We start from the raw sequence: 55,996 nt of genomic DNA, 5'->3' as shown, positions 1-55,996 counted from the left end.
CCCCGGACCTCAGCCTGGCCAGACCAGCAAGATCTTCAGGACACTCCCAGTACTGGGCTGAAGACCCTGGAGGGTTGGCAACACGGGGCCGGACAGCCCGATGCGACGGCTGGCGGTGTTTCACCAGGTGTACGTACATCTCGCACCACGAACGCGACGCGGCCCCCCGGCGAGAGTCGAGCGCCGGGTCGGCCGCGTCGGAGAACGCCGGATATGTGACCGGTCAGGTCTTCTTGGGCTTCGGCTTGTCGGCCGGCGCCTGCTGCACCTGGTCGGCGGGCGGGGCCTCGACCGTCACGGTCGCGCCGAAGTCGATGATGTCCATGATGAGGCTCCTGCCGTCACCGAAGGTGACCTCCAGGCGCCGGACCCGGCCCTGCTCGTCCACGTCGACGTTGCCGGTGACCGCCTCCAGCGTGAACGCGAACCGCCGGCCGGTCCAGTCCGGCCCCGTGGCGGAGCCGCTCTCCCTGACGTCAGTGGCCGAGCGAAGCCGTTCCAGGGCCGCCTGTGGGTCCAGCGGGGCGAGCTTGACCAGGGCGACGGCCGGCGGCGCGGCCGCCATCTCCGCATCGTTGCGCGGAGACACCGTCCACATCGCCTCCCCTGGATCCTTGCCGTACATCAGGTCGCCGATGAAGCGGGTCTCGGCCCCGTCCCCGGTCCTGGTGATGACGCCCATCCGCCGGACCGGGTCGAAGGCGCCCTCGAAGGTCTTCGGGCCGGACACGGAGTGGATGCGGTAACTCTCCTGGCCGGTGTTCTCCACTGCGGCGACCACCTGGGCCTGGGCCGAGGACTGGGCGCTGGGCAGCAGCACCACTGCCACGGCCACGGCGACGGCCACCACGACCGCGGCGGCGGCGCCCAGAGACGCCATCGGGCGGGGAATCCTGAGGCGCCCCTGCGACGTGATCGGCAGCGGGAGCCTGCGGCGTCGCGGCGGCGCCGGCAGGAGGTCGATCCCCTCCGGCTGGTCCTCGGTCGCCTTGACGAGCAGTGTGCGGAGTTCGTGTTCGGTCATGGACGGCGCCTCGTCCCGGTGTTCTACCGGACCCAGCTTGGTCATGTTCGGCTCCTCGTCTCGGTGTCTCACCGGATCCCACTCCCTTCCTCCTCGATTCGGTTGACCTGCGCGGCCGGCGGGATCAGCCGCCGCATCGCCCGCAGGCCGCGGTGCGTGTGGGTCTTGACCGAGCCCACCGAGCAACCCATCAGGCCGGCCACCTCCGACTCCGGCAAGTCCGCGAAGAACCGCAGCACCAGGGCCGTACGCTGCCTGACCGGCAGTTTCGCCAGCGCCTTGCGTACGTCTTCTGCCACGGCCCCCGCCTCGCCCACGTCACCCGGAGCGAGCAGATCGGGTAGTTCGGCGCGCGGGATCTCACGCCGCCACCGCGCCCGCCACCATGATCGATAGGTGTTCACCAGGATGCGCCGCAGGTAGGCGTCCGGCTCGCTGCTGGTGTCCAGGCGTGGCCACGCGCGATATAACCGGGCCAGGCAGGACTGCACCAGGTCCTCCGCGGTGTGCCAGTTCCCGGTGAGCAGGACCGCCGTTCTCAGGTGATGGTCACCCCGCCGGCGTACGAAATCCACGAACTCCGCGTCCACCCGGGCTCCTCTCGTCGGTGACAGCCACCCCTGTCACTCCCCGAGACCGACCGCCGGTTGACCGGGACACGCGATCGCACCAGAACGGCAGGGAGTCCCAGTCGCCGAGGAGGTCAGAAAGGGTTCGGGCTGGTCTGGGAAAGTAGGGCGGGGAGGCAATGGGAGCATACGAACGAAGGCCGCGTCAGCTGCCGGTGAAGGCGATTCGGCGTGATCTTCCGTTCGCGTTCGCCTTGAGAGAGCGCGGCCGGCGCATTGCCGGTGACGGCGATGGCGGGGTAAGTACGATCAGGCGCATGACATGTGTGCTGGTCGTCGAGGATGACCTGGTCATCAGGTGCGAGCTGGTCGAGGCGCTGGCGGCGCAGGGCTACCAGGCGGAGGCGGCCGCGTCGGGGGGTGAGGCGCTGGAGATGGCGGACCGGCATCAGCCGGATCTCATCCTGCTGGATCTCGGGCTGCCGGACGTGGACGGGGTGGCGGTGTGCCGTCGGTTGCGGTCGGAGGTGCCGGAGACGGTGATCGTCGTGCTGACGGCTCGTACGCAGGAGTTCGAGGTCGTGGTGGCTCTGGACGCGGGTGCCGACGACTATCTGACCAAGCCGTTCCGGTTGACGGAGCTGATGGCCAGGATCCGCGCGCACCTGCGGCGGCGCGGTCCCGCGCAGGGCGAGCGCATGTTGACCGCCGGCCGGCTGCGGCTCGATCTGCCCGCGCGGCGGGCGTATGTCGGGGAGGCCGAGGTGGCGTTGCGGCCCAAGGAGTTCGACCTGCTGGCGGCGCTGGCGAGCCGGGCGGGCGAGGTGGTGACGCGTGAGCAGTTGATGGACGAGGTGTGGGACGAGAACTGGTTCGGCTCGACCAAGACGCTGGACGTGCACGTGTTCGCGCTGCGCCGCAAGCTGGCCGAGCACGGCGAGAGCATGGAGCGGATCGTCACGGTGCGGGGGCGCGGCTACCGCTACGAGTCATGACGGCCTGGCAGCAGGAGGCTGAACAGCGGCGGCCCGGCCCGGCTGAGCACCAGCCTGCCGCCCTCGGCCTCGGCCAGTGAGCGGGCCAGGGCGAGGCCGATGCCGTGGCTGTCACCGCTGGAGCGGACGAACGGATCCGTGCCCTCCGCGATGCCCGGCCCATGGTCGCCCACCTCGATGGCCAGCCCCGGGCCCACGTCGGACACGGTGACCGCGACCTCTCCGCGGCCGTGGCGCAGCGCGTTGTCGAGCAACACCCGCAGGACCTGCCGCACGGCCGCGGGCTGGGCGCTCGTCGAGGGCAGGTCCGGCTGCACGGCGATGGTCAAGCGGCGGCCCTGCTCGGCCAGCGGGCCGTGCCACTCCCGCCGGAGCTCCTCCATCAGATCGTCGATGTCGAGGGGCTCGGCCGGAGCGTGGCTGTCGCGGCTGAGGCGTACGAGATCGTCGATCACCTCCTGGAGCCGCTCGCCCCTGGTCAGCGCGGCGCGTACCGCCGGAGCCAGATCCGCGCCGGGGCGGGACAGCGCGGATTCCAGGCCGAGCAGCAGGCCGGTCAGTCCGGTGCGCAGCTGGTGGGAGACGTCGGCGCTGAAGGCCCGCTCCCTGGAGAGCACGGCGCCGAGGCGGCGCGCGGTCGACTCCAAGGCCTGGCCCGCCTGGTCGGCCTCGAGCAGCCCGGAAGGGGCGGCACGAATGCTGAAGTCGCCGCCACCGAGAGCCTGCGCGGCGGCGGTCAGCCGCTCCAGGGGCGCGGCGAGCCTGGCCGACTGGTGCACGGCCACACCGGCGGCCAGCGCGATCACGAAGGTCGCGAGCCCCGCCATCAGCAGCCACGCCTGATGGACGCGCTCTTCGACCTCGGTGTTCGGAGTCGCGACCCGGATGACCATGCCGGTGCCCTCGTCGGAGGGCACCGGCGCGGACACGGCCAGGAGATCGCCCTCCACCGCGTCATGGACTCGCCCATCCCGGCCGGCGCGGGCCAGGCCGGAGAAGGCGGGGCCGTCGCCGAACATCTTGAAGCCGGACACGTCGTAGCCGCCCACGGCCAGATCACCCGGCAGGCCGGTCGGCAGTTTCAACGCCGCCGGCGCCTCGTCGGGCACGGCCGCCGCCACCCAGGCGGCGTCGCGTTGCAGCGCGGCCACGGTCTGGTCGTGGAAGAGCAGGCTCACCGCGACCGCCAGCGGCACCAGGAAGAGCACGACGGCCAGGGCGATCACACTCACGATCACCACCAGCACCCGCCGCCGCAGCGGAACCCCCTGCCCTGTCACCCCTCCAGGGTGGCAGGCGAAAGGTAAACCCCCCGCTAACCTGCTGCTCAGCGGGCGCTTTCCGGCCTCCTCCTAGCGTGGGAGACATGAAGGTACGGCAGAGCGTCATGGCCCTCGTCATCGCCGGGATGGCGGCGGGCTGCGGAGCGGCGGCACCCGCCCCCACGCAGACTCACCCGCAGGCACAGGCACCCGTGGCGGCTCCACAACCCACGGAGTCGAATCCGCCGGGCGACATTCCCGACGACACGGCCTTCGTCGCCTACCGGCACCCAGGGCAGCCGTATGAGGTGAAGGTGCCCGAGGGGTGGGCGCGCACGGACCTGCCCACCGGGGCCGGCTTCACCGACAAGCTGAACAGCATCCGCATCGAGACCGCGCCCGCCGCCTCCCCGCCGACCGAGTCGTCGGTCAGGAACCAGGTGCACAGCAGCGACATCCGCACGGTGGACACGGTGAGCAGGAAAGGCGGCAAAGCAGTGCGGATCGTCTACCGCGCCGACAGCAGCCCCGACCCGGTCACCGGCAAGGTCGTCAAGGACGAGATCGAGCGGTATGTCCTCTACACGCAGGGGCGCGAGGCGATCCTGACCCTGTCCGGACCGGTCGGAGCCGACAACGTGGACCCGTGGCGCACAGTCTCCGAATCCTTCCGCTGGACGTCGTCATGATCGTGCAGGCCGAGGAGCTCTACCGGTTCTACCGGTCGGGCGAGGAGGAGACGCGGGCACTGCGCGGGGTCTCCCTGCAGGCCGCCGCGGGCGAAATGGTGGCGCTCACCGGGCCGTCGGGCTCGGGCAAGTCCACGCTGCTGGCCTGCCTGGGCGGGCTGGACGACCCGGACGGCGGCACCGTCAGGGTGGACGGCCACCGCATCAGCCACCGGCCGGAGGCCGAGCGGGCCGCGTTGCGTGCCCGGCTGGTGGGCGTGTTGTTCCAGAGCGGCAACCTGATCGAGCACCTGACAGTCGCGGCCAACGTCGATCTGGCCCAGCGGCTGGCTGGGCGGCGCGATCGGCGCCTGCGCGATGAGCTGCTGGCCGGTCTGGGGCTCTCGGCCAGGGCGGGGGCATGGCCAAGCCTGCTGTCCGGCGGAGAGTCGGCCCGCGCGGGGCTGGCCGTGGCCCTGGCGAACCGGCCCAGGCTGCTGCTGGCCGACGAGCCCACCGGCGAGCTCGACCAGCACACGGAGGCGCCGGTGCTGCGGCTGATCCGCGAGCAGGCCGGCGAGAGCATGGCCGTGGTGATCGCCTCGCACAGCCCGGCCGTACGGCGGCTGGCCGACCGCGTGGTGGAGCTGAAGGACGGGCGAGCGACATGACCGTGGAGGTGAAGGATCGGACGGCCGGCATGACCGCGCTGGTCACCTGCCGGAGTCTGGCCCGAGCCTACGGCAAGGGGGCGAACGCCCTGGTCGCCGTGCACAGCGTCACCTGCGAGCTGCGGCAGGGGCAGCAGGTCGCGGTCACCGGCCCGTCGGGGTCGGGCAAGACGACGCTGCTGCACCTGCTGGCCGGGCTCGACCGGCCCACGGCGGGGCAGATCGCCTGGCCCGCACTCGACGACCATCCGCGCGGCCGTGTCGGCGTGGTCTTCCAGGGGCCGAGCCTGCTGCCTCCGCTCGACGTCGCGGAGAACGTCGCGCTGCCGCTGATCATCGCGGGTGTCCAAGACGCCGAGGCCCGGGAACGGGCGCTGATCGCGCTGGCCACGATCGGCCTGGCCGACCTGGCCGGGTCACTGCCCGAGGAGTTGTCGGGCGGGCAGGCGCAGCGCGTCGCGGTCGCCCGCGTGCTGGCCGCCGAGCCTCCCCTGATCATCGCGGACGAGCCCACGGCGCAGCTGGACTCGAATCTGGCCCGCCGGGTGGTGGACCTGCTGACCGGGGTGGCCTCCCGGCTGGAGGCGGCCCTTGTGGTCGCCACCCACGACCCGCAGGTCGCGGCGCGGCTGCCCGCCACCTGGACCATGAGCGACGGAGCTCTCACATGCTGATCCTCATCTGGCTGCGCGGCCTGCTGACCCGCCGGGCGGGCCGGTTGGCCGCGGCCGCGGTCGGCATCGCGCTCGCCGTGGCCCTTCCGGCCGCGCTGGGCGCGTTTCTGGCCACCGCCAAGGCCACCATGACGGCCCGCTCGGTCCAGCGGGTGGCGGTCGACTGGCAGGTGGAGCAGCAGCCCGGCCAGACCGTGTCCGTCCCGATGCCCGGCACGTCCAGGCAGATGAGCTTCGCCAGGATTGACGGCTTCGAGTCCCGCCAGGCCGGGCAGACGCTGACGACGGGCGCGGGCCAGGTCCTCGGCCTGCCCGCCGGCTACGCCGCCGTCTTCCCCGGCGAACTGCGCCTGCTCGCCGGCGACGCGAACGGGCCGCTCCTGGCTCAGCAGACCGCCGCCAACCTGCATGCCCAGCCCGGCGCCAATGTCACCGTGCGCCGCCCGGGGCTACCGGACGCGGCGGTGGCGGTCACGGGGGTGGTGGAACTGCCCGCCGCCGACTCGTTGTTCCAGCGCGTCGGCGCCCCTGCGGGCGCGCAGCCGCAGGCGCCCCCGGACAACGTGCTGCTGCTGCCGGAGGCCGACTGGCACCGGTTGTTCGACGGCATCCCGCGCGACCGGGTGCGCACCCAGTTCCACGTCCGCGTCGACCACCGGCTGCCGCCCGACCCGGCCGCGGCCTACACCGCGGTCACCGGGCAGGCGCGCAACCTGGAAGAGCGGATGGCCGGCAGCGGGCTGGTCGGCGACAACCTCGGCGCGGCCTTGGACGCCGCCCGCGAGGACGCCCTGTACTCACAGGTCCTGTTCCTGTTCCTGGGCGCGCCGGCGGTCGTGCTTGCGGCCCTGCTCGTCGGCCTCGTGACGCGGGCCGGCGCGCCGCGGCGGGTAGCCGAGCAGGCGCTGCTGCGCACCAGGGGCGCGTCCAGGGGCACGCTGGTGCGGCTCGCGCTGGCCGAGACCGCGCTGGTGGGCGTGGCCGGAGTGCTGGCCGGCCTGGGGCTGGCCGCGCTGGCCGGGCGGGCCCTGTTCGGGTCGGCGAACGTGTCGTGGTGGGCGGCCGTCCTGGGACTGCTGGTCGCGGTCGTCACTATGCTGCTGCCCGCGCTGCGCGCCACCACCGTGGCGGCCGCCCGCCGTCCGGTCGGCGGACCGCGCCGCTCGCCTGCCTGGCTGCGGTACGGGCTGGACCTGTGGCTGCTCGCCGGATCCGCGGTGATCTTCTGGATCACCGGCAAGAGCGGTTACCAGCTCGTCCTCGTCCCCGAGGGCCTGCCCCAGCTCTCGGTGGACTACTGGGCCTTCGCCGGGCCGGCGCTGCTGTGGACGGGCGCGGGCCTGCTCATCTGGCGCCTGACCCGGACCTTGCCGGTCACCTGGGCGGTGCGGCCGCTGGCAGGGGGACTGGCGGGCACCGTGTCGGCGATGTTGACGCGGCAGCGCGCGCCGCTGGCCCGCGCGGCCACTTTGGCGGCGCTGGCTGTCGCCTTCGCCGTCTCGACCTCCGTTTTCGACGCCACCTACCTCCAGCAGGCCCAGGTGGATGCCGAGCTGACCAACGGCGCCGACGTCACGGTCTCCCAGACCGCCGCGACGCAGGGGCGGCTCGCGGCCGTGCCCGGCGTGTCGCGGGTGGAGCCGTTGCAGCACCGCTTCGCCTACGTCGGCTCCGACCTGCAGGACCTGTACGGCATCCGCCCCGCCACCACCCGCCTGCGCGACGCCTACGTCTCCGGCGGCACCGCCCGCGAGATCCTCGACCGGCTCACCCGCCGGCCGGACGCGTTGCTGGTCAGCCAGGAGACCGTCAACGACTTCCAGCTTCATCTCGGTGATCAGGTGCGGCTGCGCACCGAGGACGGCAGGACCGTCCCCTTCCACTACGCCGGCGTCATCACCGAGTTCCCGACCGCGCCCCGCGACAGCTTCCTCGTGGCCAACGCCTCCTACCTGGCGCGCACCATGCCCGCCGGCACCACGTACCTGATCACCACCGACGGGACCCGGCCGAGCCAGGTCGCCGCCGAGCTGCGCGGCAGGCTCGGGCCGACGGCGAGGGTCACCGACGTGGAGACGACCCGCCAGGTCGTCGGCAGCAGTCTCACCGCCGTGGACCTGTCCGGCCTGACCGTCATCGAACTCGGCTACGCGCTGGTGCTGGCGGCCGTGGCCACCGGTCTGCTGCTGGCGCTCGGCTTCGCGGAGCGGCGCCGCACGTACGCGCTGGCCAGGGTGCTGGGGGCCACTCCGCGGCAGCTGGGCTCGTTCGTGTGGGCCGAGGTGGCGCTGGTCGGTGTGGCCGCGGCTGTGCTGGGGGCGCTGTGCGGGTGGGCGTTGTCGCGGATGCTGGTCGCCGTGCTCAGCGGGGTGTTCGATCCGCCTCCCGATGCGCTGGCCGTGCCGTGGGCGTACCTGGCGGTGCTGGCGGTCCTCGGTGTGGCGGCGCTGCTGGTGGCCGGGGCGGCGACGGTACGGGCCGCCCGCCGCCCGCCGCTGACGGTGCTGCGCGACCTGTGACCGGTCAGCGGCCCGCCTCCAGCTCGGCCAGCAGCTCAGCCCAGCGCCGGCCGACGACCTCCAGGGCGTATCGCCGGGAGGTGGTCAGCGCGGCCGTCCCCATCATGCGGCGCCCGGTCTCGTCGTCGATGAGGAGACCGATCGCAGCGGCCAGGCCGGCGACGTCCCGCCGGGGGACCAGGAGCCCGTCGTGGCCGTGAGTGATGATCTCGCCGGGCCCGTGCGGGCAGTCGAAGGCGACCACGGGCACACCCTTGCTCAGCGCCTCCAGGACCGTCATCGGGAAGCCTTCGCGGCGGGAGCTGAGCACGAAGATCGAGGCGTCGTCGAGTTCGGCGCCGACGTCGCGGGAGGGGCCGGGAAGGTCGACCGAGCAGGCCAGGCCGAGCTCCCCGGACAGCTTGAGAAGGCGGGCGCGCTCGGGTCCTGAGCCGACGATGCGCAGTGTCCAGCCGGGATGTGTGGCGCTGACCCGCTCCCAGGCGCGCAGCAGCAGGTCGAAGCCCTTGACCTTGGCCAGGCGGCCGATCGCGATGACGGTCTTGGCGTTCAGGGGAGAGGGCTCGCCGGTGAGGGGCGGCGTGGCGTTGGGGATGCGCAGCAGGTGTCGCGGCGCGCGCGTACCCAGGGCCGCGTGGTAGGCGCTCAGGTCGGCCTCGGTCAGGGTGACGAGCGCGTCGAGCCTGCCGTACCTGCGGGGGATCATCTCCCGGACGGAGGGCTTGTGCGTGCCGAAGCCGACGTGCTCCTGGCCGATCGTGATCACGCCGGGCGGGGCCAGCAGGGCGGCGGCCAGGTTGAGGCCCGGCCGGGTGCTGATCAGGACGCCGGTACGCAGCCCGCGCAGGAAACGCAGCAGGGCCAGGTCGGTACGCAGGTCGAACCGGTCGTAGGCGGCCTCCTCCCGCGGGATGAGCCTGCTGCGGAGCAGGCGCGAGAGCGGGGCGCCACGGGGCCGGCGGCCTGTGCGGTCGTCCAGAAAGGTGACGCGAACGCCGGGCGGCACCTCGAAGAAGGGCTTGTCCTTGGTCCTGGTGACGCTGACGATCTCGACGTCGTGACGGGCCGCCAGCGTTCCTGCGAGGTTGAAGGCGGTCCTGATGGTGCCTCCCATGCCGTACGCGTGCAGCAGGAGGATCTTCACCTGCCGGGTACTGGGCGGCCCTGCCCCGCGCGCCCTGCGACGGTTGTCCGCACGCAGCAGGAGCACCCCGAGCCGTCGCACGTTGACGGCCAGGTGGATGGCCGCCGGGGTGAGGATGATCGAGCCCAGGGTGTCAGTGGGATAGTGCGCCCCGAGATAGACCCTCGCGAACATCTGACCGGCCACCAGCACGCAGCCCGCCCCCACGACGGGCCGGAAGAAGCGAGTCCTCCTGGCCAGCAGCGCCACCGCGACCGCGATCGACAGGGTCAGGCACACGTGGCCGCTCGGGAAGCTGTCCGGGCCGAGCTCCCGCACCAAGGCGTGGGCGGCCGGGGGCCGGGGGCGGGCGACGAGGGCCTTGACCAGAAGGCTGACTCCCCATCCTGCGGCGATCACGAGCAGCGTGCGTCCGGCGGTGCTTCGCCGTCCCGAGAGCGCGACGACTGTGACGAGGACGGCGGCGAGGACCGTTCCCATAACGGTGCCGAAGCCCACATTCAGGACCTGCGCCGGCGCGGTCAGCCACGGGCCGCGTAGCGACTGCACCGCCCGGCTCACGCTCGTGTCCGCCGCCGTCCACGCCGGCGTGCGCGCGGCGAAGCCGACGACCACCCCCAGGCCCAGGAACGCGGCGGAGACCGGCACCGGGACGGTCGTTCTGCTGCCTGATCTCATGAACGCACGCTATGGAGGGACGTGACAGCGCCCGCTCAGCACTCGGTTAGCGCGGCGCTTACCTTCGCGCCCGCGTGGGCAAGCGTGCATCCGGAATTCGGGCCAGGATTAACCTCACGTTATGGCTGGCCGAACCTGCCGCTATCCGGCGTTTCCGCAGACTGAGGGCGTCAGTACGACGTCAATGCATCGGAGATATTTTCAATGCGTAAGTCTGTGATCATCCCCGGGCTCGCCACCGCGGCCGTCCTCGTAGCGGGCGGCGGAGCTGCCGCGTACGCCTCCTCTCTCGACCAGAGCCCCGCCCCCACCCCCTCCCAGTCCTCCGCCGCCCCCACCGAGCAGGCCCCCGAGAACGGGGCCGCCACGCCTCAGGAGAGCGCGGAGCCGAACGAGGGCACCAAGGAGGATGAGCAGGGCGAGAAGGCCGAGGCCGAGGACGGCCAGGACGACAAGGGTCAGGAGGCCGGCTCCGAGGCCCAGGAAGGCAAGCAGGGCCAGGCGGGTGACCAGAACGAGCAGGAGGGCAAGAGCGACGCCTCCGAGCCCGAGGACGGCTGAGCCAAGCGCCGGGCACCCCGAGACTCACCGCGCCGGGGTGCCCGGCTCAGTCCTGAGCGTGCGGCGCTGCCCCGCACCGCGTTAGAGCAACCACAGGAAGATCTTCACGCGTTTCACGCGTTCACCGTGTGCCCGCCGTAGTGCCCGCTGTGGTGCCCGCGACATCATGCCGCACGATCGGCAGGGCTCGAGCCGGCGCTGGGTATCGTCAAGCGATCCAATGCGGTCGCCGGGTGGCGGAGGACAAGGGGATACCGTCCGCCAAGGCGGTGAGCATGCGCTGCACAGCCTCGCGCAACGTGTCCGCGGACGTGGAGTAGGGGATGCGGAGGCGCTGCTCAAAGACGCCCGGGTCGGCGGCGAAGTGGCCACCCCCCTCGATCCGCACGCCGTAGTCGAGGACGCGCTCGGCGAAGGCCGAGGCGATGGGCTCGCCCAGGTCCACCCACAGTGACAGGCCGCCGGGCGGTGGCCGCCAAGTCCACTGCGGGATGTGCTCAGCCAGCGCCGCGGACAAGGCCGCGCGCTGCTCGCGCAGGCGTTCCAGGCGGAGTGGCAACAGCTCCGCGCTCCTGGCCAGCAGGGCCAGGGCCAGCAGTTGGTCCAGCACCGAGCCGCCGAGATCAGTGGCGATCCGCTGCCCGGCGAGTTCCGTCACGAGACGCGCGGGGGCGCGCAGCCAGCCGACGCGCAGACCTCCCCAGTAGATCTTGCTCATCGAACCGATGGTGATGACCTGACCGACCCCGCTGGGAGTGGCATGGGAGGCGAACGGCCTCAGGGCCGGGACGTCGAGGGCGAGGTCGGCCAGGGTCTCGTCGATGACCAGCCAGGTGCCGGCGCGCTGGGCGGCGCGCAGGACGCGGACGCGCTCCTGGACGGGCATGACATGCCCGGCCGGATTGTGGAAGTCGGGGATCAGGAAAGCCAGTTTCGGTACGGCCTGCCGCAGGGTGGACTCGATGATCTCGATGTCCCAGCCGATGTCGGTCACCGGGACTGACACCAGGCGGAGCCGGGCGCGGCGCATGGCGTCCAGCGCGTTCGGGTAGGACGGGCTCTCCACCATGACCCGGTCGCCGGGCCCGCACAGGAGTCCCAGGACCAGCGTGAGCGCGTGCTGGGCACCGGAGGTGACCAGGACCTGCTCGGGCACGGTGGCCAGACCCCGCCGGGTGAATCGCTCGGCGACGGCGGCACGCAGCTCCGGCAGGCCGTAGGGGTGGTAGCCGGGAGTGTGCGCGTGCTCGACCAGCTGCGATTCCACACGATGGAGAGCGTCGGAGAGCACGTGCTCCGACAGCCCGGGGGCTGCCCTGGCCAGGTCGATCGCGGCATCCGGTGGTGCCAGGGCCCGTGTGACGCCGCGGGGGCGAGCGCCCTCCGGCAGGGCCGTCCAGGTTCCGGAGCCCCGGCGGCTGTGGGCGTAACCGGCCTCGCGCAGCAGATCATAGGTAGCCGTGACGGTCGGCCTGCTGATCTTCAGCGCGACGGCGAGATCCCTCTCGGCGGGGAGTCTCACGTGCAAGGCGATCCGCCCGTCCAGGATCAGCGCGCTGATCGCATGGGCCAGGTGCCGGTAGGCCGGTCTGGTCGGCACCGGGTCGGGCAGCATGGCGGCGAGTTGCCGGCCCCCCAGCGTCCGCTCGGCGTGGCCCACCCTGTCCGAAGGCCGGAACGAGCCTGAGCCTGCCATACCACTCCTCCGAAATTGGTCATGCTCTTGCCGCCAATCACTGTACAAACTTTCGCCAGTGACATTGATGACGAGCACACCGGAGGGCACTGGCATGGTGCGGGAGATCACAGACAGCGGCGAGCGTGAACGTCGGCACGGTCATGCGGGGAAGGCCGCAGTCGTCGATGCCGGTGATGCCGCCGTGTGGCGGCCCGATCTGCCCCTGCTCGTGCCGCACGGCTGGTTGCTGCTGACCGTCGCCGCGGAGCCGGGGGGCCGTCCGTGAGCGACGATGCCGCGAGCCGTCATACGCTGAGGCATCGCGCCGTGACCGTGCTGGCACGCGGTACCCGCCGCCCCGTGCCCCGCCTCGACTACGTATCCCTGCGCGAGCACCCGCTGAGACGCCTTCCCCAGTTGTTCGCCGGCCTCGCCCTCTACGGGCTCAGCCTCTCGGCGATGGTGCGGGCCGCGCTGGGCGTCAACCCCTGGAGCGTCCTGTACGAAGGACTGGAGCACCACACGTCCCTGAGCTTCGGCTCGATCAGCGCCGTCCTCGGGGTTCTGGTACTCCTGCTGTGGATTCCCCTCAAACAGAGACCGACGTTCGGCACCGTCGCCAACATCATCGTCTTGGCATGCTCGTCCGATCTCGGCCTGCTGCTCATCCCCGAGCACCTCGGCCTCCCGGCCCGGGTCGGCCTGCTGGCCGGGGGCGTTCTCCTCAATGGGCTCTCCGTCGCCGTCTACGTCGGCGCCCGCTTCGGCCCCGGCCCCCGGGACGGGCTGATGACCGGCGCGTCCGCCGTGACCGGGCGCTCCATTCGGTTCATCCGCACTCTGATCGAGATCACCGTGCTCGCCGCGGGCTGGCTGCTCGGCGGGAGCGTCGGGGCCGGCACCGTGCTGTACGCCGTCGCGGTCGGCCCGATCACGCAGTTCTTCCTGCCCTGGTTCACCTACCGCGGTCGCGCTGAACCCCCGCCACCCACCCCACCCGCCGCGCCGCCGGTCGGCAGGCCCGCGCAGCGGACGCCCTGAACGCTGAGGATGCCTCCCCGGCGCACGAGCACTGCCAGGCCAGCAGGCCCAACAAGCCCCTCACCAAAACCGGTAGGCAAACGGACGCCCTCCCGGACCCGTCCGTCAGGGCGAATGTTCTACGGCTTCCCGAGGTCGCGGTTGGTGAAGATGCCGATCAGCAGGCTGACGGGCAGGTCGCCTTCGGTCGGGTAGCGGAAGTGCTGGTCGAGGTTGAGGCTGTAGCGGTTGCGCCGGCCGATGCGTTCCCGGGTCAGGTAGCCGGCCCGGAAGAGGTCGGCCACGATGTTTTGCACCGTTCGTTCGGTGATGCCGATGCTGACGGCGACTTCACGCAGTCGCACCTCGGGATCGCGGGCTAGCTCCACCAGGACGCGAGCGTGATGGGTGAGGAAGGTCCAGGTGGGTGGGTGGTCCGATGCGCTCATGGCTGTCTGTGCTTTGCGTGGGGGATGGGGTCTGTGCGGAGCGTAAGAACGCCACTACCGAAGATCCTATGACGAAATGGCTTTCCTGCAATAGGTTTCAGGAATATCCTCTACAGTGACGGCGTCGACGGGCGTCGACGGCGTCACTTGATCGGGCCTACTTCGGGGACCTCATGTCGCCACCATCACGCAGCCACCGGCCGGTTGAGCTACCAGCCGAGGCCACCATGTCGCCCATCAGCCTGGACTGCCGGCCGCTACGCGGCGGCGTGCTGATCACCGTGGCCGGCGACATCGACGCCACCAACGCCGGCCATGTCGAGACCTGCATCGACCGGATGCGCCGCCCGGGCCAGGCGGTGCTGCTCGACCTGAGCGGGCTGCGTTTCATGGACAGCCGCGGCCTGCACGTGCTGTTACGCGCGCATGGCGACATACGCAAGCAGGGCGGCACCATGCACCTGGCAGCGGTTGCCGACACTCCCGCCCACGTCTTGCGGATCACCGGAGTGTGGGACGCCCTGACCATCCATCCCAGCGTGGAAGAGGCCATCACCGCGATCCACTCTCGCCTGGACAACCTGGGGGATCTGGCATGAACCTGGCCTGCCGGTCCGTACCCGGGGCGATACTGATCACGGCGGCCGGGCAGGTGGACCCAACCGCCGCTTTCGGTGAGCGGGAGACCTCCATCGACCGCCGGCGTCCGGATGAGCATCTGATCACCGCTGTCAGCGGGCTGTCGTTCCTGGACAGCTCCGGCTCGGTCGTCATGCTCGCCGCCGCCGGCCTGGCCCGGGCACCCGGCGCCGGCGGCGCCTGGCCGTACTCCAGCCACGGCCCGCCCGGCTGCTGGAGATCACCGGCGCGCAGCGGCCGGACGGGCCACCGTCCATGACCGCATGGAGCAGGCGATCGTCGCGATGCGGGCCTTTGATGACGCCCCTGCGCTGAGCTCCGATCATGACGATCAGGCCGTGACCGGCAGTTGGCAATGAGGCCATTTGCTGGACGGCTCTACCCGAGCGTCACATAACCGATCAAAGGGATTCGATGTCCGCACTACATATGCGCCACCAGCACCTCACCGGCGTGACCGTGATCACGCTGTCCGGAGAGATCGACCTGGCCAGTACCCCGAAACTCCACGCTTTCATCGGCCAGGCCCGCCAGACACCCGCCGACCACCTGGTGTTCGACATGGCGGAGGTGACCTTCATGGACAGCAGCGGCCTGCGCGTGCTGCTGGACGCCTTCACCCTCGCCCAGCGACACGGCGGCGCCGTACACCTGACCGCCCTGCAGGGCCCACCGGCCCGCCTCATCGAAATCACCAAAGTAGGGGAACACCTTCGCGTGCACACCAGCACCGACATCGCGCTGGCCACCATACTGGCCGCCCCGGACCTTCCGGCGGCGACAGGCAACGGCACCGTGGCTCCCCCCTCTGGCTAGCCCGACCGCGGCCACGAGGGCCTGGTGGTAGCGCTCATCGCCTCCGCCGGAGGACTCAATGCCTGTTCCTAGTATTGGCGCCGTTGCCCGCCAACCTGCCCTCAGCTGGCCCGGTCGGGTGGCCTGCGGCTGTTCCCCTCCAACGCCTGCCTGCCCGGGCCCGGGCAGGTCAGCCATGACATCGAAACATTGAGGCCGGTACGGGGCCGCGTCTTCGGCAGCACCGGAATGAGCGGCGCGCACGATCGTGGCGATGGCCGTCGTCAATCGCGCGGCAGGCGCGGATGACCGAATCCCACGGCGGCCCCGCGTGCCGCGGCTAACTGAGGGCCTTCTCCAACTCGGCCTTGGTCATCTGCGAGCGGCCCTTGACGTTGCGACGCTTGGCCTCGGCGTACAACTGATCTCGCGTACGGCCGCCGCTGCCGGAGTGCGAACGCAGCCCCCCGCGCCGCCCCGAGGACATGTCCCGCGTCGACGTACGGCTCGCGGTTTTCGACTCCCCGGCCCTGGCGCGCTCCTTGTTGACCGTGCGGGCCGCGATCTCGGTCGCGCGCTTCTTGCTCGTCCCCCGCTTCTGGGCGCTGTCCTTGATGTGTTCGTATTGACGTTCCCTCTTCGGACTCGATCCGCGAGGCATCCTCTTCTCCTCTCGCGAGTACCTGAGATAGCTGACTCGTTGTCCCATACCCCGGTGAGAGGTACAAAACGGTCGTCTTCGGACAGCAGGGCAGGTGCTTCCTGCCGGAGGGCGCGGTGCGGGCGGTGACGTCAGGATCCGGATGCGGCGACCTTGATACCGAGCACGAACAGCTGTGAATGTTACCTGGGGGTTCTGTGTTGCGCGGCGATAGATCATGTGAGTCACGCCGATCCCCTCGATGACCTCTGCCTGGTCGAAGCCGATCGGCGCCGTGCCGCCGAGCCCGGCCAGCATGGGTGTACCGGCGCCGAGAAGCACCGGCACGACGTCCATCCGCAGTTCGTCGAGCAGGCCGGCCCCGAGCGCGTCGGCCACTGTGCTGCCGGGGCCGACACCGACGTCGCGCTGCCCTGCCGCCTCGCGGGCCCGCGCGATCGCGTGGTCCACGCCGTCACTGACGAACGTGAACGGCGTCGTGGTGACATCCCAGCCGGCCGGCGGCGGACGGTGGGTGACGACGAACACCGGTACGCCGCTCGGGTGCCGTCCATTCCAGCCCGCGGTGAGGTCGAACAGGTTCCGGCCGATGACACAGGCTCCGGTCCGCTCCTGGAGGTCACGCGTCCTTGACAAAGCCGGACGCTAGCACATACAAAACCATAAGGTTATGGAACCGAAGGGTTATACATGGCTACAAGCGACACGCTGGACGCGACATTCGCGGCACTCGCCGACCCCACCCGGCGGGCCATCCTGGCCCGGCTCGCGGCCGGCGACGCCACGGTCACCGAGCTGGCCGCCCCGTTCGCGATGAGCCAGCCGGCCGTCTCCAAACACCTGCGAGTGCTCGAACGAGCCGGCCTGGTCAGTCGTAGCCGCGACGCGCAGCGCCGACCCTGCCGGCTGGTGGCCGAGCCGCTCAGGACGGCCACAGACTGGCTGGCCGACTACCGCGACTACTGGGAAACGAGCTACCAGCGACTGGACGCGCTGCTGGACGACCTGCAGGACGGAGGAGCGTGACATCCCCCCACACCGGCCTCGGGCTGCGGGTCGTCGCGTCTGGGACCACCGACCTCGTGCTCACCCGCACATTCGCAGCTCCCGCGCCGCTCGTCTTCGCCGCGCTCACCCAACCGGAGCTGCTCCGCCGCTGGCACGGCGCCCGCGGCTGGCGACTCACCGTCTGCGAGGTCGACCTGCGCTCCGGCGGTGCCTGGCGGTTCGTCTCCACCGGCCCGGCCGGCGCCGAGATGGAACTCCACGGGCTGTTCCGCGAGGTCGTGCCGCCCGTGCGCCTCATGCAGACCGAGATCCACCGTGACTGGGCCGACGGTGAGGCCCTGGTCACCACCGTTCTGGACGAGACGGACGGACAGACCACCATGACCGTCACCGCGCAATATTCCTCCTCCGAAATCCGCGACGCGGTCGTGCGCAGCCCCATGGAACGCGGCGCCGGCGAAGGATACGACCGCCTCGCCGCCCTCCTCCTCGAAAGGCACCAACGATGACCGACTCACCCACCCCCGCCGGCGAGATCCCCGCGGATTCCGGCAACCCACCCGTGCCGCCCGGCACACTGCTGCTGGAGCTCGTGCCGGTGCCGGTCACCGATATCGAACGAGCCAAAGCCTTCTACCTGAACCAGCTCGGGTTCCGCCTCGACGTCGACGTCAACCCGAAAGCCGGTATCCGCATCGTCCAACTCACCCCGCCCGGTTCGGCATGCTCGATCACCCTCGCCGAAGGTCTCCCCACACTCGACATGCCTGCGGGAACGCTGCGAGGTCTGCACCTGGTGGTGGCTGACATCGAAGCGTCCCGCGCCGAACTCGTCGAACGCGGCGTCGAGATCAGCGAGGTCGAGGACGTCGGCGGCGTGTTCTACGCCTACTTCGCTGACCCCGATGGCAACACCTGGTGCCTGCAGCACATGCCCTGGCGCGGGTAAGACCAACGATCGGAGGCGGATCTGTCATCTCCCCCTCAGCCTGTCCTGGACGTGGACGGGAATCGGATGGCCTGGAAAGCTACGCGCCCGCCTTGGCGGGCACGCATGCCGAGTCCAGGGTGTCCAATCGACTGGATTGTTTGGTGGATTGACGCGCTGACGGGGTGGCGGTGGGCGTGCCGGTGGGTGATGGGGTGGCGGTCTCTGCGCGGACCGGTTTGCCGGTGCCGCGGGAGCGGGTGATGGCGGCTTTCACCGCCTTGCGGATGCGCGGATAATCGGGATAAGCCGGATTGTACGCGGGCGGAACGAGGTTCAGCTTGGACACGCGAGCCCCCTTGACCTGCTGAGCGAGCGGGACCAGATCCTGCAGGAGATCACGCGGGATGTCGGTGAGAAAGGTCTGCTTGGCCGCCTTGGCCAGAGCGTTGAACTTCAGCAGCACGTTGCTCGGGTTGAGCTGGGTGAGCATGGCGCTCATCACGCACTGCTGGCGGCGCATCCGGGTGCTGTTGTCGGCGCCGGCACAGGTGCTGCCCGGATGGTCGCGGGCCCTGCCGTACCAGAGAGCCTCGTTGCCGTCGAGGGTGCGGTTACCGGCCTTGACCACGCCGCCGTCGGAGCGGCCCACGCCGTAGCAGACGTCCTGCTCGACGTTGATGGTGACGCCGCCGAGGGCGTCGATCAGGCGTGCCACGCCCCACATGTTGACGAGCATGTAGTAGTCGATCTTGAGGCCCAGGATCTGGCCGAGCGTGCTCTTGAGGGCCTCCGGGGCGCGGTTGGCGGAGTGGCCGGCGACCTCGGGGTGCTGGTCGGCGTACTCCCAGACCCCGTTGAGCAGGTCGGCCGAGCCGCGGCCCTGACCCGGCGGCAGCCAGAAGTTCTTCGGCGGCGGGAACCGCCTGGCCAGCGCGGAGCCGGGTGCGAACGGCACGTTCTCCATCTCGCGCGGAAGGGCCAAGACGACCGACCGGCCCGTGTGAACGTCGATGCTGACCACGTTGATGCTGTCGGTACGGATGCCCACGCCCTTGCGCGAGTTCGCGCCGTCCCCGCCCAGGAGCGCGATGTTGAGGTGATCGCGTCCTCGCCACGGATCCTTGTGATCGATCGACTGAGACGGCGAGGATTTGAAGACGCTGCCGAGCGCGTCGTCAGAGGTGCGGGCGGTCGTGGCGATCAATCCGAAGGGCAGCACCACGCTCACCGCAAGTACGCCCGCGACCGAGGCCGTACCGATCTGCCCCCACTTGTCGAGCTTCGCCGGGCGTAGCACGATGTAGGAGCTGATCACGTTCGCGGCCCAGGCGAGACCGCCCACCACGCACAGGCCGGTGATCACGCTCAGCCAGATGGGATCGAGGAGCAGGCCGGCCAGCGCATTGGCGTTGATCAGCGCGATGACGGCGCTGATCAGCAGTACGCCGAAGATTCCCATCATGATCAGCCCGATGCGCTTGCGCCCGGCACGCAGATGCGCAACGCCCGGCACGACGACCGACGCGAGCGTCCAGCCGATCACGGATGGAGCAGTCCACCTGCGCATCCAACCTCCCCGTAGGCAACACCTGCTCCATAGGCGCAAGCGATTCAGCAGAATACCTCGCCTATCGCGCAATTCCCGACGTTTGGGACCAGAGGCGCTCCTCCTCGGCAACCTCCCGCTCCAGAGCGGTGGGCCGGCCGCGGCTCTCGAGCCGCTGAGATGCGCACGACACATGTCTCGCGAGCTACCTCGAAGGGCACGTACTCATCGGACAGGACGAAACGAACCAGGCGGGCAAGGTGCTTCAGTACGCGCACAGTGAGTCCGACGCGGCTACTGGCGGGAGTAAGGGGCTGCACCCCTGGGCCGCCGTCCGGTTCCCGAAGTAGCGCTCATGGATTGTGTTCTCCGCGGACACGTGTCGGACCTGGAGCGCTGCCGCGGGGGTCCGGTAATTTCGGGAGCTGCCGCCGCCGGACCCACCTCGGCACCCGACCGCGCCCCGACCGCGTCCCGCCTTGGCCCCCGACTTCGCCCCGGCGAAGACCAGGTCCGTCTTCGCCGACACCGACGCGGTCACCTTCGCGCCCAACGCCTCCAGGTCGCGCTTGGCCTCATCCTTCGACATCCGGCTGAACCGCCCGGCCGGCACAATCCAGCAACCCTCGATGATCATGCGGGGCGACCGTAGCGGAGATGGCCGACGGGCAGCTTGTCATCAGATTCTCACGTGCGGCGTGTTCAGTTGGCATGCGGCTGCACCTTGGAGGTGGTGAAGGCCGCGCTGAGCCGGTGGCAGGTTTGCTCGTGCCACTTGGCCAAAGCTGCCAGCGCGCGGGTTCAGCCGAAACCCGTCGAAAAAGCCGTCTCTGGCCACCTAAGATGCAGATCATGACAGAAAGTCCCGTCGGCGATCACTGCGACTGCGGCGCAGTTGCCGGCCCGCTGGGCGTATGCGTGGACTATTACCACGCCATCCTGTCTGAAGAGCAGGCCGATCCTCACATGTACAGGTGGCATGCGCCTGTGGTCTGCGCGTATCTTCTGCAGCACCCTTCCAGAGCTGACGAGAAGTACCTTGATGGCCAGTTCCGTCAGATGCAGCTCTACGTGGACAAGGGTCTTGACGCGCTGCTTCGTGTAGCGGCTCATCAGGTGGCGCGGAACAAGCACGGGGCACGGTTGAACTACGACATGGCGCCATTGGCGGCATACGAGCCGCTCCCTCCGGGCGGACCTCCCAGGCACTTCCGCGCTACGTTCTCCGGGTTGCCGCTCAGGGACGGCAGCTTCGTGGCTGATGGGTATCTGGCATACGGACACCACATCGAGACCATCGCCGAAGCGACTGTGGACGCCTGGAGATCTATCCAGGCCCCCGGTTTCGTCGGGTAGCGAGAGTCCCCTGAAAACGTGGAGACCGTTCTATGCCGCAGCGGTCCCCAGCAGGGCCGATGGGGCTTGTCTCTTCTTCTCGATCATGTGACGGCCGGCAGATCTTCGTTGGCGCTGTGCCGCCCGGGGGGTGTTGTAGAAATCGGCGATCCAGGTGGCGATCTTCAGGCGGCCTCGGCCTGGGCGCGATGGACGAGAGCCAGCGTGTCGACCGCTTTGCGCACGATCCGGAACCGCGCTGGCCATGTCGACGGCGCGTAGATCCTTCAGCAAGCCGTGCCCCACGATGAGCCGCCCTTGAAGATGATGCAGAAAGCGGCTGACCGGATGCGGGGCCGTCGATCAGTGCGTCGCCGGTGACGTCCAGGCAGCGGCCGTCCCAGGTGGCGTAGACCAGGCCCGCGCGCCCGATCACCCAGCCCTCAGGAGGGGCAGGCGCCAGGCCGAGGCCGAACGGGCGGCGGCAGCCCGGGACTGACGAAAATCCGTGCTCCTCGTCGAGCGGCGTTCGACTTCAGCCACTGCAGAGGCAGTGACAGCATCCTGTCCATTGAGCAACAAGCAATGTCACTTAAGGTAATCGATCGACCGCAAAGGGTAGCCATGGAGTAAAGCCTCAACGAAAGGACACACTCCATGGCATCCCCCCAAAACCCCACCCCCGGCGGCTGCGGGCAACGCGTCGTGCTGGAGAACGGTAGCTTCGAACAACCCCGCATCTCTGACCGGGCCCATGTCGCGTTCTTCGACGACGCCTCGGTCTCCGGCGGCGTACCCGGCTGGCGCACCACCGCCTCCGACCACAAGATCGAGCTGTGGCCCCAAGAGAGCACCAACTTCACGGCCGCGGACGGTGATCAGCTCGCCGAGCTCAACGCCAACGAGACCTCCACGCTCTATCAGGATCTGCCCACCACCCCGGGCATGAAGCTGTACTGGAAGCTGTCGCACCGCGGCCGCAAAGGCAGCGACACCATGAAGGTGCAGATCGGCCCCGCCCCCCAAGGCGACGCCACCTTCACCCCGAACTACGAAAGCGACGACCTCACCGACGGCAACACCGCCTGGGGCGAGCACTCCGGCACCTACACCGTCCCGCCCGGCCAGAGCACCACCCGCTTCGCCTTCGTCTCGGTCTCCGCGGCCGGTGGCGACACCAGCGTCGGCAACCTGCTCGACAACATCACCTTCGGCACCGCCCCGTGCGTGGTGCTGACCAAGAAGGCCAGCCCCGGCGGCGAGCTGAAGATCGGCGACACGATCACCTACGAGGTCACCGCCACCAACGAGGGCGGCTCACCCGCCGACAACCTCGTCCTGACCGACGCCGTCCCCGCCGGCACCAGCTTCGTGCCCGGCTCGCTGCGCATCACCGACGGGCTCGGCGCCGGCGACCACAGCGACCAGTCCGGCGACGACCGCGCCTCCTACGACGCCGCCTCCCGCACCGTCACCTTCCACCTCGGCGACGGCGCCACCAGCGGCAAGGGCGGCTCCCTTGACCCCACCACCAGCGACAAGCCCGTCTCCACCACCATCCAGTTCAGCGTCAAGGTAGAGCGGGCCGGCGGCGGCAACCAGCTCGAGAACCAGGCCACCGCCACCTACGACAACAGCCTGGACACCCCCACCGAGCACAAGACGTCCACCTCCAATGCCGTCACCACCCCCGTCCAGCGCGCCGTCGAACTCGCCCTGATCAAGGCCGCCGACCGCACCCAGGTCGCCGTGGGCGAACTCGTCACCTTCCATCTCATCGTCACCAACAACGGTCCCAGCGACGCCACCGGCGTCACCGTCACCGACAAACTCCCCAAGAACCTGAAGTACGTCTCCGCTTCGGCCATCGGGGACAGCAGCAACGGCTACGACCCGGGCACCGGCAAGTGGAAGGTCGGCGCCCTGGCTCCGCACGCCAGCGCCCACCTCCAACTCCAAGCCGTCGTCACCACCCCAGGCCCGATCCGCAACACCGCCATCGCGACCGCCAACGAAACCAGCACCGACACCAGCGGCACCGGCACCGGTACCAGCACCGTGATCATGTGCGCTCACCCGCAGCCGCCGTGTCCGCCTCCCTACGGCGGCGGTTGGGGAGGTGGCGGGTGGGGCGGTAACCCCTACGGCGGCTGGAACCCCGGCGGCTGGAACCCCGGTGGATGGAATCAGGGCGGATGGAATCAGGGCGGCTGCAGCCCAGCCCCATGCCCCGACACCTGCGGCCACACCGCCTCCGGCCGCACCGAGCCCGGTAAGGGCTGGAAGGTCTACACCAGCAAGACCATCTTCATCGACGTGGACACCAGCGAAGCCGGTTTCACCGCCACCCCCGTCTACACCACCTCCATCGGCGGCACGGGCGGCAGCCAGTACATCCTCGGCGGCGTCACCGGCATCTACTCCGCCACCCCCACCGGCTTCCGCATCCACGTCTACCGCACCGACGACAGGCCGCTGACCCCCGCCGACGCCGAAAGCTACGGCTGGTACGTCAACTGGATCGGCCACCAGCAAGCCTCCTGACCGCAACAACCGTGCCTCACGGGGTGAGCGGCTGAGGGAAGGCGGGTGCCGGTCACCGCGCCGCGGCGGGAGCGGCGCGGTGATCCGGGGTGCAGGGTCTTGTGGTCCAGTCGATTAGCGGTCCTGCCAGTACTAGCCCCGATCTAAGGTTCGTCAGACCACTGCGAGCCCAGGCTGGTGGACTCGGCCTCGCTGAGCTCGATCCGCGCGGCGGCGAGGTTCTCCTCCAGGTGTGCGACCTTTGAGGTGCCGGGGATCGGAAGGGTCATGGGCGATTGGTGCAGCAGCCACGCCAGCGCGATCTGCGACGGTGTCACGCCCTGGGCTGCGGCGCTCTGCTGCAGCACCCCGTCCGTCCTCGCAAGCGCTCCGGCCTGTAACGGAAAGAACGGGATGAACGCGATGCCCTCCCGCGTGCAGTACCTCAGGACATCGCGGTGGCGCTGCCTGGCGAGGTTGTAGATGTTCTGGACGCTGACCACCTCGACCAGCTCTCGTGCCTGCTCGATCTGGCCGACCTCGACCGCGCACAGGCCGATGTGGCGGATCTTGCCCTCCGCACGCATGGTGGCCAGTTCGCCGAGCTGGTCGGCCAGGGGGACCTGCGGGTCGATCCGGTGCAACTGGTAGAGGTCGATGCGCTCCAGCTTCAGTCTGCGCAGGCTCATCTCGACGCACTGACGCAGGTATTCGGGTCTGCCGAGCGGCTGCCAGGCGTCCGGTCCCTGCCGGGTGAAACCGCCCTTGGTCGCGATGACCAGCCCGTCGGGGTAGGGGTGCAGCGCCTGCGCGATGAGGTCCTCGCTGACATACGGACCGTAGGAATCGGCCGTGTCCAGCATGTTCACGCCCAGTTCCACGGCGCGGCGCAGCACTCGCAGGGCGGTGGAACTGTCTCGGGGCTCTCCCCAGATGCCGGGGCCGGTCAGTCGCATCGTGCCGAAGCCCAGTCGCCTGACCGGCAGATCGCCGCCCAGCAGTAAGTCAGCCAATTGGTTGTCTCCTTGATCGAGTCCCGCAGAGTCTCACTGGTCGCCGATTCCCTGTCACCTCGTTTTCGCCGCGGACGTGATGATCTGGCTGCGCGGCAAACCATGGGCGCGAGGCCGGCCACACCGACATCGCCGCCGGCGCCGGGATCACCAACGATCACGGGCTGCGGCAGACCGTCCGTGTGCGCTTCTCCGCGCACCGTTGCCTCGCCGGCCCGAAGGCTGAGCCGCACCAACTCCTCATGCACCCGTCGATGTCCCCATCCCGGGTTCTCCCGCGCCAGGAGAATGGTCAGCCCCCGAAGCTCCGGAGGCGGTTTGACGCGGTACAGAGCGTCCACGAGATCCTCATCGATCTCCAACCGCTCGCCCGCTAGATCCCAGGACCGCAATGCTACGAGTTGTCCCTGCTCAGGAGTTCTCTCTGCTCAGAGCAGATCTGCCCCAGGCAGATCGTGTCGACGCCGATCCGGATCGCCTCACATGATGGACGCATGAGCGAAGAATCGAAACTTCCACTGTTCAACGCGCGGGTAAGACGCGAGCTCTACGAGCAGCGTGTTCTGGTTCTCGACGGCCCTCTCGATGACGACAATGGGACGCTGCTGGCCACCCAAATGATGGCACTCGCCACGCAGGACACGGCGTCCGATATCGCATTGTGGATTCACTCCCCGGGCGGCTCGGTGCCCTCGATGCTTGCGATCCGCGACATCATTCGACTCGTTCCCTGTGACGTGTCGACCCTCGTGCTGGGCATCGCTTACAGCGCCGGGCAATTCTTGTTGTCATCGGGGGCCCGAGGGAAGCGCCGCGCCCTGCCGCACGCACGTGTCCTGATGCACCAAGGCTCGGCGGGCATCGGTGGCACCGCAGTCGACATCGAACTGCAGGCCGGCGACCTTCGGCATACTCGCGACACGGTGCTCGGTCTTATCGCCGAGGACACGGGTCAGCCCGTCGAGCGCATATTCGAGGATTCTCTGCACGATCGTTGGTACACCGCGCAAGAGGCACTGGACTACGGCTTCATAGATGCGATCGTCGAGAACTTCAACGAAATCGCGCCACAAAATCGCCCACGGCCCGGATTCGGCGTCACCGAAGGAGTCGGCCAGTGACCACATATACGATTCCGAACGTCATCGCTCAGAATCCTCGTGGCGAGCGGATCATGGATGTCTACTCGCACCTGCTCACCGAGCGAATCGTCTATCTGGGCACCGCAATTGACGCGGGCGTCGCGAACGCACTCATCGCGCAGCTGATTTTTCTGGAGTCAGACAACCCCGACGCCGAAATACAGTTCTATATCAACTGCGAGGGCGGGGACCCGAGCGCGATGCTCGCGATATACGACACCATGCGCCATATCCGCCCGCGGGTTTCGACGACCTGCGTGGGACAGGCCGTCGCGGTGGGTGCCGTCCTTCTCGCCGCGGGTGCCGAAGGCAAACGTGCCGCTCTCCCGCACGCACGAGTGATCCTGCACCAACCGGCCGCTCAGGGGCGCGGAACGATCCCCGATCTCATCTTGCAAGCCGACGAGGTCGTACGTGTGCGGGCAGACATCGAGCGCATACTGTCGCGGCACACCGGCCAGACGATCGAGACCCTACGCGCCGACACCGATCACGATCGCGTGTTCACCGCGACCGCGGCCTTGGAGTATGGGCTCCTCGATCAGATCATCGAGGAGCATTCATCGGCCCGTTGATAACCCCGGCAAGCCGCGCTACGCGGCCAGAGCATACGCCGCCGAGCAGGTAGCACCTCTCGACGCGCTGTGCTGAGCAGAGCGCAGGCTCTCGGCAACGGCAAGGGTCAGATCGATCAGGGTCACATCCAGCGCGCCGGCGACCGCAGCGATCATTTCGCTCGACGGCTCCTTGATGCCTCGTTCCATCTCGGAGAGATATTGCGGCGAGACTCCGGCGCGACTTGCCGTCTCGCTCAACTTCTCGCCCCGCTCGTGACGAAGACCTCTCAGACGCTCGCCGAGCACGTGCCGCCACAGCGGCTCGCGAGCCGGAGACGGCTTGGGGGCGGTCCGATCGATCGCTGGACGCAGCGGCGGGATGGAGGAGGCCATGCCTCACCATAGGCAGACGGCGCGTTCGAGTTCTGCCGGCTTCGCGCAGAGCGGAACCGTCCCGGCCTCCTCCGCCCAGCCTGTGCCGCTCGAACGTTCGGGCCTGGGGTGTGAGCTGGGGTTTGTCTGCGGCAGTGTGGGCCGGTCCGGGAGCCTTACGAGGTGTTGTCGTCCCTCGCTTTCATGATCGTGCCGGCGGGTGCTGGAGCTGATCGTCGTGCTGGTTCGCACCGAGTTGACCAAGGAGGTCGAGCTTTTGGCGCTGCGTCACGAGAACGCGGTGCTGCGCCGTCATGCCAGCCGCCCCAGCCGTCCTGAGAGATTGTCAGAACCAGGCTCAAGCCGCTGACCTGCGCATTCATGATGGCACCCTGTCGGGCAGCCGGCTCGCTGATCAGCCCGCCGAGGACTTCACGGCGCTCGATCCGGCCCGTCGGCGGCGGGATCACGCCGGGGACGTGATCTGTGGGAGCTCGGAGGCCGAGTGAACGGCACCGCCACGGCCGATTGTCATGATCGGCGTATTCGGCCAGCACGCTACGAAGGTGCCGTTCGCCGAAGATCAGCAGCCGGTCGAGGCCGACGGCCGGCTGCGGGACGGTGACCGGTCACCGGCGTCCGCTACCGCGACCGCGACGGGCTCGGCGAATTCGACGTGTTGCCCGTCGCGCCCGGTCTCGGCGGTTCCTTGCGCCCCGGATCGCGAACGGTAAGGCTTTCTGGCTCAGTCCCCGCGAGGGCTACGTGCCCACTTCATCCCCAAAGGCTCCGACGCCGGCGATGAAGTAACCAGCCCCCAGGCCCACGCCTTCTCGACGCGACGCGACGCAGCTCAGGGCGTCAGCCCCAGCTCGCGCAGCGCAGGCCGGCGGGGCGAAACCCGCAACGCGTACGAGCATGCCGCCCGGCAAGCGCGGGCCCAGAGCCCGGCAACGCTCGGGGCCGTGCCGATCTCCCCGGCTCGCTGCGTGAGACCAGCCCTCAGCTCGTCCGCACAGGATTGTCCAACAGTGTTCTGATCGCCAAAGGGATTTTCCCAGCGAATGTTGCGGCCATGATGCGGCAATGTTACGCTCCCCGCATCTATTGTTCGACAATATCGACGGCAGGCCAAGCGTAAACACGCAAGCCGGGTCACCCCCGAGACGGCCACCACCCCCACGAGCGCCCGAACACCCCCGCGGGTGCGAGCCCAGGATCGCCCCAGCCGTTGGCCGGTCAAGGAGACGAGGATGCCGATCAATCACCGAAAGCCCTGGTAGCGCAGTCGTCCACTCAACGCATCAGCGGACGCCCTCATCCCGGGGCGCGAGGCGCGGAGCGTCCCTCGCCGCTGAGATGGCCGGGTGCGCAAACGCACAGCGATCTGCGCGCGGCATATCGCCAAGGGCGACACGAAGCGCAATTCGAATGCGGCTCGGGAAGCCGTGAGCCTCGGTCTTCAGTGAAGGGACGAGAGCGTGTTTCCGCGCTCTTGAAGGCGCCTGCCCAGAAGGACGAAGTGTCACTGGAAGGTTAGAAACCTTGAACACGTACACCGTGGCAGTACGTAACTACGCGCACACGACGCCGCTGAAGTCGGGCGAGCGCCAGGTTGAGAACTGCCGACTCGAATTCCCGCAGATCGACCCCATCTACAAGGCATTCGCGCCGATGGTCCGCGAGCTGAAGTTCGACGTGTCGGAGATGGCGATCGCGACGTATCTCCAGGCCAAGGACGCGGGAAAGCAGATCAGTCTCCTCCCGGTCGCCATGAACGGCGACTTCCACCACCACTCCATCTCGCATTGGCCCGGCGCGCCGATCCGGAGCCCCAAGGATCTGGTAGGCCGGCGAGTCGGTGTCCGGGCATACACCCAGACGACCGGGCTGTGGGTGCGCGGGGTCCTCAAGGAGGACTACGGGGTCGAGGCGGACCAGATCACGTGGGTCACCACCGAGGGACCGCACGTCGACGAGTACGTGGAACCTCCGAACGTCGAACGTACCTCCAGCAAGATCCTCGACCTGCTGCGGGACGGCGACATCGTGGCGGCGGTGCGGGGCCCGGTCGTCATCGACAATGACGGCGCCTCGCTCGTCCCGGTCATCAAGAACTGGCAGGAGGCCGAGCAGGCCTGGTCCGAGCGCCATTCGACGGTCCCGATGAACCACATGCTCACCGTCCGTACGGACCTGCTGAAGAACGACCCGAAGGCGGTCAGGAGCATCTATGAGGCCTTCACGGCGGGCATCGACATGGTGCCGACCGACGGTCCGCGGACGTCGCGGCAGCGCGCCGTCCGGTACGGACTGAGCGAGGAGCTTTTGTCGGCGCTCCGGCTGGCCGTCCGGTACGCCTATGAGCAGCGGCTCATCCGATCCGAGTTCGCGGTCGAAGACCTGTTCGCGGACTTCATCGAATGCCTGGACGCCTGATGCCCGCCATTGAGCCAAAGGTCGCCGAGCGCCCCACGAAACTGGCCATTGACTCGGTCTCGCGCGGCTTCCGCTCGATATCGAACCGCCGGCGCCCGCAATTCACCCAGGTGCTGAACGACATCTCGTTCGAAATGTACGAGGGGGAGATCGTCTCGGTCGTCGGACTGAGCGGGTGCGGGAAGACCACGCTGCTGCGCATCATCGGCGGGCTGCTGTCGCCGGACGCCGGCACCCTCCGGGTGGACGGTCACGAGGTGAGCGGGCCGGGTCTCGACCGGGCCATCGTGTTCCAGCAGCCGTCGCTGCTGCCCTGGCGCAACGCCATGCGCAACGTCGAGTTCGGCCTGGAACTCAGGAAGGTCGCCAAGGACGTACGCGCGGAGAAGGCGTGCGACGCGCTGCGCCTGGTGGGGCTGGGCGACTACGAGAAGTACTACCCCGCGAGCGTCCCGTCGATCTGGAGGGCCTGCTCCGCAACCTCGACGCCGCCGGGATCGAGAAGGCCGCCGTGGTGCAGGCGTCCACGGTGTACGGCTACGACAACCGCTACGCGGCCGATGCGCTCACCGGGCCAGGCTCGGCTCGCCGATCTCGTGGCCGGCCAGGTCGTCAGGCGGTACGGCGCCACCCGGCGGCAGGCCGACGCGGGACTCCATCTGGCGGACGATGCGGTCGGCCTCCGCCGAGCGGCCCATCGCGACCAGCCATCGCGGCGACTCCACCAGGGCGCGCCTGTTGACCAACGGCAACACCAGCAGCACCAGGCCGCCTTCGGGCGGGCGTTCCTTGAGCCCGCCCGCGACGTGCTGGCCCGCTTCGACGCCCTGGCGAACCTCGCGGCTCTACCCGCCGCCGCCGGCGCGGCCGTGCGGGTGGGAGCCCCACCGCTCGCTCCCACCCAGGTTCTGGACGTGGTGCTGGAGACGTTCGAGCGGGTGAGCCCGGGGATCGAGCTGCCGGTGACCCTGGAGCCGTCGGCGGGGCTGCTCGCCCTGCTGGCGGCGCGCAAACTGGACGTCGCCGTCGTCCACCTGCCCGTGGACGCCCCTGGCCTCGACGCCCTCGCCCTCGCCGAATACCGCTTCGCCGTCGCCATGCGCGCCGACGACCCCCTGGCCGGCCGCACCCGGCTCACCGTCGGCGACCTGGCCGACCGGCAGTTGCTGCTCACCTCGTTCAAGGTGCACCCGCAGGTGATGAAGGGGCTGCGTGACCACCTGCGCGAGGGCGGGGTCACCCGGATCCGGGAGATGCCGCACAGCGACTCGGTGCAGATGGCCGCGCACGTCTCCCACTCGCGTGCCCTGTCCCTGACCACACCCAGCACGATCGCGGGCCGCATCTTCGCCGAGGCCGGGCTCGTCCTCGTGCCGCTGGACGACCCGGACCTGCACTTCCGGCTCGGGGTCGTCTGGCCCGCGGGCGTCGCGGCCGGCGACGGCCCGCTCGTGGACGTCGTCGCGGCCCTGCGCCGACACGTCGGCGACTCGCTCACCATCCTCTGATCCTGCATGCGAAGCGCGCGGAGGCGGCGCGAAGCGCCATCGAACGGCATCGGCCGGGCGCGTTCGCCCAGCTCATACGCGTAACGCGGCCCTCCGTACCAGCAAAGGGCTTGATATCATGGTTCATACCCTTCGGTGACACAACGTAGTGGGTGTTCGAGATCCTGCCGTATCGGAGACGGAACGGGGGGCATGGTCGTGAAGGCTCTACTGAACTCGCTGACCGAGGCCGAGATGGCATTGGTGCGAGAGGCCGACAAGGAGAATCTGGCCGAGCTGGACGAGGATGAGCTCGTCGAAGTGCACACGCGCATACGCCGGGCGCGCAACAAGTACGTCAAGCTGTACCGGCGAGAAGCCAGTGTTCGGGTCGGGGAGTTCGGCGGTCGCGGCACCGCACGGCCGAAGAATCGTCGCAATGCTGAAAAGTCCGAAGTGTTCGAAGATGCGCTGGCCAGAGTCAGCCGTCACCTCGCCATGGCGGCCAGGCGCAGCGCGGAGGAACTCAAGGCCGGACGGTTGGCCGCGGCACGCCGGCATCAGACCATTCCGCCACCCAGGGCGGCGGCTGACATGACCTCTCCCATGGGGAGCCAGCTGGCCGATCGCCGCCCGGACTCGGCGGCTTTGCGCCGTCGCCAGGCCAAGACGTTGGCGAGTGGAGCCCGCCGGCAGGCCAAACGCGACAGCTCCTGAGGGAGTCCTGGGCGCGGACGCGGCGGCCCTGGCCTTGTCCTGCTGATCAGCGCGATCTTCCTGCCGTCATGACGGCAGGAAGATCGCGGTCGCCTCGTCGGCGAGTACGGCGGAGTGCGGGGCGTCCGGATCGGTCTGTGCCAGGTGCAGCAGCCCGAGGATGGCCGCGTAGGCGACCCGTGCCCGAGATGCCGCCCGGCCCTCCGGGAGGCCGAGCTCGTGGTAGGTACGGGTCAGGAGTTCCAGCCGGGCACGGTTCACCCGGCGAACCGCGTCGCTGACGCGGGGGTCGTTGCGGTCGCCGAGCAGGCTCAGGTGCACCGACGGCGCCAGCGGCTGGACGGCCTGCACGACAACGGTGAGCAGCTCGCGCAGCCGCCGTGCCGGATCGGCGATCGCGGCGAATTCGGCGAGCCCCTCGTCGCCGTGACTTCGCACCCACTCCGCGAGTGCCGCCGCGATCAGTTCGTCCCGGTTCCGGTAATGCGCGTAGAAACTGCCCTTGGTCACACCGAGCGTCCGCGCCAGCGGTTCGACCGCGACCGCGGCCAGCCCGCCGTCCGCGATCGCCTTCAGTGCGGCCCGCGCCCAGTCCTGGGCGGACAGCCGGGTCGACTCCTTCACCACGGGTAACAGGATACGCCGAAGTATTGTCGCGTTCTCATACGAATACGGTAGCGTATCCATACGCAACCGTATCCTGGATGGAGCGCATGAAGATTCGCCGAGTGGTCACCGGGCACGACTCCGAGGGCAAGGCCCGCGTGGTCGACGACCGTGATGTCGAGCCCATCACCTCCGAGCTGATGCCCGGCTGTGCGGCCTACCCGTTGTGGGGCCGGGACGAGCGACCCACGTTCCCGGACGACGGCTCGCCGCGCCGCGCCGAGTCGTGGTACCCGCCCCGGGATGGATCGCGCTTCATGATCAACACGATCCCACCGGGTGAGCTGGTCCTCCCCCCGGATCTCGACATGGCCGCGGCCGTGGACGAGCTGGAGCGGCGGATGCCGGGCGCGATGGCCGCGATGGAGCCCGGCTCCCCGGGGATGCACACCACCGACAGCATCGACTACGTCCTGGTCGTCTCGGGCGAGGCCACGCTGGAACTCGACGACGGCGAGCGGACGGTGTTGCGGGCCGGCGACGTGGTCGTCCAGAACGGCACCCGGCACGCGTGGCGCAACCACGGCACCGAGTCCTGCATGATCGTCGGTGTCGCCATCGGCGCGGACCGTACTCCAGATCGGTGATCCGAACCCTGAAAGGCGCGCGATTCCGGCACCGCGCGGCACGTCAGTCCGGGATGGCTTGTACGCCGGGAGGCAGTTGAGCCCGCTCCTGAGCGTCCAGGAAGGCTTTGACGACCGCGGCGTTCGAGCGGCGTCTCGTCCAGAAGAGGGCCACCTCCCGCAGGGCCGTCCGGGAGTCAATGGTGCGGATCGCAAGGCCCTCGACGCTGGTGGTCTCCAGGGCGAGGCGATTGATGACGCCGACGCCGAAGGCGGCGCGGACCAGCGCGACCAGGGTCGCCGGTTGGTCGGTGAGGTAGGCGATGTCGCTCCGGCCGGCCGCGTCGCCGAGGGTGTTGCGCAAGTCGAATCCGCCGCCCTCTTCCTCGCTGCCGGACGGGTTGCCGATCAGTGGCCGTCCCAGGATGTCGTCCACGCTCACCGTGGACTTCCGAGTGAGGTCGTCCTGCTCGCGCATCACGGCGACGATGTCCTCACGCCAAATGGTTCGATGGCAGAGCGTGGTCTCGTGCATCTTCGGCAACAGCGGCCGGAACGCCAGGTCCACGGCCCCGCTGACGACCATCTCCTCCAGCGCCGCGGCGGTGCCCTCGTGGAGCTCGATCGTGACGCCCGGGTACTTCGAGGTCAGCTCTCGCAACACCGAGGGCAGGTAGGTCGAGCTGACGCTCGGATAACTGCCGATCCTGAGGTGCGCGACGAAGTTGTCGAGCGTGCCGCGGGCGGCCTCGATGCCTCGTTGGAGCTCGAGCAGGGCGTTCATGGCGTGCCCACGGAACAGCTCGCCCGCCTCGGTCGTGCAGATGGGGCGAGCCTTGCGGTCGAAGAGGGTCACGCCGAGCGCATGTTCCAGGGCCGCGATGTGGGCGCTGACCCGCGACTGCGACAGGTGCAGGACGAGCGTGGCGGCGCCGAACCCGCCTTTGTCCGCCACCGCGAGAAAGCTGCGCAACCAGGCGGTCTGCAGTGACATGGCATCCCGCGGATCGCGCGGGGCCAGGTCGATCTCGTCGTCGGGGTGATCGTCGGAAGGGGCCGGCGAGCCGCTCATCCCTGATCCGTTCCCGCTGTCATCCCTCCGTCGAGGACGAGCGCGGCCCCGTTGACGAACCGGCCCTCAGGCCCCGCGAGGAAGGCGACCATGGCCGCGATCTCGTCCGGCGCCCCCATGCGCCCGTCCAACTGCCGCGAGGCCATCGCCGCGCGGGCCGCCGCCGGTTCCGGCGCGTTCGCGAGGATCTTCCCGATCCACTCGGTCTCCACGGTTCCGGGGCAGATCGCCACGGAACGGATTCCGGCCCGCGCGTGGTCGACCGCGACGGCCCGGGTGAGGCCGACCAGCCCCGCCTTGGACGCGCAGTACGCCGCCCGGCGGGCCAGCCCGACCTGACCGCCGACGGAGGCGATGTTGATGATCACGCCGCTGCCGCGGTCGAGCATCAACGGCAGCGTCGCCCGGATGGTGAGGAACGGCCCGGTCAGGTTCACCGACATGACGCGGTTCCAGTCCGCGTCGCTCGTCTCCAGCACGTTCGCGGCCAGGCCGATACCGGCCACGTTCACCAGCACTTCCGGAGCGCCGACGGTGACGGCGATCTCCCGTGTCACCGACCCCACGGCCAGCGGGTCGCACAGGTCGACGGTGAACGGGTGCGCCAGGCCACCGGCCTGCTGGATCCGCGTGCCCGTCTCGGCGAGACCGGCGACGTCGAGATCCATCATCGCGACCTCGTAGCCGCCGCGGGCCAGGCGCAGGGCGGTGGCGCGGCCGATGCCGGAGGCCGCACCGGTGACCACGGCGACGGTGCCGGTCGTCACAGTCCTGGTCATGGGGCTGGTTCCCGTGCTCACGAGTACGCCGCTCCGGGCAGCGAGCCGTCCATGGCGTACCCGCCGTCCACGTCCAGGCAGGCACCCGTGGTGTAGCACGCCTCCTCGGAGGCGAGGTAGGCGATGGCGGCGGCCACCCACTCGGGCGGCGCGATCGTCCCCAGCGGGATCTTCGCCTTCAGCGAGGCGACGATCTCGGGGGTGTAGATGGGCTCGCTCATCCTGGTCCGGGTGGCGCCCGGGCGGACGCAGTTCACGGTGATGCCGTGGGGAGCCAGCTCCGACGCCATCGTGCGGGTCATCGCCTCGAGCCCGCCCTTGGTCGCCGTGTACGGCGCCGCGTTCGGCTCCGAGACCACGGCGTGCACCGAGGAGACGTTGACGATGCGGCCCGGCGTACCGTGCTCGACCATGATGCGAGCGACGGCCTGGGTCAGGAAGAAGACGCCCGTCAGGTTGACCGCGACCACCCGATCCCAGTCGGCCCTCGTGACCTGGAGGAAGGGCGCGATGCGCAGAATCCCGGCGACGTTGGCCAGCACGTCCACGTGCTGGAACTCCGCGCGGAGGTAGTCCTCCAGCGAGGGCGCCGCGTCCTGGTCCGCGACGTCCAGGTCGAGCGGGCGAACGCGTTCCACCACGTCGTCGGGCCAGGGCTGGGTGTGTTTCAGATCGACCGCCACCACCGTGGCGCCCTCGCGCAGCAGCCGGACCGCCGTCGCCCGGCCGATGCCGGAGTCGGCGCCGGTGACGACGGCGAGTTTGTCGCTGAATCTCATGCGATGACCTCTCGTGAAAAGCTGAACGGAGTGGACGGCCGTCCCGGGGTGCCGACGTCGCGCCGCGGCACCGCACCCGGCGGCGGCCACATGTCCTGCCGTGAGGGGGTGAGGTCGGGGGAGGTCATACTACGGCTCCCATCCGCCACGGCACGATCTCCTCCGCGCCGAACCCGAGCGCCTCGGACTTGCTCGGCGCACCCGATGCCAGGTCCACCAGTGCCTCGAACAGCAGGATTCCATGCCGGATCTGCTCTTCTCGCGACATCGCCGGGCCCGCGTCGAAGTCCATGTCGGCACGCATGTGCTCGTACAGCCGCGTGGTCGTGCTGATCTTGAGGCAGGGGGTCGGGCGCGATCCGAAGACCGATCCCCGGCCGGTGGTGAACGCCAGCAGGTTGGCCCCGCCGGCGACCATGCCGGTGGCCGAGACCGGGTCGTAGCCGGGGGTGTCCATGAAGGTCAGCCCCGCGGTGGTGACCGGCTCGGCGTAGGCGACGACGTCGTTGAGCGGGCTCGTGCCGCCCTTCAGCACCGCCCCCAGCGACTTCTCCCAGATGGTGGTGATGCCGCCGTCCCTGTTGCCCTTGGAGGGGTTGTTGTCCAGCTCGGCGTTGTTGCCGGCCGTGTACTCCTGCCACCAGGCGATCAGCTCGTCGATCCGGCGGGCGATCACGGGCGCGGCGGCCCGCCGGCGCAGCATGTGCTCGGCGCCGTAGATCTCGGGGGTCTCGCCGAGGATGACCCGGCCGCCGGCGGCCACGAGCAGATCGGCCGTCACGCCCAGCGTCGGATTGGCCGTCAGGCCCGAGTAGGCGTCGCTGCCGCCGCACTGCAGCCCCAGGACCAGTTCGGCGACCGGGATGGGCTCCCGCCGCAGGCCGGCGAGCTGCGACGCCATCGCCGTGAGAGCCTCCAGCGCGGCGTTGACGGTGGCGGCCGTGCCGCCCAGGTCCTGGATGGAGAGGGTCTCGACGGCCAGGCTGCCGCCGAAGATGTTCTCCGGTTGGTTGATCTCGCAGCCCAGGCTGACCATCACGACTCCGGCGATGTTCGCGTGCCCTGCGTACCCGCGCAGGGTGCGGCGCAGGATGTCGTCGCCGGTGGTGCCCTCGGCCATGCCGCAGCCCAGCTCGTGGGTGAGAGCGATGACCCCGTCCAGGCCGGGGGCCCTGACCTGGGCGTTGGCGGCCTGCGCGACCATCCTGGCCACCGTCGATGAACAGTTCACCGTAGGCAGCACGGCGAGGTAGTTGCGGGTCGCGGCCCGGCCGTCGGGCCTGCGGTAGCCGAGGAAGTGCTCGCGCGTCGGGGCGGCCGGCGGGGACCACGGCGATGGTGTGGCGGTGGCCGTCCCGTGGCCGAGGCTCTGCGGCCCGACCCCGAGGTTGTGCGTGTGAACGTGGGCGCCGGGCGGGATGTCCTGGAGAGCGATGCCGATGATCTCGCCGTACTTGCGGACGGCCGCGCCCTTGGCGACGGCGCGCACGGCGACCTTGTGGCTCGCCGGGATGTCGTCGAGCGCGGCGACGGCACCCTCGTTCACCCGTACGAGCGTGCCGCGACTGAGCGGCTCGCGCACGAGCCCCACGTCATCCACACCCTCCAGCGGTACCAGGGGGACGCGGACATCGGCCGGCATCGGTGCGGTCATCCACATTCCCGTGAATACATGCGATTCCGCAGGAGTGAAAATTCAGATTCAGTGGTCGTCACGAAAATCACCTACCAAACTCGGCCGGTCCCGATACCGGGACCGGCCTTCATGAATCTCCGTCAGAGGAGAATTTGCCATTTCTGGTTGGCGCCGTTCCCGCAGGACCACAGTTGTACGTTCGTGGTGCTGTACAGATCGGCGTCCAGGCAGAGCTTCGAATCGACTCCGCGCAGCGTCCCGTCGGAGAAGAGGTGCCACTTCTGGTTGGCGCCACCCGCGCAGTCGCGGCTGACGACCCTGGTGCCGTTGGTCCTGCCGGAGCCGTAGGCGGTCAGGCATTTGCCGCCGTTGTAGACGGTGATCGCCCCGTTGGACTGCCTGGTCCATCGCTGGTTGTCGCCGTTCCAGCAATCCCAGACCTGCAGCCGCACGTCGTTGTCGTGGGAGATGCCGGGGATGTCGAGGCACTTGTTGTAGTGCGGGTTCCGCAGTTGGCCGGTGCTTGAGGCGGAGCCGCCCCAGGCGTACCTGAGACGGTCGACGGCCGTGGGGTTCGGCATCCAGAGCGGCAGGTTGGCGGTGCCGCCGCCGAAGGCGCCGAAGAGTCTCAGGATGTTCAGCGAGTCGTGGTCGGGGCTCGTGGTCCGGCCGCCGAGGCCGTGGCACCAGATCGCGCCCAGACCGTACTCGCGGATGACGTCGGTGATGGCCCGCAGGAACGCGACCTCCTTGGGGGTCGTGGCGCTGGGGGCGGCGCTGTAGTCGATACCGTTGTCGGCGTCCGCGCCGAACTCCTCGACGACGGTGCGCGCCGCACAGCCGCCCATGAGGGTCTTGATGTCGTTGACCCAGTCGTCATAGCTCCGCGCGCCGTAGGGGAAGGCGTAGCGGTGCAGCGCGAGATAGGTTCCGGCGAAGCGGGAGTCGTTGCACAGCGGCCTCAGGTCGCTGCCCCATCCGCCGCCGTCGAGCTGGGCGCCCTCGATCAGCATCCGGTTCCTGGGGAAGCCGGCCGAGCTCACCCGGTTGATCCACTGGGCGGCGAAGTTCAGCCACTGCGGGGTGGTGAACCCGATGGGCTCGTTGATCGGGTCGAAGTAGATCTGGGAGTTGCCGGCGTACCTGGCGGTGAGGGTGTCCCACATCTGGTTCCAGGTGGGCAGGTAGCCGTCGACGACCTTGTTACTGCCGTCCTCTACCCAGTAGGACAGGATGACCTTGAATCCTCTGGCGGTCGCGGCGTCGATGACGCCGTTGTAAGCGTTCCAGCTCGTGGTGGCGGGGTTGATCGGCAGCCGGACGGTGTTGGCCTCCAGGCTGCTCTGGAACGCGGCGAACATGGCGTCGGCCTTGCTCCTGGTGGCGTTGTAGTCGTCGTTCGGAGACAGGCCCTGCAGGACGAGCCGCTCGGAGGTGAAGTTGTCGCCGAGGCGGGACCAGTGCACCCCGCGGAACTGGCTGGGGTCCAGGCCGGGCTCCGCGGCGGCGGGCGAGGTGAGGGGGGTCATGACCAGCGTGATCAGCGCGGCCAGCAGCGCGGCCAGTATCCGGGCGGGGGAGGGCGGGAGGGGACGAGGGCGCGGCATGGGATTTCCTTTCCGTTGCGGTTTCACTTTCCGCGCTTCACCAGGCGGTGCAGCGGTTCTGCGGACGCGGCGACGAAAATGACGACTCCGGTGACGATCTGCTGGTCGAAGGAGGGCAGGCCGAGCAGGCTCATCCCGTTGGACAGAAAACCGAGGAAGAGCACGCCGATACCGGTACGCAGCAGGCTGCCCCGCCCGCCGTTCAGTCCGGTGCCGCCCAGCACGACGGCGCCCACGATGTTCAGCAGCAGCGGGCTGCCCATGCTGGCGCCCGCCCCGGCGAGCCCGGAGGTCAGCACCATGCCGGCGACGGCCGAGAACAGGCCGGCGACGGCGTACACGCTCGCCTTGGTACGGGTGACGTCGACCCCGCTGATGCGGGCCACCTCGACGTTCGCCCCGACGTGCAGGACCCGCCTCCCCCACGCGGTACGCGTCAGGACGAGCTGCGCGACGGCGTACAACGCGACGGCCAGCCACACCGAGTACGGAATCCCACCGGGCCCGTCGATGCTGAAGCCGATGAACTCCTCAGGAACCGGCCCGATCGTCTCGCCGCGGCTGAGCAGCGTGGTGCCGCCGCTGACGACGTAAAGCGCGGCGAGGGTCACGGCGAACGGGACGACGGGCATCCTGGCCACGACGACTCCGACCACGAGCCCGATCACGGTCCCGGTGATCAGCCCCGCCACGACCCCCGCGGCGACGCTCCCGGTGCTGGTGATGATCCAGGCGCCGGCGACCCCGCCGGCGCCGATCACGCTGCCGACGGACAGGTCGATGCCGCCGGTCAGGATGACGAAGGTCGCGCCGATCGCCGCGATCGCGACCACGGCGGACTGGCTGAACACGTTGGTGATGTTCGAGGCGGTCAGCACCCCGTCGGTGAGCAGGCTCAGCACCGCGATGAGGACGACCAGCGCGGGCAACATCGACAGGTCGGCGAACCATCCGGGGCGCCGGGCCGGGTCGCGCAGCCACGGCACCCGTTTCGCGGAGTACGTGTACACGGCGGAGGCGTCCTCCCCGCGGGCGGATTCAGGAGGCGACACAGCCCCACACCTGCGGGCTGGTGGCGGCGAAGCCGTCCTGGTCGAGGGTCAGCCCCTTCGTCTGAACGGTTTTCTGGCCGACGGTCTTGCCGCCCAGTGCGGTGGTGATCGCCGCGACGGCCTGCTTGCCGAAGTCGTCGACGGGGGTGGCGATGTCGGCGTCGAGCGTTCTGTCCCGCATGGCCTTGCAGCCGTTCTGGTCACCGTCGATGCTCACCACGAACACGTGCTCGGCATCCCCGATCGGGGCCAGCCGGTTGGCCGAGGTCAGCGCGGACTGCACCGACGGCAGCAGGAAGTCCGACGGCACGAAGATCGCGTTGATGCCGGGGTTCTTCTGCAGCGCGTTGGAGGTGCCGTCCAGGGCCTGGGCCGGGTCCCAGTTGGTGGGGACCTGGCTGACGACGGTCACGTTCGGGTCGCCCTTGAGCGCGGCGTCGAAGCCGTCCCTGCGGCCGATCGCGTTCTGGTCGGTGAGCGCGCCCACCAGCTCCAGCACCTTCAGCGGTTTGTCCTTGGCGGCGCCGGCGAACTCGGCCGCCGCGAGCCGGCCGTCGGCCGCGGGGTCGCCGGTGATCTGGAACGTGACGTTCCGCGGGTCGGCGACCGCCCGATCGACGGCGATGAACGGCACCTTCCTGGCCTTGGCGAGGCTGATGGAGGAGGCGATCTGCTGCCCGTCCTGGGCGATCACGATCACCGCGCTGACCTGGCGCGTCTGGATCAGGTCCTGGATCTGCGAGGCCTGCTTGCGCGGGTCCTTGTCGGCGACGTTGAAGACGACGTCGTAGCCGGCCGCCTTGGCCGCCTTCTCGATCGACGCCTTCTCCGCCTGGCGGATCGCGTTGAGCAGGTCGAAGCTCACACCGATCGTGACCTTCTGGCCGGACGCGCCCGACCCGGACCGCGCCGCGGTCGAGCCGTTCGAGCCGCAGGCGGAGAGGGCGAGTACGAGACACGACGCCGCGACGAAGGCTTTCATGGGGGTCTTACCTTTCATGTCATGAGGCGCGATTCATGCGGTCGTCATCGTCCGGCCCGCGCCGGGCGACGGGCGGCCGGGCAGCCGCAGGGTCCTGGCCAGGTCGCGCCACCGCAGTCCCGCGGCGATGACGGCGATGAGCAGGACGCCGCCACGGACGATGTCGAAGACGTAGGGCGAGGCTCCGGAGAAGACCAGCCCGGTTTGCGCGGTGGTGAGGACGAGAGCGCCGAGAACGCTGCCGATGACGCTGCCCCGCCCGCCGAACAGGCTGGTTCCGCCGAGGACCACCGCCGTGATCACGGTCAGCTCGTACCCGTCGCCGATGGACGGCTGGACGGCGCCCAGCCGCGCGGTCTGCGTGAGAGAGGCGACGGCGGCCAGCAGGCCCGCGAGCGTGTATGCCCCGAGCGTCACCGCCCTGACGGGCAACCCCGCGTTGAGCGCGGCCGTGCGGTTGGACCCCACCGCCTGGGTGTAGCGGCCGAACACGGTCCGGCTGAACAGCAGGGCCCCGGCGACGGCCGTCACCGCGGCGAGCAGGACGGGAACGGGGACGCCGAGGAGGTTCCCCGTGCCGATGCCCCGCAGGTGCGCGGGCAGGTCGATGTTCTGCTGCCCGGTGATGTGACCGCCGGCGCCACGGAAGACCTGCATCGAGGCGAGGGTCACGATCAGGGCCGGCACCGGGGTCAGCGCGACCGCGACCCCGTTGAGCAGGCCCATGAGCAGCCCCGCCACGGCGATGGTCAGGAACACCGCGCCGGCCGGCGCCGAGATGAGCACCTGGCTGGACTCGATCGCGGCGGCCAGGAACAACATCGAGCCGACGGACAGGTCGATGCCCGCCGTCATGATCACGAAGGTGGCGCCGACCGCGGCGATGATCAGCGGGCCGGACTGAACGGCGATGTTGCGAAGATTCGCCGCCGTGCCGAACCCGCTGTAGAAGGCGGAGAGCAGCAGGAGCAGAGTCACCCACACCGGCAGCAGTGGCTGCCGTCGCATGGCTTGCCCGACCCACGTGCCGGCGGATCTCATCGCTCACCCCCGGTGGCGAGCCGGATGACGGCCTCCTGGGTCGCCTGCGACCGGTCGAGAACCCCGGCCAACCGGCCGTCGTGCATGACGCCGACGCGATGGCTGAGCCCGAGCACCTCCTCCATCTCGGAGCTGATGAGCAGGATCGCCGTACCCGACCGCGCGAACTCGATGAGCAACCGGTAGATCTCGGCCTTGGCCCCCACGTCGATGCCGCGCGTCGGCTCGTCCAGGATGATCAGCCGCGGTTTCCCGCTCAGCCACTTGGCGAGCACCACCTTCTGCTGATTGCCGCCGCTCAGCGAGCCGCCGGCCACGTCCAGCCCGCCGCGCGCCGTCAGGCGCACGGTCGTCGCGAGCTCCCCGGTCAGGCGGCGTTCAGCCGACTTGTCGAGCCATCCGAACGGCCGCGCGCGGCAGAGCGAGCCGAGGCCGACGATGGACAGGCTCTCGCGGATCGGCCGCTCCAGGAACAGCCCCTCATGCCGCCGGTCCTCGGTGACGAAGGCGATCCCGGCGCCGATGGACGCCCGGACGTCTCCGCGCCGCAGCGGCCGCCCGTCCACCTCGATCCGCCCGGACCGGCCCGCCAGCCCGAAGATCGCCCGGGCGACCTCGGTACGGCCAGAGCCCATCAGCCCGGCCAGGCCGAAGATCTCGCCCTGGGCGATGTCGAACGAGACGCCCTCGACGCGGGAGTCGTCGCCCAGGTCACGCACGGACAGCGCGATCGACTCCCGCGGCTCGGGAAGCTCCGGATAGCCCTGGGCGAGCTCGCGCCCGACCATGAGCGACTCCAGGCCGGCGCGGTCGAGCTCGCGGGTCGGCCGGTCGGCCACGAGGCGGCCGTTGCGCATGACCACGACGCGCCCGCTGAGCCTGAAGATCTCCTCCAGGTAGTGGGTGATGTAGAGGACCGCCACGCCTTCGTCGCTCAGTTGCCCGACGATCCGCATGATCAGCTCGCGTTCCGCGAGGTTGAGCGAGGCGGTCGGCTCGTCGAACACGATGGCGCGGGGCTCGGCTGCCAGGGCCTTGGCGATCTCCACCAGCTGGCGCTGCCCGGCGGACAGCTCACGGACGACGGCCTCCGGGCAGAAACCGGCGCCGACCCGCTGCAGGATGGGGGTGGTGGCGCGCCGCAGAGCCGCCGGCCGGACCGTCATCGCCCGGGAGGACCCGAGACGGCCGATGTGGACGTTCTCGGCCACTGTCAGGTCAGGAAACAGGCTGGTCTCCTGGTGCACCGTGGCCACGCCCGAGTGCCTCGCGCCGGCCTGGGCGATCCCGCCGCCGAAGCCGACGTCCCCGGTGTCGGGCCGCAGGATTCCACCGATGATGTTCTTGATCGTCGACTTGCCCGCGCCGTTCTCCCCGGCCAGGGCCACGACCTCGCCGGCCGAGACCGAGAACGAGACGTCGCTCACCGCGGCGACACCGCCGAACGACTTCGACACCCCGCTCACCGTGATCACCGGACTCACCATGCTCGGTTCACAACCATGGGTTCGAGGTCCTTCCATGAGTCGCTGACGCCTTCCACACGGCCATGAGCCCTGCGACGTCCCCGGGAATGCTGAGAACGTTAAAGCCCGAGGTCCGAGGTGTGAAGCGCGTGTTTCGGCAGGCAACGATCCGATAATCGAATCGGCGACTCCCCACCGGTCAGCCCGTGGCCATACCGGCTACGTACGGCGGACGGCTCCGACGCCGCGGATCTGCCAGTTTCGCCGGGCGTCGGGGGCGATGGCCGTCGACGCGCCCGGGGCTTGCGGGCGCTCCAGGTATCCCTCGCGGACGACGCTGCGTTCGACGTAGGCGTCCTGGGTCCAGGGGATGAACTCGATGAGCGGCGCCATCGGGGAAAGCCCGGTGCCGACGAGGTGCTGGTGGAGTTGCGTCATGTCGCCGGCGTGGGGTGCGACCCGCAGGCCCCGGGCCGAGGCCTGGGCGGCGACCTGCAGCCATTCGGTGACGCCGCCGACGCGCGTGGCGTCGGCCTGGACGACCCGGATCGCGCCGTGGTGGATGAAGCCGCTGAACTGCTGATAGTTGTAGATGCTCTCGCCGGCGGCGATGTCGAGGCTGGTGGATCCTTGCAGGGTGACGTGGCCGTCGAGGTCGTCGGCATGCAGGGGTTCCTCAACCCAGTCCATCTGCGTTTCTTCGAGGACAGGCATGATCCGGTTCGCGGTGGACAGGTCCCAGCGCTGGTTCGCGTCGCACATGAGCGTGATGTCGTCGCCGAGCGCCGCCCGCACGGCCCGGACGCGGCGGGCATCCTCCCGCCAATCCGGCTTGCCGACCTTGATCTTGACACGGCGCCAGCCCCGGTCGAGCAGCGACGACAGGTCGCGGATGAGTTCGTCCTGGGAGAAGTTGAGCCAGCCGCCGTCGGTGTTGTACGCCTCGACCGGCTCGGGAGTGCCGCCCAGCAGCCGCCAGAGTGGGACGCCGGCCCGCTGAGCGGCGAGGTCCCAGAGCGCGATGTCGACCATGGCCAGCGCCATGTGGACCGCGCCGGCGCGGCCGATCCAGTGGGTGGGCAGCCAGTAGAGCCGGTTCCACGTGCCGAGGATGTCTTCCGACGAGGCGCCGAGCAGGCTGGGAGCGTAGTAGTCGTCGATCACCGTGCACAGCAGCTCGGATGCGGTGTGCACGCCGGAGATCCCCGTGCCCACCCGGCCGTCACGAGTGCGGACCTCGACGACGGGCACGGTCCAGTGGTCCACGGCCGCGGTCGAGTCCGCGATGGGTCTCGTGAGTGGAACAGCGAGGGCGTAGGTCTCGACGGAGGCGATGACGGCGCCTTCATCGCCTTGCATCAGGTCGCTGAGGTCTGGCGACAGCACGCCTCGCACACCTGGAACGTCTACGGGCATCGTTCTCCTTCGAACACGGAGCGTGGAGTTTTCCGTTGCCCATTTCCGCATGTGCCCGCTACCCGGTCAACGCCGAGTTGCGGATGTCGTTGATAAGCATTCCGACAGTCCGGCCTGCTAGGCGTTCCGCGGAACCGGTGAGGTGCCGGGCGGGATGGGTGATTCCACGACGAGGTCGATGAAGGCCTTCGAAGCGCGGGGGAGTGGTCGCTCGTTGTGCCACCAGACACCCACATCGCGATAGCGGTGCAGGTCGAGGATCGGACGGCTCGCCAGCCCGTCCGTCCGGACCATGGCCGCGGCGAGCAGGTTGACCACGCCGATGCCCAGCCCGGCGCGGACCATCGCGGCGAGCGTTGTCGGCTGCTGCGAGACCGTTCCCATCGGCACCTCGACGTAGCTGGCGTGCAGAGCGGCTTCGGCCTCGTACCCCAGGTAGGAGTCCAGGAGGGGGTTGCCGATCGTGATGACGCGGTGCGAGGCGAGTTGTTCCAGCGCCACGGCCTCTTCGGACAGCAGCGGATGCCCGTCGGGGAGAAGCACCACGAACGGCTCGCGCCACAACGGGCGGAAGGTGAGCACGCGGTCGACGGGCTCCGGGCGCAGGGGGCGCAGCGCGACGGTGACCCGGCGGTCGTAGAGCGCGGTCTCGATCGACTGGACGTCGCCGTCGAGGATGCCGATTTCGAGGGCCGGATGCCGATCGCGAAGCTCCCGCACCACAGTCGGCAGGAATGCCGAGCTGGCGCTGGCGAAGCTCGCCACCTTGAGCAGACCGGACAGCCGGCTCTGGCTGTCGCGGTGGCTCGTGAGCTCGTCGACGGCCGCGAGGACGGCACGTGCTTTCGGGAGCAGAGCCCGCCCGTCCTCGGTCAGCGCCAGCGGGCGCACGCGCCGTTCGATCAGCGTGCAACCCAGCGCACGCTCCAGGTTGGCCACGTGGGCTGACACTCTGGGCTGCGAAAGCGGGATCGCCTCGGCCGCACGGGCGAAGCTGCCGGTGTCGACGACTTCGATCCACGTCTTGAGCCAGACGAGTTCCAGTGCCATTCCGTCCTCCACATCGTCCCGGGTCCGTCGCGTGCCTGCCGCCGTCACGAGTGCGTGGTCAGGGTTCCGTCGAGCATCGAGCGGATGACCGACGCGGCCGAGCCTCGTGCCCAGTCCTCGAAGGTATGTGACCGCGCGATGATCTTGCACGCGCGAGCCGATCCGAAAACGTGCTCGTCGAACGCTTCGCGCACGCGACGTTCGAACAGGTCGTAGTTGGTGACCGACTCGCCGGCCACGAGGATGACACTCGGGCCGACGAGGTTGGCCATCGTCGCGAGGGCGAGCCCGATCATGGAGCCGGCTCGTTCGAACGCCGTGCGCGCCTCGACGTCGCCGGCTCGGGCGAGCGCGACGGCCTCCCGCATGGTCATGAGCGGGTCGTTCTTGGCGGCCCGGATGGCGTGCACGATGGCGCTCGACGATGCGACGGTCTCCACGCACCCACGGCGCCCGCAGGTGCAGAGCAGGTCGCCGGGCGCGAGTGGAAGATGGCCGATCTCGCCGGCGATCCCGTGATCTCCTTCGACGACATCGCCGTTGACGTACAGGCCGCAGCCGATGCCGGCGCCGATCGTCACCATCGCGAACGAGCCGGAATCGATCCCGATGCCGAACCACTCCTCCGCGATTGTCAGCGCCCGGACATCGTTGTCGACCACGACCGGCAGATCGCACCGCTCGTGAACGAGATCTCGCAGGGACACCGCCGACCAGTTCAACCGCGGCGAGTCACGTACGATGCCGGCGGCCTTGTCGACGTCGCCGGAGACCGCCACTCCGGCTCCGACCACGCGCTCGGCGTCGGTGCCCAGGCAGTCGAGGAGCTGGTGAACGACGCCGGCCACGCTCTCCACGACCGCCGGTGGCGCCGTGCTGGCCAGGGGACGGTGGATCGAGTGGAGCACATTCGCGCGCATCGTGGTGGCGACGCCGAAGATCTCATCGACGCGGATCGTGATCCCGATGGCCAGGCGCGCCTCCTCCTGGACGCTGACCGGTTGCACGGGGCGGCCCGGCGTGGGCGACCGGCGGTTGTCATGGGTCGAGATCAGACCCTGCTCAGTGAGCCGCGCCACGGCCTTCGTGACCGCCCCCTGGGACAACCCCGTCCGGCGAGCGACCTCGATGCGGGGGATGGGGCCGTGCTTGAGGATCTCGGCCAGGACGGTCATCACAGCGGGCGAGTCGGGTGAGGACCCCGGCTCCGAACGCGGCGAGCCGGGTGCGTCGCCGCCTTCGGTGCGAGGTGGCTCGATCATCACAGTTGCCTCCCTGCGCCGCTATGGACGGCCTGGGTCCGACGGCTTCAGTGAATTTAATTTTTCCGGCAACTATATCAACAGCGTGTTAACACGCTGTTCCCACGACGAGCTCAGGACATTACTTGACACTGGAATGTAATGGACCCTATCGTCACCGACCACCGTCGGCTTCCGACCGACGGCACCGCCCGAGGGCGAAAGGTCAAGGGAGACTCCATGTCGATAATGGTGAGACCCAGGCCAGGAGGGCGTGAGCGCGCGTACCGCCGGGCCGCGTTGCGTAATCCGTCGCATCGCAATGACTGGCGGCTCGCGTTGCTGCTCATAGCACCGGCCGTGGTGGGCTTCGTGGTGTTCGCGGTCTACCCGACCGTACGGGGCGTTTACCTCAGCTTCACCGACTTCCAGGTCCTGAGCCCGCCGAAGTGGACCGGCCTGGACAACATCCGTGCCCTGCTCGCCGACGACATGTTCTGGCACTCGCTGCGCGTGACCCTGTATTTCGTGGTGCTGTCCGTCGTGTTCGGCATCCTCGTGTCACTGATCACAGCGGTCGTCCTGCACCGGCTGACCAAGTCGGCAGTGGTCCGCGGGCTGGTCATCCTCCCGTTCCTCATCTCCGGTGTCGTCGCGGCGCTCGTATGGCAGTGGATGCTCGACCCGCAGTTGGGGATCGTCAACATCCTGATCGAGAACCTCACCGGCAAGCCGATCAAGTTCCTCGGCTCACAGGAGTGGGCGATCCCGTCGATCGCGCTGATCAGCGTCTGGAAGTCGATGGGATACAGCACGATCCTCATCGTCGCCGGCCTGCAGACCATCCCGGGCGAGGTTTACGAGGCGGGTCGTCTGGACGGGGCGAGCGAGTTCCAGATGTTCCGGCGACTGACGGTGCCGCTGCTGCGGCCGATCATGGCGATGGTGGTCGTCCTCACCGTCATCAGCTCGTTCCAGGTGTTCGACATCGTGCAGGTGACCACCAAGGGCGGACCGGCCAACGCGTCGAACGTCCTGCAGATGTACATCTACGACAAGGCCTTCAACCAGTTCGACTTCGGCTACGCGGCGACGATGTCGCTGTCCTTGTTCGTGATGCTCATCGTCATCACCTTCATCCAGCTGCGCCTGCTGCGCGCGAACGAATCCGACACGAACTGAGGACGAGCCATGACCACGACTGCCATGATCGCTCCCGAGGGCCGGACCGTCGCGCACACGGCGACGCCGCCTGGCCGCGGAAGGCGACTCTCGATCGGCCGGGCGGTCGCCTGGGTGTACATCGCAGGCTTTCTGCTGGTCACGATCTTCCCGTTCTACTGGATTGTGCGCACCGCGCTCTCCAGCAACTTCGCGCTCAGCACCGACCCGGCGTCGATGCTCCCGGTCGGCTTCTCGTTGGACGCATTCGAGCGGGTCCTCGGCCTGACCAGCCAGGCCGAGGCGCTCGCGCAGGGCGGATCCGGCGCGTCGCTGGACATCCCCCTGTTCGTACGGAACTCCGTGATCTACGCGGGGCTGCTCACGTTCCTCGTCGTCACCTGCTCGACGTTCGCCGCCTACGCGTTCGCACGGCTCCAGTGGCCGGGGCGGAACCTGGTGTTCTCCATCCTGCTGGCCGGCCTGATGGTGCCGGGCATCTTGATGCTCCTGCCCAACTTCGTGTTGATCAACGATCTCGGGCTGGTCAACACCTTCGCCGGCCTCATGCTGCCCGGCGCGCTCTTCTCCGCCTTCAACATCTTCTTCCTGCGGCAGTTCATGCTCGGGCTCAGCAGGGAGGTCGAGGAGGCCGCGCTGATCGACGGTGCCGGACGGTTGAAACTCATGTTCCGGATCACCCTCCCGATGATGGCCGGTCCGCTCACCACCCTGTCCGTCCTGACGTTCATCGGGACCTGGAACGACTACTTCTGGCCACTGCTGGTCGCCAATGATCCGCAGGTCAGGCCACTCACGCTGGCGCTCGGCGTATTCCAGCAAGCATCACCGCAGACACAGCCCGACTTCGCCGGCCTGATGGCCGCCACACTCGTGGCCGCGGTGCCGATGTTGCTGCTGTTCGTGATCTTCGGAAAGCGCATCGTGAGCTCCATCGGCTTCAGCGGGATCAAGTGACCCTGCCAGGCGGCTTACCAGAGAGGTATCTCATGAGAACCCGGAAGATCGCTGCCGCGGCAGCCGGCCTTACCGCCCTGCTCACCCTCACCGCCTGCGGCGGCAGCGCAGAAAGCGGCGGCATCACCGTCAACTGGTGGACGTGGTCTCCCGACCAGACCGCCGCCTACAACACGTGCATCCCCGCGTTCGAGAAGGCCAACCCGAACATCAAGGTCAAGATCACCCAGTATAACGTAAGCGACTACTTCACCAAGCTCACCAGTGGTTTCGTCGCCCGCGACGCGCCCGACGCGTTCCAGAACAGCGTGACCTTCTTCCAGTCCTACGCGAGCCAGGGCCAGCTCCTCGCCATTGACGACCTCATCAAGAAGTCGAACTACGACCTCGGCGTGTTCGCCGGCGGGGTCGACCTGTGGAAGTTCACCGACGGTAAGCAGTACGCGCTCCCGCTGGACTGGGCGGCCAGCGCCCTGTACTACAACAAGGCCCTCGTCACCAAGGCTGGACTGACGGACAAGGACCTGCAGAACCTCACCTGGGATCCAGCGGACGGCGGCAGCTTCCTGTCCGTGGTCAAACGGCTCACCGTCGACAAGAAGGGTGTCCGCGGCGACGAGCCGGGCTTCGACAAGGACAACGTCGCCGTGTACGGGATCGGCGCCATGGCCTCGGACGACAACCTCGGCCAGACGACGTGGGGCTCGTTCGCCGCCACCACCGGCTTCCAGCTCACCGACAAGCCCAACTGGCCCGGCCAGTTCAACTACGGCGACAAACGCTTCATCGCCACGATGGACTTCATGCGCAAGCTGTCCGACGACGGTTACGCACCCGACCTCGGCCAGTTCACCACCGGCAACGCGGACCAGATCGGCTCGGGCTCCGTGGCGCTCGTGGCCGGCGGCTCGTGGGACGCGGCCGCGCTGGCGAAGCTGCCCGGTCTCAAGGTCGGCATCGCCCCGGTGGTGAAGTCGCCCGAAGGCACTCGTTCTCTCATCAGCAACATGAACGGCAACAACATCTGGTCCGGCACCCCCCACCCCGAGCAGACCTGGAAATGGGTCTCCTACATGGGCTCGAAAGAGTGCCAGACGACGGCCGCCGCCTTCAACGCCTCGTTCTTCCCGTCCATCGCCGCCTCCATGCAGGCGCTCGTCGACTCCTCGGCCAAGAACGGCCTCGACCTGTCCGTGTTCGGCGAGTACCAGGCCAAGGGTGAACTCTTCCCGGCGCCGGCCTACAACAACGGCGCGGCGATGGAGTCGAAGATCAGGCCACAGTTCGAGGCGTTCTTCCTGCACCAGGCGAACGAGGAGCTGTGGCCGGCCCTTCAGAAGCAGACCGCGCAGATCATCTCCGGCTGACACCGGGCCTGCCCGGCCGCGGCCAGTCGCGCTCATCTCACGATCAAACGAAGGAAGCATGTCCACAACAGAACAGCCGGCACCCATCGTTCACCTGCGTGGCGGCTCGACCAGCTTCGTGGTGGAGGTCTCCGCGCCGGTGCCGCAGGTGCTGCACTGGGGTGCGGACCTCGGCGAGCTGTCCGCCGCCGAGCTCGACACGATCCGCGCGACCGCCGTCCCCGGCGTCACCCACAACTCGACCGACACGCCACGCCGGCTGAGCGTTCTCCCGACCGAAGCGGATGCCTGGTCGGGCACCCCGGGCATCGAAGGGCGGCTTCGCTCGACCGGCATGCCCTATCCGCGCTTCGAGCTCGCCGGCCACACGGTTGAGGAGGACGGCTCGGCTCTCGTGATCGCACTGCGGTCCGGCGAATTCGGCCTCACCGTCCATCTGCGGTACGCGCTCGACGAGCACGGCATCCTCGCGGCCGGCGCTGAGGTCAGGCGGATGGACGTCGATGATCAGCAGCCCGCCGACGTCTTCGATCTCTCGGCGCTCACGATCATTCTCCCGCTGCCCGAACGGGCCGTGGAACTCGTGGACTTCACCGGCAAGTGGTCTCGGGAACGCAGTCCGCAGCGCGTCGACATCGCGTTCGGGTCCCACCTGCGCGAGAGCCGTCGTGGGCGGCCGTCCTTGGACTCCCCGTACCTGCTGCTGGCCGGGACGAGGTCCTTCGGCTTTCGCACCGGGGAGGTGTGGGCGCTGCACGTCGGCTGGAGCGGGAACCAGCGGTACTACGTGGAGCAGCTGCCGGAAGGAGCGGGCGCGCATCGGACGGTCCTCGGCGGCGGGGAGCTGCTGCTCCCCGGGGAGGTCGCACTCGGCGCGGGCGACTCCTACCGCACCCCGACGCTCTACTTCGCCTGGTCCGACCACGGGATGGACGGTGTGGCCGGCCGTTTCCACGACATGCTCCGGTCCCGGCCGCAACACCCGGCCGGCCCACGGCCGCTGGTGCTCAACACCTGGGAGGCCGTCTACTTCAACCACGACCTCGACACCCTCGTCGGCCTCGTCGACCGCGCCGCGACGGTCGGCGTGGAACGCATCGTCCTCGACGACGGCTGGTTCCTCGGGCGCAGGAACGATCGGACGGGCTTGGGAGACTGGTTCGTCGATCCCGAGGTCTGGCCGCAGGGGTTGTCGCCGTTCGTCGGGCGGGTCCGTTCCCACGGCATGCAGTTCGGCCTCTGGTTCGAACCCGAGATGGTCAACCTCAGCTCACGCCTCGCCCAGGAGCATCCGAGCTGGGTGCTCGCACCGGCCTCAGGCGCCGGCCCTGCCGTCCGGCACCAGCATGTCCTCAACATCGCCAACGCGGAGGCGTGGCAGTTCCTGTTCGACCGCATCGACGGGCTCGTGTCCGAATACGCGATCGACTACATCAAGTGGGATCACAACCGCGAACTGCACGAGGCCGGCCGCCGGGACGCCGGTGGGCGAGCCGGCGTCCGGGCGCAGACCGAGGCGCTCTACCGGCTCCTCGACGCACTCAGGACCAAGCACCGCGGCCTCGAGATCGAATCGTGCGCGAGCGGTGGCGGCCGGATCGACCTGGGCATCCTGCAGCACACCGATCGCGTCTGGGCATCCGACTGCAATGATCCGGTCGAGAGGCAGCAGATCCAACGCTGGACGGGGCAGCTGATCCCGCCTGAGCTCATCGGAACCCACCTCGGAGCCGCCGAGGCCCACACGACTCAGCGCGTCACCTCGCTGTCGTTCCGCCTCGCCACGGCCTTGTTCGGGCACGCGGGCATCGAGCAGGACCTGACCGCGTGCGGTGACGACGAGCTGGGGACGATCCGGGCGTGGGGGGAGCTCTACAAGGAACTACGGCCGCTGCTGCACAGCGGACGCGTCGTCCGAGCCGATGTCGCCGACGAGCAGACACTGCTGCACGGTGTCGTGGGCCAGGATCAGAGCGAGGCCGTGTTCAGCTGGGCTCGGCTCGGAACCTCACCGGCGATCCAGGCCGGCCGGGTGCCGCTGCCAGGACTCGATCCTGAGCGCGGCTACCGGCTGCGGCTGCGCACCGAGATCGGAGCACCGGTGCTGCACGAGTACGCCCCGGAATGGCTGGCCGCCGCGGAGAAGGGCACCGTGACCCTGAGCGGACGAGTCCTGACGCGGCTCGGACTGCCGATGCCCACGCTGCAGCCCCATCAGGCGATCATCCTGCAGCTTCACGCCGCCTGAAGCGGCACGACCCTGGAAAGTGAGCGACCATGCCTCTGGCCGGCACCGACCACCTGAGCGACGACAGTTCGCCGGCACCAGCCGACGACAGTTCGCCGGCACCAGCCGACGGCCGCTCGCCGGCACCAGCCGATGCCGGCGAGCTGTGGTACCGCGCGCCCGCGACTCGCTGGTTCGAGGCCCTCCCCATCGGCAACGGCCGCCTGGGCGGGATGGTCTACGGCGGCACCGACACCGAACGGATCCAGCTGTCCGAGTCGACCGCCTGGTCCGGCGCGCCGTCCGGCGACGATGTCAGCCCTACTGGACTCGACCAGATCGACCGCGTTCGGGCGTTGCTGTTCGCCGGCGAGCACGCGCAGGCGCAGCGGTTGACGGCCGAACACCTGCTGGGCCGCCCCACGTCGTTCGGCACCAATCTCCCGTTGCCCGAGGTCGTGATCGAACACAGCGACGGCGGCCCGGTCCAGGACTATCGCCGCGGCCTGAGTCTCACCGACGGCGTCGTCAGGTCCGCCTTCACCCGCCGCGGCATCCGGTACACGACCGAGGCGGTCGCGTCGCATCCCGCCCAGCTGATCGCCTACCGTATCGAGGCCACCGCCCCGGGCGCCGTCAGCCTTCAGGTGTCCGTCGGTGAGAGTGTCTTCCCGCTGGTGACGAGGATCGAGAACGAGGACCTCGCGCTGTCCGGGCGAGCGGTCGAGACGCTGCACAGCAACGGCCGCGACGGCGTCGATCTCACCATCCGGATCAGGCTCCTGCATGACGGCGGGACCAAGACCGCCGCGGGCGGGCGGCTCCTGCTTCACGGCGCTGACTCGGCGACCGTTCTCGTCGCCATCGGGACGAGCTGGCAGCACGGACGGCCGGACGAGGACGCTCTTGGCCCGCTGGACGCGGCCGCGGCGCTGAGCTGGCCGGGGCTCAGGGACGCCCACGTCACGGACGTCTCCGAGCTGATGCGACGGGTATCGATCGACCTCGGCGGCAGTGGCCGGGACATCTCGGAGTCCCCGACCGACGAGCGTCGCGACCGGCTGTCCGCCGGCGAAGAGGATCCTGAGCTGATCGCCCTCTACTTCCAGTACGGCAGGTACCTCACCATCGCCGGATCGCGGCATGACTCGCCGCTGCCCCTGGCGCTACAGGGACTCTGGAACGACGGCCTGGCCAGCAGCGCGTCGTGGACGAACGACTTCCACCTCGACATGAACACCCAGCAGAACTACTGGGCCGCGGAGGCGACCGGCCTCGGCGAATGCCAGGAACCCCTGCTCCGCCTCGTCGAGAACCTCCGGTCGCACGGCCGCGACACCGCCCGCCGCCTCTACGGCGCACGTGGATGGGTCGCCCACACGGTCACCAACGCCTGGGGCTACACCGCGCCCGGATGGGGCATGGGCTGGGGACTGAACGTCACCGGCGGAGCCTGGATCGCCATGCAGCACTGGGAGCGGTGGGAGTACGGCCAGAACGAGCGGTTCCTCCGCGACCGCGCCTATCCAGTGATCAAGGAGGCCGCCGAGTTCTTCCTGGACTATCTCGTCCCCGAGCCCGATCACGGCTGGCTTGTCACCGGACCATCCGACTCGCCGGAGAACTGGTATCTCGCGCCCACCGGAGAGCAATGCTCGGTGTCGATGGGATCGACGTGCGACCGCGTGTTCGTCGACGCGATCTTCCGGATGTGCGTCGAAGCCTCGGAAAGGCTGGACCTCGATTCCTCATTCCGTGAACGGGTCCGTGAGGCACGCCGGCGACTCCCGCCGTTCCGGATCGGACGCCACGGCCAGTTGCAGGAGTGGCTGATCGATCTCGACGAAGCGGTGCCCAGCCACCGGCACACCTCGCACCTGATGGCGCTCTTCCCGGAGCGGCAGATCTCCCCACGGGCCACCCCCGACCTCGCCCGCGCGGCCCGGGTGACCATCGAGCGCCGCGAGGCGGCGCCGGGATGGGAACAGACCGAGTGGGCCGAGGCCAACCTCGCCGTCTACTTCGCACGGCTGCTCGACGGTGACACCGCCCATCAGCACGTCCGCAGTCTCATCGCGGACGCCAGCGAGGCGAACCTGCTGTCCTTCTCCGCCGGCGGCGTCGCCGGCGCGGCCCAGAACATCTACTCCTTCGACGGCAACGCCGGCGGCACGGCGGGCATCGCCGAGATGCTGCTCCAGTCCGACGGCGAAGAGATCGAACTGCTGCCCGCACTCCCGTCCGCGTGGCCCAACGGATCGGTACGCGGGCTCCGGGCCCGTGGCGGCATCGAGGTCGACCTCACCTGGACCGGTGGCCAACTGGACCACGCCACCGTCCGGGCACCCAGACCCGTGCGAACACGCGTTCGCTACGGCGACGACGTGCGCGTCTGCCAGATCCAGCCCGGGAGACCGTACCGGATCGCTGACAGGTAGCGAGAGGGGCACGTACGGAACGAGCCGGAAACCTTGCCTCGCGGACGTCCGGCACATCCCTTCTCCGAAAGTTCGACATCCGCTGTTCGACGTTGCCAGGCCCGGGCGGCGATGGCTGAATCAATGCCAACATCACAGGCACACACGAAGTGGGAGCCAGCGTGTCGAAGACACACCGCGCCGCCGGAGCGATCAACGATGCTCGCGTCCCGATCGGCGACAACGGACTCGACCTGCCGCGCGTCGGTCTCGGTACGGCCTCGCTGGCCAACTTCCTCGGTGTCGTCCCGGAGGAGCAGGCCGTCGGAACCATCCGCCGGGCATACGACGCGGGCATCCGCTATTTCGATACCGCGCCGCTGTACGGGCACGGCCTCGCCGAACGGCGCCTCGCCGCGGCCCTGGACGCCAAGCCGCGTACGGACCTGGTCATCTCCTCCAAGGTCGGCCGGCTCCTGCGCGCCGGCGCACCCCGCGACGACAGCCAGTACCACGAGGGACAGCCCTTCTACAGAGAGGTACCCGCGACCGGCCCGGTGTGGGACTTCAGCTACGACGGTGTCCGCACCTCACTGGAGGAGAGCCTCGACCGACTGGGGCTGGACCGGGTCGACATCCTCTACCTCCACGACCCGGACAACCACTACGAGGACGCCGGCACCACCGCCTACGCCGCCCTGCGGGACCTGCGCGAAGCCGGAACGGTCCGGGCGATCGGCGCCGGCATGAACCGCACGCCGGTGCTGACCAGGCTCGTGGAGAACTGTGACCTCGATCTCGTCCTCCTCGCCGGGCGGTACACCCTCCTCGACCAGAGCGCCATGGCGGACCTGCTGCCGGCCTGCCGCAGGCGAGGAACGAAGGTCGTCGTGGGCGGCGTGTTCAACAGTGGCATCCTGCTGGATCCGGCGCCGCAGGCGCGCTACGACTACGTTCCCGCCTCCGGCGCCATCGTCGAGAGAGCCCGGCGGATCAAGGCCGTCTGCGACCGCCACGACGTGCCGTTGGCGGCGGCGGCCATCCAGTTCCCCCTCGCCCACCCCCAGGTCGCCAGCGTTCTGATAGGAGCCCGGTCACCCGACGAGCTGGACATGGACCTCGACCTGCTCCGGGTGAACATCCCGGCCGCGCTGTGGCACGATCTGCGTTCGAGTGGCCTGTTGCTCCACGACGCCCCAGTCCCTTCCGGCGTCACGGCCCTGCCCGACCACTGACGCGATCCGAAGGGACACACCATGATGAACGACCGGCACGCTGTTCGCATCGACGCGCACCAGCACTTCTGGGACCCTGCCAGGTTCCGTTATCCATGGATGGACGACGCCGCGCTGGACCCCGTGCGCCGCTCGTACACACCGGACGACCTCGCCGGCGAGCTCACGGCCAACGGCATCG

General features: G+C 69.2%; 54 protein-coding genes (1 of these 54 cut by a window edge). 30 read left to right on the top strand and 24 right to left on the bottom strand.

Translation table 11 applies throughout. The features are described 5' to 3' along the window. Positions 1-223 precede the first annotated feature (223 nt). The gene (locus tag ACFPZ3_RS63975; RefSeq protein ID WP_379524186.1) at positions 224-1,069 is read right to left on the bottom strand and encodes a hypothetical protein; all 846 of its coding nucleotides are present in this window, start codon (positions 1,067-1,069) and stop codon (positions 224-226) included. A 23-nt stretch (positions 1,070-1,092) separates the two neighbouring features. Beyond that, positions 1,093-1,614: a SigE family RNA polymerase sigma factor gene (locus tag ACFPZ3_RS63970; RefSeq protein ID WP_379524185.1), complete on the bottom strand. Its 522-nt coding sequence runs from the start codon at positions 1,612-1,614 to the stop codon at positions 1,093-1,095. A gap of 296 nt (positions 1,615-1,910) precedes the next feature. Between ACFPZ3_RS63970 and ACFPZ3_RS63965 the strand changes: the two genes are divergently transcribed. Then, complete coding sequence (locus ACFPZ3_RS63965) at positions 1,911-2,588, top strand: response regulator transcription factor (RefSeq protein WP_379524184.1); 678 nt, start codon at positions 1,911-1,913, stop codon at positions 2,586-2,588. Here ACFPZ3_RS63965 and ACFPZ3_RS63960 read toward each other — a convergent pair. Further along, complete coding sequence (locus ACFPZ3_RS63960) at positions 2,576-3,868, bottom strand: HAMP domain-containing sensor histidine kinase (protein WP_379524183.1); 1,293 nt, start codon at positions 3,866-3,868, stop codon at positions 2,576-2,578. The two genes, ACFPZ3_RS63965 and ACFPZ3_RS63960, sit on opposite strands and share 13 nt — an antisense overlap. A gap of 86 nt (positions 3,869-3,954) precedes the next feature. Between ACFPZ3_RS63960 and ACFPZ3_RS63955 the strand changes: the two genes are divergently transcribed. Genes ACFPZ3_RS63955 through ACFPZ3_RS63940 form a run of 4 tightly spaced genes read left to right on the top strand, consistent with a single transcriptional unit; the run spans position 3,955 to position 8,382 of the window. Further along, positions 3,955-4,539 (top strand): hypothetical protein, encoded by a 585-nt coding sequence (locus ACFPZ3_RS63955; protein ID WP_379524182.1) that lies wholly within the window; start codon positions 3,955-3,957, stop codon positions 4,537-4,539. Next, positions 4,497-5,189, top strand: coding sequence for an ABC transporter ATP-binding protein (locus ACFPZ3_RS63950; RefSeq protein ID WP_379524181.1), 693 nt, complete (start codon positions 4,497-4,499; stop codon positions 5,187-5,189). Before ACFPZ3_RS63955 ends, ACFPZ3_RS63950 begins: the two co-directional genes overlap by 43 nt. Next, the gene (locus ACFPZ3_RS63945) at positions 5,186-5,863 is read left to right on the top strand and encodes an ABC transporter ATP-binding protein (RefSeq protein WP_379524180.1); all 678 of its coding nucleotides are present in this window, start codon (positions 5,186-5,188) and stop codon (positions 5,861-5,863) included. Before ACFPZ3_RS63950 ends, ACFPZ3_RS63945 begins: the two co-directional genes overlap by 4 nt. Then, positions 5,857-8,382, top strand: coding sequence for an FtsX-like permease family protein (locus ACFPZ3_RS63940; RefSeq protein WP_379524179.1), 2,526 nt, complete (start codon positions 5,857-5,859; stop codon positions 8,380-8,382). Before ACFPZ3_RS63945 ends, ACFPZ3_RS63940 begins: the two co-directional genes overlap by 7 nt. A gap of 4 nt (positions 8,383-8,386) precedes the next feature. On the opposite strand, the gene ACFPZ3_RS63935 is transcribed toward ACFPZ3_RS63940, so the two are convergent. After that, on the bottom strand, positions 8,387-10,204 hold the full coding sequence (locus ACFPZ3_RS63935) for a glycosyltransferase (protein WP_379524178.1): 1,818 nt from the start codon (positions 10,202-10,204) through the stop codon (positions 8,387-8,389). A gap of 204 nt (positions 10,205-10,408) precedes the next feature. Between ACFPZ3_RS63935 and ACFPZ3_RS63930 the strand changes: the two genes are divergently transcribed. Next, positions 10,409-10,765 (top strand): hypothetical protein, encoded by a 357-nt coding sequence (locus tag ACFPZ3_RS63930; protein ID WP_379524177.1) that lies wholly within the window; start codon positions 10,409-10,411, stop codon positions 10,763-10,765. Positions 10,766-10,973: 208 nt separating this feature from the next. Here the strand turns inward: ACFPZ3_RS63930 and yczR are convergent, their stop codons facing one another. Beyond that, positions 10,974-12,461, bottom strand: coding sequence for a MocR-like transcription factor YczR (gene yczR, locus ACFPZ3_RS63925; RefSeq protein WP_379524176.1), 1,488 nt, complete (start codon positions 12,459-12,461; stop codon positions 10,974-10,976). Between the two features lie 58 nt (positions 12,462-12,519). On the opposite strand from yczR, the gene ACFPZ3_RS63920 reads away from it, so the two are divergent. Together ACFPZ3_RS63920 and yczE are read left to right on the top strand one after the other, a co-directional pair. Next, complete coding sequence (locus tag ACFPZ3_RS63920; protein ID WP_379524175.1) at positions 12,520-12,729, top strand: hypothetical protein; 210 nt, start codon at positions 12,520-12,522, stop codon at positions 12,727-12,729. Next, on the top strand, positions 12,726-13,484 hold the full coding sequence (gene yczE, locus ACFPZ3_RS63915) for a membrane protein YczE (protein WP_379524174.1): 759 nt from the start codon (positions 12,726-12,728) through the stop codon (positions 13,482-13,484). Before ACFPZ3_RS63920 ends, yczE begins: the two co-directional genes overlap by 4 nt. Before the next feature lie 119 nt (positions 13,485-13,603). Here yczE and ACFPZ3_RS63910 read toward each other — a convergent pair whose 3' ends face one another. Beyond that, positions 13,604-13,912: a helix-turn-helix transcriptional regulator gene (locus tag ACFPZ3_RS63910; RefSeq protein WP_379524173.1), complete on the bottom strand. Its 309-nt coding sequence runs from the start codon at positions 13,910-13,912 to the stop codon at positions 13,604-13,606. A gap of 227 nt (positions 13,913-14,139) precedes the next feature. On the opposite strand from ACFPZ3_RS63910, the gene ACFPZ3_RS63905 reads away from it, so the two are divergent. The 3 genes from ACFPZ3_RS63905 to ACFPZ3_RS63895 all read left to right on the top strand — a co-directional run bounded on the left by ACFPZ3_RS63905 (position 14,140) and on the right by ACFPZ3_RS63895 (position 15,367). Beyond that, positions 14,140-14,511: an STAS domain-containing protein gene (locus tag ACFPZ3_RS63905; RefSeq protein WP_379524172.1), complete on the top strand. Its 372-nt coding sequence runs from the start codon at positions 14,140-14,142 to the stop codon at positions 14,509-14,511. Further along, entirely contained in the window at positions 14,508-14,810 is a 303-nt protein-coding gene (locus tag ACFPZ3_RS63900; protein ID WP_379524171.1) for a hypothetical protein, read from the top strand. Before ACFPZ3_RS63905 ends, ACFPZ3_RS63900 begins: the two co-directional genes overlap by 4 nt. 155 nt (positions 14,811-14,965) lie before the next feature. Beyond that, complete coding sequence (locus ACFPZ3_RS63895) at positions 14,966-15,367, top strand: STAS domain-containing protein (RefSeq protein WP_379524170.1); 402 nt, start codon at positions 14,966-14,968, stop codon at positions 15,365-15,367. 319 nt (positions 15,368-15,686) lie between these two features. Here ACFPZ3_RS63895 and ACFPZ3_RS63890 read toward each other — a convergent pair whose 3' ends face one another. Next, on the bottom strand, positions 15,687-16,535 hold the full coding sequence (locus ACFPZ3_RS63890; protein ID WP_379524169.1) for a dihydrofolate reductase family protein: 849 nt from the start codon (positions 16,533-16,535) through the stop codon (positions 15,687-15,689). Positions 16,536-16,697: 162 nt separating this feature from the next. Between ACFPZ3_RS63890 and ACFPZ3_RS63885 the strand changes: the two genes are divergently transcribed. From ACFPZ3_RS63885 to ACFPZ3_RS63875, 3 genes are read left to right on the top strand one after another with little or no spacing between them, the layout of a single operon-like run. Further along, a complete protein-coding gene (locus ACFPZ3_RS63885; protein ID WP_379524168.1) occupies positions 16,698-17,033 on the top strand; it encodes an ArsR/SmtB family transcription factor in 336 nt (111 codons plus the stop codon). Then, entirely contained in the window at positions 17,030-17,524 is a 495-nt protein-coding gene (locus tag ACFPZ3_RS63880) for an SRPBCC family protein (protein WP_379524167.1), read from the top strand. Before ACFPZ3_RS63885 ends, ACFPZ3_RS63880 begins: the two co-directional genes overlap by 4 nt. Beyond that, complete coding sequence (locus tag ACFPZ3_RS63875; RefSeq protein WP_379524166.1) at positions 17,521-17,964, top strand: VOC family protein; 444 nt, start codon at positions 17,521-17,523, stop codon at positions 17,962-17,964. Before ACFPZ3_RS63880 ends, ACFPZ3_RS63875 begins: the two co-directional genes overlap by 4 nt. A gap of 79 nt (positions 17,965-18,043) precedes the next feature. Here ACFPZ3_RS63875 and ACFPZ3_RS63870 read toward each other — a convergent pair whose 3' ends face one another. Both ACFPZ3_RS63870 and ACFPZ3_RS63865 read right to left on the bottom strand, forming a co-directional pair. Continuing rightward, positions 18,044-19,513 carry an LCP family protein gene (locus ACFPZ3_RS63870; protein WP_379524165.1) on the bottom strand — a complete coding sequence of 490 codons (1,470 nt, stop codon included), beginning with the start codon at positions 19,511-19,513 and terminating at the stop codon, positions 18,044-18,046. A gap of 244 nt (positions 19,514-19,757) precedes the next feature. Further along, complete coding sequence (locus ACFPZ3_RS63865; RefSeq protein ID WP_379524164.1) at positions 19,758-20,129, bottom strand: BRCT domain-containing protein; 372 nt, start codon at positions 20,127-20,129, stop codon at positions 19,758-19,760. A 215-nt stretch (positions 20,130-20,344) separates the two neighbouring features. Between ACFPZ3_RS63865 and ACFPZ3_RS63860 the strand changes: the two genes are divergently transcribed. Beyond that, complete coding sequence (locus ACFPZ3_RS63860; protein ID WP_379524163.1) at positions 20,345-20,848, top strand: DUF5946 family protein; 504 nt, start codon at positions 20,345-20,347, stop codon at positions 20,846-20,848. Between the two features lie 636 nt (positions 20,849-21,484). Then, complete coding sequence (locus ACFPZ3_RS63855; RefSeq protein ID WP_379524162.1) at positions 21,485-23,371, top strand: isopeptide-forming domain-containing fimbrial protein; 1,887 nt, start codon at positions 21,485-21,487, stop codon at positions 23,369-23,371. Between the two features lie 143 nt (positions 23,372-23,514). On the opposite strand, the gene ACFPZ3_RS63850 is transcribed toward ACFPZ3_RS63855, so the two are convergent. Further along, positions 23,515-24,363, bottom strand: coding sequence for an aldo/keto reductase (locus tag ACFPZ3_RS63850; protein WP_379524161.1), 849 nt, complete (start codon positions 24,361-24,363; stop codon positions 23,515-23,517). A gap of 494 nt (positions 24,364-24,857) precedes the next feature. On the opposite strand from ACFPZ3_RS63850, the gene ACFPZ3_RS63845 reads away from it, so the two are divergent. Beyond that, positions 24,858-25,484, top strand: coding sequence for a ClpP family protease (locus ACFPZ3_RS63845; protein WP_379524160.1), 627 nt, complete (start codon positions 24,858-24,860; stop codon positions 25,482-25,484). After that, positions 25,481-26,080 (top strand): ClpP family protease, encoded by a 600-nt coding sequence (locus ACFPZ3_RS63840; protein ID WP_379524159.1) that lies wholly within the window; start codon positions 25,481-25,483, stop codon positions 26,078-26,080. The genes ACFPZ3_RS63845 and ACFPZ3_RS63840 overlap by 4 nt, the downstream gene beginning before the upstream one ends. 18 nt (positions 26,081-26,098) lie before the next feature. Here ACFPZ3_RS63840 and ACFPZ3_RS63835 read toward each other — a convergent pair whose 3' ends face one another. Next, positions 26,099-26,455 carry a helix-turn-helix domain-containing protein gene (locus ACFPZ3_RS63835; RefSeq protein ID WP_379524158.1) on the bottom strand — a complete coding sequence of 119 codons (357 nt, stop codon included), beginning with the start codon at positions 26,453-26,455 and terminating at the stop codon, positions 26,099-26,101. A gap of 199 nt (positions 26,456-26,654) precedes the next feature. On the opposite strand from ACFPZ3_RS63835, the gene ACFPZ3_RS63830 reads away from it, so the two are divergent. The 4 genes from ACFPZ3_RS63830 to ACFPZ3_RS63815 all read left to right on the top strand — a co-directional run bounded on the left by ACFPZ3_RS63830 (position 26,655) and on the right by ACFPZ3_RS63815 (position 31,077). Next, positions 26,655-26,804 carry a hypothetical protein gene (locus ACFPZ3_RS63830; protein WP_379524157.1) on the top strand — a complete coding sequence of 50 codons (150 nt, stop codon included), beginning with the start codon at positions 26,655-26,657 and terminating at the stop codon, positions 26,802-26,804. Between the two features lie 1,175 nt (positions 26,805-27,979). Continuing rightward, entirely contained in the window at positions 27,980-28,873 is an 894-nt protein-coding gene (locus ACFPZ3_RS63825; protein ID WP_379524156.1) for a substrate-binding domain-containing protein, read from the top strand. Then, positions 28,873-30,381 carry a LysR substrate-binding domain-containing protein gene (locus ACFPZ3_RS63820; RefSeq protein WP_379524155.1) on the top strand — a complete coding sequence of 503 codons (1,509 nt, stop codon included), beginning with the start codon at positions 28,873-28,875 and terminating at the stop codon, positions 30,379-30,381. The genes ACFPZ3_RS63825 and ACFPZ3_RS63820 overlap by 1 nt, the downstream gene beginning before the upstream one ends. A 192-nt stretch (positions 30,382-30,573) precedes the next feature. Beyond that, positions 30,574-31,077, top strand: a complete 504-nt coding sequence (locus ACFPZ3_RS63815) for a hypothetical protein (RefSeq protein ID WP_379524154.1) — start codon at positions 30,574-30,576, stop codon at positions 31,075-31,077. Positions 31,078-31,143: 66 nt separating this feature from the next. On the opposite strand, the gene ACFPZ3_RS63810 is transcribed toward ACFPZ3_RS63815, so the two are convergent. After that, the gene (locus ACFPZ3_RS63810) at positions 31,144-31,704 is read right to left on the bottom strand and encodes a TetR/AcrR family transcriptional regulator (protein WP_379524153.1); all 561 of its coding nucleotides are present in this window, start codon (positions 31,702-31,704) and stop codon (positions 31,144-31,146) included. 86 nt (positions 31,705-31,790) lie between these two features. On the opposite strand from ACFPZ3_RS63810, the gene ACFPZ3_RS63805 reads away from it, so the two are divergent. Further along, entirely contained in the window at positions 31,791-32,330 is a 540-nt protein-coding gene (locus ACFPZ3_RS63805) for a cupin domain-containing protein (protein WP_379524152.1), read from the top strand. Between the two features lie 43 nt (positions 32,331-32,373). Here ACFPZ3_RS63805 and ACFPZ3_RS63800 read toward each other — a convergent pair whose 3' ends face one another. From ACFPZ3_RS63800 to ACFPZ3_RS63745, 12 genes are all read right to left on the bottom strand, one after another. After that, positions 32,374-33,381: a LysR family transcriptional regulator gene (locus tag ACFPZ3_RS63800; protein WP_379524151.1), complete on the bottom strand. Its 1,008-nt coding sequence runs from the start codon at positions 33,379-33,381 to the stop codon at positions 32,374-32,376. After that, the gene (locus ACFPZ3_RS63795) at positions 33,378-34,160 is read right to left on the bottom strand and encodes an SDR family NAD(P)-dependent oxidoreductase (protein WP_379524150.1); all 783 of its coding nucleotides are present in this window, start codon (positions 34,158-34,160) and stop codon (positions 33,378-33,380) included. The genes ACFPZ3_RS63800 and ACFPZ3_RS63795 overlap by 4 nt, the downstream gene beginning before the upstream one ends. A gap of 17 nt (positions 34,161-34,177) precedes the next feature. Further along, entirely contained in the window at positions 34,178-34,939 is a 762-nt protein-coding gene (locus ACFPZ3_RS63790) for an SDR family NAD(P)-dependent oxidoreductase (protein WP_379524149.1), read from the bottom strand. Between the two features lie 124 nt (positions 34,940-35,063). Beyond that, positions 35,064-36,593 carry a UxaA family hydrolase gene (locus tag ACFPZ3_RS63785; RefSeq protein WP_379524148.1) on the bottom strand — a complete coding sequence of 510 codons (1,530 nt, stop codon included), beginning with the start codon at positions 36,591-36,593 and terminating at the stop codon, positions 35,064-35,066. Positions 36,594-36,715: 122 nt separating this feature from the next. Beyond that, positions 36,716-38,182, bottom strand: coding sequence for a ricin-type beta-trefoil lectin domain protein (locus ACFPZ3_RS63780; protein ID WP_379524147.1), 1,467 nt, complete (start codon positions 38,180-38,182; stop codon positions 36,716-36,718). A 23-nt stretch (positions 38,183-38,205) separates the two neighbouring features. Beyond that, positions 38,206-39,234: an ABC transporter permease gene (locus ACFPZ3_RS63775; protein ID WP_379524146.1), complete on the bottom strand. Its 1,029-nt coding sequence runs from the start codon at positions 39,232-39,234 to the stop codon at positions 38,206-38,208. After that, positions 39,221-40,216 carry a sugar ABC transporter substrate-binding protein gene (locus ACFPZ3_RS63770; RefSeq protein WP_379524145.1) on the bottom strand — a complete coding sequence of 332 codons (996 nt, stop codon included), beginning with the start codon at positions 40,214-40,216 and terminating at the stop codon, positions 39,221-39,223. Before ACFPZ3_RS63770 ends, ACFPZ3_RS63775 begins: the two co-directional genes overlap by 14 nt. 33 nt (positions 40,217-40,249) lie before the next feature. Continuing rightward, positions 40,250-41,224 (bottom strand): ABC transporter permease, encoded by a 975-nt coding sequence (locus ACFPZ3_RS63765; RefSeq protein ID WP_379524144.1) that lies wholly within the window; start codon positions 41,222-41,224, stop codon positions 40,250-40,252. A gap of 29 nt (positions 41,225-41,253) precedes the next feature. Beyond that, positions 41,254-42,732, bottom strand: a complete 1,479-nt coding sequence (locus ACFPZ3_RS63760) for a sugar ABC transporter ATP-binding protein (protein ID WP_379524143.1) — start codon at positions 42,730-42,732, stop codon at positions 41,254-41,256. A 210-nt stretch (positions 42,733-42,942) separates the two neighbouring features. Continuing rightward, the gene (locus ACFPZ3_RS63755) at positions 42,943-44,139 is read right to left on the bottom strand and encodes a mandelate racemase/muconate lactonizing enzyme family protein (RefSeq protein ID WP_379524142.1); all 1,197 of its coding nucleotides are present in this window, start codon (positions 44,137-44,139) and stop codon (positions 42,943-42,945) included. A 117-nt stretch (positions 44,140-44,256) separates the two neighbouring features. Continuing rightward, entirely contained in the window at positions 44,257-45,189 is a 933-nt protein-coding gene (locus ACFPZ3_RS63750) for a LysR family transcriptional regulator (RefSeq protein ID WP_379524141.1), read from the bottom strand. A 44-nt stretch (positions 45,190-45,233) separates the two neighbouring features. Beyond that, complete coding sequence (locus ACFPZ3_RS63745; protein ID WP_379524140.1) at positions 45,234-46,451, bottom strand: ROK family protein; 1,218 nt, start codon at positions 46,449-46,451, stop codon at positions 45,234-45,236. Between the two features lie 219 nt (positions 46,452-46,670). Between ACFPZ3_RS63745 and ACFPZ3_RS63740 the strand changes: the two genes are divergently transcribed. The 7 genes from ACFPZ3_RS63740 to ACFPZ3_RS63710 form a co-directional block, all read left to right on the top strand. Continuing rightward, positions 46,671-47,612: a carbohydrate ABC transporter permease gene (locus tag ACFPZ3_RS63740; RefSeq protein WP_379524139.1), complete on the top strand. Its 942-nt coding sequence runs from the start codon at positions 46,671-46,673 to the stop codon at positions 47,610-47,612. Positions 47,613-47,621: 9 nt separating this feature from the next. Further along, the gene (locus ACFPZ3_RS63735) at positions 47,622-48,569 is read left to right on the top strand and encodes a carbohydrate ABC transporter permease (RefSeq protein ID WP_379524138.1); all 948 of its coding nucleotides are present in this window, start codon (positions 47,622-47,624) and stop codon (positions 48,567-48,569) included. A 32-nt stretch (positions 48,570-48,601) separates the two neighbouring features. Further along, positions 48,602-49,936 (top strand): ABC transporter substrate-binding protein, encoded by a 1,335-nt coding sequence (locus tag ACFPZ3_RS63730; protein WP_379524137.1) that lies wholly within the window; start codon positions 48,602-48,604, stop codon positions 49,934-49,936. Positions 49,937-49,994: 58 nt separating this feature from the next. Then, the gene (locus ACFPZ3_RS63725) at positions 49,995-52,184 is read left to right on the top strand and encodes an alpha-galactosidase (RefSeq protein WP_379524136.1); all 2,190 of its coding nucleotides are present in this window, start codon (positions 49,995-49,997) and stop codon (positions 52,182-52,184) included. 29 nt (positions 52,185-52,213) lie between these two features. Continuing rightward, positions 52,214-54,601, top strand: a complete 2,388-nt coding sequence (locus tag ACFPZ3_RS63720) for a glycoside hydrolase family 95 protein (protein ID WP_379524135.1) — start codon at positions 52,214-52,216, stop codon at positions 54,599-54,601. Between the two features lie 161 nt (positions 54,602-54,762). Further along, positions 54,763-55,815 (top strand): aldo/keto reductase, encoded by a 1,053-nt coding sequence (locus tag ACFPZ3_RS63715; protein WP_379524134.1) that lies wholly within the window; start codon positions 54,763-54,765, stop codon positions 55,813-55,815. Between the two features lie 21 nt (positions 55,816-55,836). After that, positions 55,837-55,996, top strand: the start of a protein-coding gene (locus ACFPZ3_RS63710) for an amidohydrolase family protein (RefSeq protein WP_379524133.1). Its footprint extends 710 nt past the window's final position; only the first 160 of its 870 coding nucleotides appear in the window; the start codon lies at positions 55,837-55,839; its stop codon lies beyond the right edge, outside the window.

It is taken from the genome of Nonomuraea insulae (genome assembly GCF_042656245.1).
Note: the sequence above shows the minus strand (reverse complement) of the source record. Positions and strands in the feature narration are given on the sequence as shown.

Excerpts from the sequence above, each read along its gene's own strand:
- ACFPZ3_RS63790 (WP_379524149.1), bottom strand. The coding sequence starts at position 34,939 with ATGAGATTCAGCGACAAACTCGCCGTCGTCACCGGCGCCGACTCCGGC.
- ACFPZ3_RS63955 (WP_379524182.1), top strand. The coding sequence starts at position 3,955 with ATGAAGGTACGGCAGAGCGTCATGGCCCTCGTCATCGCCGGGATGGCG.
- ACFPZ3_RS63780 (WP_379524147.1), bottom strand. The coding sequence starts at position 38,182 with ATGCCGCGCCCTCGTCCCCTCCCGCCCTCCCCCGCCCGGATACTGGCC.
- ACFPZ3_RS63885 (WP_379524168.1), top strand. The coding sequence starts at position 16,698 with ATGGCTACAAGCGACACGCTGGACGCGACATTCGCGGCACTCGCCGAC.
- ACFPZ3_RS63725 (WP_379524136.1), top strand. The coding sequence starts at position 49,995 with ATGTCCACAACAGAACAGCCGGCACCCATCGTTCACCTGCGTGGCGGC.
- ACFPZ3_RS63720 (WP_379524135.1), top strand. The coding sequence starts at position 52,214 with ATGCCTCTGGCCGGCACCGACCACCTGAGCGACGACAGTTCGCCGGCA.
- ACFPZ3_RS63820 (WP_379524155.1), top strand. The coding sequence starts at position 28,873 with ATGCCCGCCATTGAGCCAAAGGTCGCCGAGCGCCCCACGAAACTGGCC.
- ACFPZ3_RS63835 (WP_379524158.1), bottom strand. The coding sequence starts at position 26,455 with ATGGCCTCCTCCATCCCGCCGCTGCGTCCAGCGATCGATCGGACCGCC.
- ACFPZ3_RS63795 (WP_379524150.1), bottom strand. The coding sequence starts at position 34,160 with ATGACCAGGACTGTGACGACCGGCACCGTCGCCGTGGTCACCGGTGCG.
- ACFPZ3_RS63745 (WP_379524140.1), bottom strand. The coding sequence starts at position 46,451 with ATGATCGAGCCACCTCGCACCGAAGGCGGCGACGCACCCGGCTCGCCG.
- ACFPZ3_RS63935 (WP_379524178.1), bottom strand. The coding sequence starts at position 10,204 with ATGAGATCAGGCAGCAGAACGACCGTCCCGGTGCCGGTCTCCGCCGCG.
- ACFPZ3_RS63895 (WP_379524170.1), top strand. The coding sequence starts at position 14,966 with ATGTCCGCACTACATATGCGCCACCAGCACCTCACCGGCGTGACCGTG.
- ACFPZ3_RS63845 (WP_379524160.1), top strand. The coding sequence starts at position 24,858 with ATGAGCGAAGAATCGAAACTTCCACTGTTCAACGCGCGGGTAAGACGC.
- ACFPZ3_RS63910 (WP_379524173.1), bottom strand. The coding sequence starts at position 13,912 with ATGAGCGCATCGGACCACCCACCCACCTGGACCTTCCTCACCCATCAC.
- ACFPZ3_RS63900 (WP_379524171.1), top strand. The coding sequence starts at position 14,508 with ATGAACCTGGCCTGCCGGTCCGTACCCGGGGCGATACTGATCACGGCG.
- ACFPZ3_RS63805 (WP_379524152.1), top strand. The coding sequence starts at position 31,791 with ATGAAGATTCGCCGAGTGGTCACCGGGCACGACTCCGAGGGCAAGGCC.
- ACFPZ3_RS63945 (WP_379524180.1), top strand. The coding sequence starts at position 5,186 with ATGACCGTGGAGGTGAAGGATCGGACGGCCGGCATGACCGCGCTGGTC.
- ACFPZ3_RS63770 (WP_379524145.1), bottom strand. The coding sequence starts at position 40,216 with ATGAAAGCCTTCGTCGCGGCGTCGTGTCTCGTACTCGCCCTCTCCGCC.
- ACFPZ3_RS63860 (WP_379524163.1), top strand. The coding sequence starts at position 20,345 with ATGACAGAAAGTCCCGTCGGCGATCACTGCGACTGCGGCGCAGTTGCC.
- ACFPZ3_RS63735 (WP_379524138.1), top strand. The coding sequence starts at position 47,622 with ATGACCACGACTGCCATGATCGCTCCCGAGGGCCGGACCGTCGCGCAC.
- ACFPZ3_RS63815 (WP_379524154.1), top strand. The coding sequence starts at position 30,574 with ATGGTCGTGAAGGCTCTACTGAACTCGCTGACCGAGGCCGAGATGGCA.
- ACFPZ3_RS63940 (WP_379524179.1), top strand. The coding sequence starts at position 5,857 with ATGCTGATCCTCATCTGGCTGCGCGGCCTGCTGACCCGCCGGGCGGGC.
- ACFPZ3_RS63965 (WP_379524184.1), top strand. The coding sequence starts at position 1,911 with ATGACATGTGTGCTGGTCGTCGAGGATGACCTGGTCATCAGGTGCGAG.
- ACFPZ3_RS63905 (WP_379524172.1), top strand. The coding sequence starts at position 14,140 with ATGTCGCCCATCAGCCTGGACTGCCGGCCGCTACGCGGCGGCGTGCTG.
- ACFPZ3_RS63750 (WP_379524141.1), bottom strand. The coding sequence starts at position 45,189 with ATGGCACTGGAACTCGTCTGGCTCAAGACGTGGATCGAAGTCGTCGAC.
- ACFPZ3_RS63800 (WP_379524151.1), bottom strand. The coding sequence starts at position 33,381 with ATGAGCGGCTCGCCGGCCCCTTCCGACGATCACCCCGACGACGAGATC.
- ACFPZ3_RS63875 (WP_379524166.1), top strand. The coding sequence starts at position 17,521 with ATGACCGACTCACCCACCCCCGCCGGCGAGATCCCCGCGGATTCCGGC.
- yczR (WP_379524176.1), bottom strand. The coding sequence starts at position 12,461 with ATGGCAGGCTCAGGCTCGTTCCGGCCTTCGGACAGGGTGGGCCACGCC.
- ACFPZ3_RS63975 (WP_379524186.1), bottom strand. The coding sequence starts at position 1,069 with ATGACCAAGCTGGGTCCGGTAGAACACCGGGACGAGGCGCCGTCCATG.
- ACFPZ3_RS63855 (WP_379524162.1), top strand. The coding sequence starts at position 21,485 with ATGGCATCCCCCCAAAACCCCACCCCCGGCGGCTGCGGGCAACGCGTC.
- ACFPZ3_RS63755 (WP_379524142.1), bottom strand. The coding sequence starts at position 44,139 with ATGCCCGTAGACGTTCCAGGTGTGCGAGGCGTGCTGTCGCCAGACCTC.
- ACFPZ3_RS63865 (WP_379524164.1), bottom strand. The coding sequence starts at position 20,129 with ATGATCATCGAGGGTTGCTGGATTGTGCCGGCCGGGCGGTTCAGCCGG.
- ACFPZ3_RS63785 (WP_379524148.1), bottom strand. The coding sequence starts at position 36,593 with ATGACCGCACCGATGCCGGCCGATGTCCGCGTCCCCCTGGTACCGCTG.
- ACFPZ3_RS63930 (WP_379524177.1), top strand. The coding sequence starts at position 10,409 with ATGCGTAAGTCTGTGATCATCCCCGGGCTCGCCACCGCGGCCGTCCTC.
- ACFPZ3_RS63870 (WP_379524165.1), bottom strand. The coding sequence starts at position 19,513 with ATGCGCAGGTGGACTGCTCCATCCGTGATCGGCTGGACGCTCGCGTCG.
- ACFPZ3_RS63765 (WP_379524144.1), bottom strand. The coding sequence starts at position 41,224 with ATGCGACGGCAGCCACTGCTGCCGGTGTGGGTGACTCTGCTCCTGCTG.
- ACFPZ3_RS63740 (WP_379524139.1), top strand. The coding sequence starts at position 46,671 with ATGTCGATAATGGTGAGACCCAGGCCAGGAGGGCGTGAGCGCGCGTAC.
- ACFPZ3_RS63730 (WP_379524137.1), top strand. The coding sequence starts at position 48,602 with ATGAGAACCCGGAAGATCGCTGCCGCGGCAGCCGGCCTTACCGCCCTG.